We start from the raw sequence: 57671 nt of genomic DNA, 5'->3' as shown, positions 1-57671 counted from the left end.
ATTAGGAAGTAACGCATACTAGCGTTAACATTGGAAAAAGACAGTGTGGCAGGGAGAACACTTCCTGTCACTTTTTGTCAGATCTAACTCCAGTGACAGCCTAGTTTTGAACACAAAAAAGTGTGAGACTTGGTCTTTTTTTCAAGAAGCGTGGATACTATACTGAACATATAAGAAAAAATACTTTGGAGGTATTAAAATGGCTAATGTAAAAGATATTACACGTGAGTCTTGGATTCTTTCAACTTTTCCAGAGTGGGGAACCTGGCTCAATGAAGAAATTGAAGAAGAAGTGGTTCCAGAAGGCAACTTTGCCATGTGGTGGCTGGGTAACTGCGGTGTTTGGATCAAGACACCGGGTGGTGCCAATGTTGTCATGGATCTGTGGTCAAACCGCGGTAAACATACGAAACAGGTAAAGGATATGGTACGCGGTCACCAGATGGCTAATATGGCCGGTGTGCGCAAATTGCAGCCTAACCTGCGCGTGCAGCCCATGGTTATCGATCCTTTTGCTATCAACGAATTAGACTACTATCTCGTTTCTCACTTCCATAGTGATCACATTGATATCAATACAGCTGCAGCTATTGTCAATAATCCTAAGTTGGACCATGTTAAATTTGTCGGTCCTTACGAATGCGGTGAAATTTGGAAGAAATGGGGTGTTCCTGAAGACCGCATCATTGTTATTAAACCGGGTGAATCCTTTGAGTTTAAAGATATCAAAGTAACAGCTGTCGAATCTTTTGACCGGACCTGCTTGGTAACCTTACCAGTTGAAGGAGCAGACCAGCAAGATGGCGAATTAAAAGGTCTGGCTGTAACGGATGAAGAAATGGCCCGTAAGGCTGTCAACTACGTCTTTGAAACTCCCGGTGGAACAATCTACCACGGTGCTGATTCGCACTTCTCAAATTATTTTGCCAAACACGGTAAGGACTTCAATATTGATGTCGCTATCAATAATTACGGTGACAATCCAGTTGGGATCCAAGATAAGATGACGTCGATTGACCTTTTGCGGATGGCTGAAAATCTGCGTGCTAAAGTTATCATTCCAGTTCACTACGATATCTGGTCTAACTTTATGGCATCTACCGATGAAATCTTAGCCCTCTGGAAGATGCGTAAAGAGCGTCTGCAATACCAATTCCATCCATTTATCTGGGAAGTCGGTGGCAAGTACACTTATCCACAGGATAAAGATAGAATCGAATATCATCACCCACGTGGCTTTGACGATTGTTTCGAACATGATTCTAATATTCAATTCAAGGCTCTGCTCTAATATGACCCTTTGAAAATCCTAGATAATCAAGAAAAACTTGACTTTAGATGGGACTGAGACAAGAGTCTCAGCTCCTCTTTTATTAGTAAGAAAAAATCCAATATAAAGAGCTAAGCTCAAGTTATATGAGCTGGTTACTAAAAAGAAAGAAGTGATACTATGACAGAATTTGATAGCAAGGACTACCTCGCCAAAGTAGATGCTTGGTGGCGGGCGGCTAACTACATTTCCGTGGCTCAGATGTACCTAAAAGATAATCCCCTGCTTCGCCGTGAGGTAAGTAAAGAAGATGTCAAGGTTCATCCTATCGGCCATTGGGGGACCATTGCTGGACAGAACTTTATCTATGCCCATCTCAATCGTGTTATCAATAAATATGATTTGAACATGTTTTACATTGAGGGTCCTGGCCATGGCGGCCAAGTTATGGTGTCTAATTCTTATATTGACGGTTCCTACACCGAACGCTATCCCAATATTACTCAGGATGAAGATGGCCTTAAACAGCTTTGTAAAATTTTCTCATTTCCTGGCGGCATTGCCTCTCATGCAGCACCTGAAACTCCGGGCTCTATCCACGAAGGTGGTGAGTTAGGTTATGCCCTGTCGCATGCTACAGGGGCTGTTTTGGATAATCCCGATGTCATTGCAGCGACAGTCATCGGTGATGGAGAAGCAGAGACAGGTCCGCTCAATGCTGGCTGGTTCTCCAATACCTTTATTAACCCAGTCAATGATGGGGCTGTTTTACCGATTCTTTATCTTAATGGCGGTAAAATTCATAATCCAACTATTTTATCCCGTAAGACGGACGAAGCATTAACCCATCTTTTCAAAGGACTAGGCTGGGAACCCTATTTTGTCGAAGGAAATGCTCCTGAAATCATTCATAGTCAAATGGCTGAAACTTTGGATAAGGTTATTGAGAAAATCAAGGCCATCCAAACTCAGGCCCGCCAGAAATCAGCCGAGGAAGCTCAGCAAGCCCAATGGCCTGTTCTTATTGTACGAACACCTAAAGGCTGGACCGGTCCTAAAGAATGGAACGGTGAACCGATTGAAGGAGGCTTCCGAGCTCACCAAGTTCCCATTCCGGTAGAAGCTGGACACATGGAACATGTCGATGCCCTGACAGATTGGCTCAAATCCTATCGTCCAGAGGAACTTTTTGACGAAAAAGGTTATGTAAAAGAGGAGATCCGCAGCCTCGCTCCAAAGGGAGACAAGCGGATGTCTATGAATCCTATCACCAATGCAGGGGTTGTCAAAAAGCTGAATTTGGCAGATTGGCGTAAGCATGCTATTGATACGTCAAAACCTGGCAGTGTCATGAAGCAGGATATGATTGAATTTGGTAAGTATGCGGCTGATTTGGTTGAAGCTAATCCTGATAATTTCCGTATTTTCGGACCGGATGAAACCAAGTCCAACCGCCTAAATAATGTCTTTGCAGCGACTAATCGCCAATGGCTGGCCCCTCGTGACAAATCCTATGATGAATGGATTTCACCTGTGGGCCGGGTTATTGATTCCCAGCTCTCTGAGCATCAGGCAGAAGGTTTCTTAGAAGGTTATGTCTTGACCGGCCGCCATGGTTTCTTTGCTTCTTATGAATCCTTCCTGCGAGTGGTTGATTCTATGATTACGCAGCACTTCAAATGGCTTCGTAAATCCAAGACCCATACGGACTGGCGCAAAAATTATCCTTCCCTCAACTTGATTGCCACATCGACCGTCTTTCAACAAGACCACAATGGCTATACCCATCAAGATCCGGGACTGCTGACTCATTTGGCTGAGAAGACGCCTGAATATGTTCGTGAATACCTACCAGCCGATTCTAACTCTCTCTTTGCGGTCATGGAATACGCCTTAGCCGATGAAGATAAGGTCAATGTGATTGTCACTTCTAAGCATCCGCGTCCGCAGTTTTACTCTGTTGGGGAAGCGCAAGAGTTAGTCAAGGAAGGGTACAAGGTCATTGATTGGGCCTCTAATGACCACGACGGAGAACCTGACATTGTCTTTGCGGCTGCAGGAACTGAACCGAACTTAGAAGTGCTAGCTGGGATTTCACTTCTCCATAAGGCCTTTCCAGAAGTGAAAATTCGCTTTATCAATATTGTAGATATCTTAAAACTTCGTTCACCTAAGGTTGACCCGCGTGGGCTGTCTGATGAAGTCTTTAATAAGCTCTTCACCACAGATAAGCCGATCATCTTTGCTTATCACGGTTATGAAGGGCAAATTCGCGACCTCTTCTTTAACCGCGATAATCATCATGTTTATATCCATGGCTACCGTGAAAACGGGGATATTACAACACCATTTGATATGCGAGTCATGTCTGAGATGGATCGCTTCCATATCGCTAAAGAAGCAGCTCAAGCAGTCCTTGGGAATAAAGCTCAAAATTTTGCTCAAGAGATGGCAGACAAATTGGCCTATCATACCGCTTATATCCGTGAACATGGCGATGACATTCCAGAAGTTCAAAACTGGCAGTGGGAAAATATTAACTAATATTAGCAGAAGCAGGATTAAAATATGATCCTGCTTTTTTATAATCCATTTTACATCCAAGGTACAAATGATAAACGGCCACTATGTGAGTGTGCATGAACATCTAAATCTAGGAAATGTTCGGAAATCGTAATTAATTTTTGGATAGGATTCAGAAAGCTTTTTTGTCCTGTCAACAAATATATATTACTCAGGGGAGCTGTAGCTGTTTCTTCTGGTTTTAAAAAGTTTGGCATGTAAAAGGTGCATGTGGAACATAATTTAGCACTAATTAATTTCCCAATTTAATTTGACAATCGGTGAACACATTTTTAAAAACTCAAGTTTAAAAGTCTAGGTGCCTCGAGAAAAAGCAGCTGTTTTCGAATACGAACAGCTAGTCATTTTCATCGGTTCCAATTATCCAAAGCTCAGCTATTTGCCCAATATGTTTACACGTATGGCATTAAATTTAAGGGATTAGATGATAAGCACCTTTCTTGAAAATACATAGCTCCCTATGTTATTATAAATCGGCAGCCAGATGTTTTGGAGGAAGCAGTATGTCAGGTAGTATCGCGATTCAGTTAAAAAAAATCGTGCAGGATTTTGAAAATCTATCCAATAGGCGTTTACAAGCCTATCAACTAACCCATTCGCAGTTTAAAATTATCAAGTATCTCTATCGCCATCAGCACCCTCCTATCAATCAAGGCAATGTTGAGCGTTATTTTTCAATGTCTAATCCAACTGTAACTGGGATTGTGCAGAATCTGGAAAAAAAGGGCTGGCTGAGACGTCAGCCAGATCCGACTGACAGTAGAAGTAAACTGCTGATTTTGACAGAACAGTCACTGGCAAAAGAGCAAGAATTCAACCAACTCTTTATGGATATGGAAGAGGATTTGCTTGCTCCCTTAACGGTACACGAGCGTCATGCTCTAATGGCTTTATTGACAAAATTAAAACCACACTAGAAAGGAACAAGATGCCTATGATGCGAACTGAGAGGATTCCGAAACTTTTGAAAAGATTCGCTATTCCGGCGGTTATTGCTAACCTCATTAGTGCCCTTTATAATATTGTTGATCAGATTTTTATTGGACAGGGAGTTGGTTATCTTGGTAATGCAGCCACTAACATTGCCTTTCCGATTACAACGATTTCCTTAGCCATTGCTCTGATGCTGGGAATTGGAGCAGCTTCTAACTTCAATCTTGAAATGGGACGGGGAAACCCCGAAAAAGTAAAGAAGATGGTTGGAACGACTTACGGACTTTTGCTGATTATCGGTCTAATTTTTACACTTATTCTTTTGCTTTTCACCGAACCAATCATCATTACTTTTGGAGCAACAGGTGATATCCTTCACTATGCCAGCACCTTCGTGCGTATCACAGCCTTGAGTTTACCTTTTTTCTTTATCTCTATTGCTTGTAATGCTATTGTCCGGGCTGATGGCAGTGCCAACTACTCTATGATGGGAATGGTAACAGGAGCTATTCTGAATATGATTCTCAATCCTATTTTTATTTTTCATCTACACTGGGGGATTGCTGGATCAGCTTGGGCGACAGTTATCAGTCAGACCGTATCTGGCTTAATTTTCTTGGCTTATATTCCTAAATTTAAGAATATTAGCCTTACGGCTAGGGATCTCATTCCAAATGTAACATTATTAAAGCCTATCTGTGCCTTGGGATTGGGTCCTATGTTTAATCAATTTTCTGTAACGATTATTCAAATTACGACTAATAATTTATTGCGTATCTATGGTGCACAAGAGACGATTGGTTCCTCAATTCCTATTGCAGTTGTAGGTGTTGTTACTAAGCTTAATCAGATTTATATTGCTATTGTCATGGGAATCAGCCAGGGTGCTCAGCCAATTCAAGGGTTTAACTATGGTGCCAGAGCTTACGGCCGTGTTCGAGAAATTTATAGCTTGACAGTAAAATTGGTTACTCTGATTTCGATTAGTTTCTTCTTAATTTTTCAATGCTTTACAGAGCCAATTATCAGCCTTTTTGGAACTTCAAGTCAGGCTTATATGGATTATGCTACTCGCTATCTGCATATCTTTGCAGCTGTTCTTTTTGTCAATGGTTTCCAAATTGCAACAGGCCTCTTCTTTTCTGCCATCGGTAAGGCTAAGAAGAGTGCTGTATTGGTATTGACTAAGCAGATTGTGCTGATCTTACCCTTACTGGTCTTGATGACGGTGGTCTTTGGTGTCGCTAATATTATGATCGCCAATCCGATTGCTGATTTCTTATCCGCAGTTGTTGCTGTCTATTTTATCTATCGTGAATTCCAATCCATGCCCAAAGAGGACCGTCCATTTGAAACAGAGATAGTCTCTGGATAGTAGGAGAGACGTTATCGTTAATGTTAATCTTCTTTATCTCCTCAACGGCAATTCATATTTAGTCTGGATAAGTCCTGAGAGCTGTTTTTAAGAGAAACTATCAATCTTCTGTACGGACTTATGGCTATTATCAAAACTCGGTTTTAACTAGACCGAGTTTTTTTAGTAGTCAAAAAAGTTCAGTAGCTCCTGCTACAGTGCAAGCATCAGGGTGGACAAAGCTGCAAAAAAGAGAATGGGGCGGAACCGAGAGTGGGACTCAATCAGTAGAGAGTGGGACAAACAGCCATGATAGCTTAGCCCACACCCACAAAATATTGTAATCTCTGAAGATTACGTATAAAAAATCAGTAAATCGTGATAAAATCATGATTTTGATTTTCTTCGCTCGCCCATTTTAATGCTCAGGTCTCTGCCACTTTCTTATTTTTAGGTGGCAGGCTTTGGCGGTCTGTCAAAGTCCACTGGAGCATTTTGACACTTGCTTTGCAAGCTTTATTTCTCGATTAAAAAGCTCTCCCAGAGCTTTTTAGCCCACCTCCGCACAGTTGATTGGTACTAAAGTACCTAATAAACTGTGTAAAGATAAGATTTCTTGGCGTAGCCAACAAGTTTTGCTTCCAACCATTGCTCCGAGGGTTTATTCCAAAAGAAGGATACTAGACGAGTTTTGGTCCAGCCTCTTCTGTTAGGGCTTCAAACCAGTTTTTTCAAAGAGAAAAACAAGAAAACCACCAGCTCTAAGCTGGTGGCTAACAAGGCTTCAAGCTTCCACTTTAAACGCTATCCATTAAGTAGCGTTTACTGAGAAAGGACCAGAGTTAATAGAAGTTTTTCTTGATGATAGGGTACTGACCAGTGTGTTACTGGGACCTGTCCTATCCAATACAAGAACTTCTACTTGTCAAGATTTTCCCATTGCCAGTTTTGAACTTCCGGAATATCATCGCCATGTTCACGAATGTAATCCTTATGGTAAGCAACAGTTTCATCCATTTTAGCAGAAAACTCTTGTGCTTTCTCACCTAAAGTGGTGAGAGCTGCATCTTGCGCCAGATGGAAGCGATCAAGTTCAGACATAACTCGCATATCAAATGGTGTTGTAATATCTCCATTTTCACGATAACCATGGACATGGAGGTTATGGTTATGACGTTGGAAGAAAAGATCGCGAATCATTCCTTCATAGGCATGGAAGGCAAAAATGACAGGCTTATCTGTGGTAAACACCTTATCAAATTCTTCATCGGACAGACCACGTGAATCAACATCTGGGTGACGAAGCTTGAGAATATCCACTACATTCACAAAGCGAATCTTAAGGCTTGGGAATGTCTTGTGCAGGATAGAGATTGCTGCCAAAGCTTCTAAGTTTGGTTCAGTTCCTGCAGCTGCAAAGACAACATCAGGTTCTTCATTTGCTGAAACGGTCGATGCCCAATCAATAACTTTATAACCTTTATCTACTAGTTCACTGGCCTCTTCTACAGAATAGAATTGTGGACGCGGATGTTTTGACGTGACAATCAAATTAATTTTATCTTCGTCCTTGAAGGCTTTATCCATAACAGCCAATAGGCTATTGGTATCAGCAGGTAGATATTCGCGGATGTATTCAGGTGTCTTTTCAGACAAGTGTGTCAAAACACCTGGATCTTGGTGGGTATAACCATTATGGTCTTGTTGGAAGACAGTTGATGTGGCAATCAAGTTGAGGGATGGATAATTTTTCCGCCAAGTCGTGTGAGTTTTTGACTTACGGAGCCATTTGAAGTGTTGGGTAATCATGGTATCGACAACACGCAAGAAGGATTCATAAGAGGCAAAGAATCCATGGCGGCCTGTTAAGACGTAGCCTTCTAGGAAACCTTCTGCTTGGTGTTCAGAAAGTTGAGAATCAATAACCCGACCAGCAGGAGAGAGCCATTCATCATAGGATGGATCGCGACGTCCCATCCACTGACGGTTGGTTTTCGTAAATACTTCATTAAGACGGTTGGATTTGGATTCATCTGGACCAAAAATACGGAAATTATCAGAATTAGCTTCAACTAAGTCAGCCGCATACTTACCAAATTCAATCATGTCTTGTGCAACGATTTCTCCCGGCGTCTGTATATCAAATGCCCGTTTTTTCCAATCAGCTGTATCCAGTGGCTTGATGACACCGGCATTTGTAATGGGATTCATGGACATACGGCGATTGCCCTTTGGAGAAAGAGATGCAATCTCTGACCTTAGACGGCCTTGAGCATCAAAGAGTTCTTCTGGTTGGTAGGATTTCAGCCAGTCAAGCAGGGCATCGACATGTTCCATGTGATGAGAGTCTACTGGAATTGGAACTTGGTGAGCTCGCCAGCCGCCTTCAATTGGGGCACCGTTCCAAGATTTAGGACCAGTCCAGCCCTTAGGAATACGCGCTACAATGACTGGCCAAGCAGGCATTGTAGCTTCATCAGCTGAACCTTTACGAGCTTGAGCTTGGATATTTTTAATTTCTTCAATAGCTTCATCTAATTTTGCAGCAAATAATTTGTGAGCAGCTGCATGGTCGTTAGCAAATGCTGTAACATCAGCAAAAATTGGCTTCCAGCCAAGTCCGGTAAAGAAAGCCTTCAATTCATCATCAGATTTGCGTTCAAAAATGGTTGGATTATGAATTTTACCGCCATTCAAGAAATGGATAGGGAGTACCGCACCATCATTGACAGGATTGATAAAGGTGTTTGACAACCATCCTGCCATGAGCGGTCCCGTTTCACTTTCGCCATCACCAATAACAGTTGCTGCAATGACATTGGGATTATCCAAAACAGCACCCGTAGCGTGGGACAGAGCATAACCCAATTCACCACCCTCATGAATAGAGCCTGGTGTTTCAGGAGCTGCATGTGAAGCAATTCCGCCAGGGAAGGAAAAGATCTTGCACAGCTGCTTCAAGCCTTCCTCAGTCTGTGAAATCTGAGGATTTAATTCGGTGTAGCTCCCATCGAGATAGGAGTTGGATACCATAACCTGACCGCCGTGACCAGGACCTTCAATGTAGAACATATCCAAATCATACTTGTTGATTGAACGAAGTAAATGGGCATAGATAAAGTTCTGTCCAGGCACGGTTCCCCAGTGTCCAATTGGGTGTGATTTCAAGTCTTCTGCAGCAACCTCTCGCCTCAGAAGTGGATTATCTTTAAGGTACATTTGCGCTGCAGAAATATAGTTGGCAGCCCGCCACCAAGCATCTACCTTATTAAGATAGTCACTAGAATCAAAATTTGTATTCATAATAAACCTCCTAGAGTTAATTGTTTTATTTTTCACAGGTAGAATATATCACTAACAATAGGAGAAGTCAAAAGCGCTTTCATGAATCAATCACACGGATGCAGCAGCGGTAAAAACCAGTATTATCAATGGTTTGACCCAAAATCACAGTAGATAAATAGCACGACTTCCACATTAATATGGAAGGAAGTTGATTTTGATTATGAAAGCGCTTATATTATAATGTCGTTGTGAAAAGGAGGTGTGAAAATGAACATCAGGCAGGTCGAAACACTCAGATACTTGCTGTCTATTGAGGACTATATCACGGCTAGCGACTTGTCTGCTAGGTATGGGATCTCAACGAAAACGATTTACACGGATATTGCTGTAATCAATGATGAACTATCTCCTTTTGGAATTGAAATTGAAAAAAGACCCAGAAGAGGGATTCGATTAGTAGTCGAGCCTAAAAAGATGGAACTGCTTGCCCACTATATTGAATCCAGCCGTTTGACTCAGTCGGAAGAAGCTAGCCAATTCCAAAGAGAATGCGATTTTTTAAAGAAGGTGATTCTCTATTCTGAAAAGGTAGAAATTGCAGACTGGTCGATCAGCCATTTTGTTAGTGAAGCCTCGACTCGCAGGGATATAGAGAAACTGGAAAAAAAGATTGCAAAATATAACCTAGGTTTTGTGAAAAGAAACGGAGAGATTTCGTTAAAGTATGTAAATGAAGAAGATGTCAGGAAATTTCTAAGAAACTATTTGATTCAGCATTTCGACCTAGAAAATAGGGAGAGTAGACTTAGTTGTCTAGAACGGTTCTTTGATAGTGAGTTAGTGGAGAATATCGACCATTATATTAATGATTCAGAATCAAAATATCAATTTATGATTAATGACTCTTATCGGGTTTACCTGATACTGGATCTCCTAATCAGTAGTTGTCGCTATAAAAGTGGACATCACATGCTCCAAGAGGAGCCTAAATTCTTGATAAAAAACTTATGCCAATATGAAGTTTATATCATTGCTGGTGACCTGCTTAGCAAGGTAACAGACATACCGATACAGATGTTAGAGTCTTCTGAAATACGCAGTATCTGTTTAACCATACTGTCAGTGGGCTATGAAGCTAAACCGCAGTCCTATATGGAAGTCTCAGAAACTGTTAAGCAATTTATTGATAAGGTTAGCCAATTATCTGGCGTTGATTTTACCAAGGATGAGCATCTTTTAAGGACCTTAGAAAATCATATTCAGCCGATGATTTTTAGGTTGCGAAATGACATTAATATAAAAAATCAAATTACAGAGGAGATAAAGTCAAAATACAGCGCTCTTTATAATATTGTTTGGCTGGCTTCCAGAATCATCTCTAAGCAGTATGCCATTAAAATTATTGACGCTGAGATTGCCTTTTTAACCATCTATTTTGAGATTGCGGTTGAGAAAATTAGTAAACCCCTCAATATTTACATTATCTGTCCCCATGGCTTAGCCACTTCAGAATTAATCATCAATTCAGTTAAAAAGCTAGTGTCGGGATTTGACAGATTGATTAGTGTTGATTGGAGAAAATTAAAGCAATCAGCTATTGAAGATGCTGACTTGATTATCAGTTCAGTTGAATTGGGAGAAACGCCCAAGCCCTATATCCTCGTCAGTCCTATTGTAACCGATATTGAGCGAGAAGAAATTCAAAAAGCTTATAACAAACTGACTGAGACGAATCGATCATCTTTAGCGTCATACTTATCTGTACAAAACAGGGAAGATGTGTCTAAAAAAATTATTTTAGATTTGCTCAACAATAATGTGATTATCCAGCAGTCTTGCAAAACGGTAGAAGAAGCTATTAAGAAGATGATTCATTTAGCTTTTCCCCAAAAGCAAGCGGCTAGGTCTATTCTCAAATCAGTTTTGTCACGTGAAAAATTAGGGAGTACGAGCGTATATACTGGTGTCGCTCTTCCCCATGCCGATCCTAGTGTTGTAAAAAATTCACATCTGGTGACAATGACATTAGACAAGCCCATGAAATGGGGACAAAATTTAGTCAGTGTTATTATCCTTATAGCTATTTCAGAGGATGATGAACAGGTGTATAAAAATGCTTTGATTAGTTTGTATTCGAGAATTAGTAATGTTCAATATATTGACAAATTAAAGTCTAGTAAGAGTAAGGAAGAGTTTGCTAAACGACTCTTTGAATAAAAGCGTTAATCATTAAAGGAGGTTATCAATGTCTGAAAATATAAAATTATTAGATTATCTAGATGAGCGTTTGATTTTTACTGGTCAATCATTTAAGGCGAGTACGGATTTATTTGAAACTATTTCTAACGTAGCGCTGAAGCTGGGAAATGTTAGGGAAGACTTTCTTCCTCGTGTTATGGATAGAGAAGCAAATTTTCCTACAGGAATCCAATTGGAAAATATTGGTGTTGCTATTCCCCACACAGATGCTGAATGCATTCTCAACGAGTTTGTCGCAGTAGTGGTCAATCAAAGCCCAACTATTTTTAAGAGTATGGAAGATCCTTCTCAGTCCGTTCCAGCAAGTATTGTATTTGTTTTAGGGCTGAATCAGCCGCATAAGCAACTGGAAATGCTTCAATCATTAATGGGATTACTGCAAAATGAAAAGTTATTATTTCAAATAGTAGCAGCAACTTCTGCAGAAGAAATACTAAAAATTGTAAAAACTAATAATTTATAAAAGGAGTTAACAACTATGGCAAAGGTAAAAGTATTGGTGGCTTGTGGAGCTGGAATTGCAACTTCAACAGTAGTCATGAAAAAAATTGAAGATCTTTTTGCAAATCATCAGATTGATGCAGAATTTCGACAAATAAAAATCGCCGAAGCATCCTCACTTCAAAATGATTATGACATGTTAATCACTACGACCATGCTTCCGACAACGTACGATATTCCTGCTATCAAGGCAATGTCCTTCTTAACAGGAATTAATCAGGCAAAAGCAGAAGAAGAAATTTTGAGTACAGTTAAACAAATTCAAGCAGGGAGCTAAATGCGATTGTATCTTTAAAATCCTAAGAGGAGGAAAATTATGAGTACATTAACAAATATAGTTCAAGGTATTCTAAATATGGGATCCAGTGTAGTCCTTCCCATTATTATTTTCATATTGGCAATGGTCTTTAGAGTACCTGTGAAAAAGGCTATTACCTCAGGCTTAACCGTAGGTATTGGGATGTTAGGGATCAATCTTGTATTGGGATTGTTATCTGACAATGTTGGGCCAGCGGCTCAGGCAATGGTCGAACGGATGGGTCTTAATTTAACGGTTGTTGATGCCGGCTGGCCCGCAGTATCAGCTGCGACATGGGCTCAGCCAATTGCCGCAGTGATGATTCCGGTTATCTTAATTGTTAACTTGGTAATGTTAGCCTTCAAGTGGACAAAGACATTAAATATTGATATTTGGAACTATTGGCATATGAGTGCTGCGGCCGCAACGGGTTATGTCGTTACAGGTAATTTCTTCTGGGGAATCCTTTGTGGTGTTGCCTATACCATTATTGTTCAAATTGTCGCTGATAAAACCGCCCCTTATGTTCAAGAATATTATGGATTAGAAGGGGTAGCCTTTACCACCGGTTCTGCACAGGGATATGGCTTGATTGGTATTCCAGTTGCTTGGCTAGTCAGTAAGATTCCAGGTATCAAAAATTGGCATGTAGAACCTGAAGCTATTCAAAAGAGATTTGGTATCTTTGGAGAACCAATGATTATGGGGATAATTATTGGTATCGTCCTATCCTTGCTGGGGGGCTACGATATTACGAAGACCCTGCAAACAGGGATGGCCATGGGAGCTGTCATGTTTATCCTGCCACGGATGGTAAAAATCTTGATGGAAGGATTGATTCCTATTCAGGAAGCTGCGCAAGCCATGTTGCAAAAACGTTATGAAGGCCGTGAAATTTTCTTGGGAATGGATGCCGCTTTGGCAACGGGCTCACCAGCTGCCCTGTCTACAGGTCTCTTAATGGTGCCTATCACCTTGTTCATCGCAATCATTTTACCAGGGAATCGGGTACTCCCATTTGCCGATTTAGCAACCATTCCATTTTTTGCAGCCTTAGTTGTACCAACACGCAAGGGTAACATTCTTCATTCGGTTATTTCTTTGACAGTGGTTATTACTCTGGCTCTGTGGATGGCAACAGATTTTGCTCCGGCGCTAACCCACATGTCCGAAGGTATTGTTAAGTTCCCTAAAGGCGCTGCTCAAGTTTCTAACTTTGATACAGGTGGTAATGTTTTAAATTGGATTTTCTTGAAATTGTCACAATTACTAAAGTCACTAGTTGGCTGATAGCTTAATCTTTATTAGAAGCTGCTAGTTAAGTTGAGAAATATTGTTTAAATTATGGAGGAATCAAAATGAGTATTGCTAAAAAAATGAAAGCTGTATTAAAATCAGAACCAGGTTATGATCACATGTCACTTGAAGAAATAGATGTTCCGGAAGTTTACGGGGATCGTGTCTTAATGAAAGTGGCTTACACTGGTATTTGTGGTACAGATATTCATACTTTTAAAGGAGAATATAAAAATGCTGTGACACCATTAGTTCTAGGTCACGAATTTTCCGGTCAGGTCGTTGCTGTAGGGGAAGATGTGACAACAGTGAAGGTTGGAGACCGCGTAACAAGTGAAACAACTTTTGACACATGTGGTAAGTGTGTCTATTGCCGAAATAAAGAGTATAATCTCTGTGAAAATAGGTCGGGTATAGGGACGAAAGCTTTTGGCAGCATGGCTAATTACGTACTAACCAGGGAAGAAAGTGTTCATGTTTTGCCAGATAATGTTAGTTACCAATTGGCTGCCATGTCAGAACCATTAGCCTCCTGTGTCCATGCTATGTATCAAAAGACTCCACTAACCTTGCATGATAGTATCTTGATTATTGGCCCTGGACCAATGGGACTTCTTTCCTTACAGATTGCGAAGGAGATTGGCGCCTTTACAATCGTATCGGGTACGACGAAGGATGAAGACCGCTTAAAAATTGCGAAGGAGCTAGGAGCAGATATTGTTGTAAACACGCAAAAAGAAGATTTAGAGTCAATCGTTAAGAAAGCTACCAATGGCGTCGGGTTAGATATCGTATACGATTGTTCAGGTGCTATACAAGCTGTTAATGCCGCCTTGCCGCTGCTGAAAAAAGGAGGCACTCTCCAACAAGTCGGACTGTTTGCAAAAGATTTAAATGAGATGGACCAACGGACAATTATTCAGCATGAGGTTAATTATATTGGTTCACGTTCCCAAAATCCTTTTGATTGGGATATTGCAATCCACCTAGAAAGCAAGGGAGCTATTAATACTGAAAAAATGGTGACGGCTGTTTACGATTTAGAGCATTGGCGAGATGCTTTCGAAGCTATGATGGCAGGAAAAGAATTAAAAGTGTTGATTGCTTCTAACCCAGAAGAACTTTCCTAGCTTTGATAATACCGTATTATTAGGATTTAAGGTTATTAATGATAAGTTTGAGACAGGCAGCCATGATGGCCTCGCCCCACCTACAAAATAGTGTAATCTCTGAAGCTTACGTATAAAGGGATCTCAAACTCTTTTACTAGTGAGTTTAGTCAGTTTTGTTCCGCAGATACTAAACCAATAACAACCACCAGTTTATCCATACACTGGTGGTTTTAAGGTGTTTAAATAACCCTGATGATACCCTTCCGCATCAAAAAAAAGCTTCAAATGTCCCAGCGCAAAGGTCATCCAATTCCTGACTGATTTGTTCCATGATTGACTCGACTGTTCCTCTATCCTGGCCCTCAATCACCTAGTAAACCTCTGTTCGATACTGGCGTTATCATTATTGCCCTACAGATTAGATTAATAATCAGAGGAACAATTACACGAAAATAATACAGCAGGTGTTATTGCAGAGCTGATGATGTCCGAATGAAATTTACTATAGACTGTTTCAAAATAACTAGTCACTCCGACAAATTCCTCGTTACTTTAACTTATAAAACCTGCGCTTTTAAATGTCCTTACTTTGGGTAAAAAGTCTTCTGCACCCCAAAAACAGGCACCTAGACGATAGATTTTCTTCATATTTTCTTGCTTTCCTTCATTTAACTCAAGGCTGTTTGAACAGCACTCAACCAGTCATTGATGGCTGCCAGAAAAGCAAAAATTATTTGATCAAAATATGTATTAGTTGGTAACAAAAAGATAACAAATATCTGACAATAATGATAAGTTTCTCACAGATTTCTCAAAGGGCAGAAAAAAACGGGAAATTCTGTTACAATAATTGTAAGTGATTTTTAAGCCCGCTAGGACTGGTTTCTAACCAGTTGCTAGTTTAGTTGGGAGAAGACTATGTCAAAAATAAAATTAATTGCAACAGATATGGATGGAACCTTCCTCAAGGGAGACGGCAGCTATGATAGGGAGCGTTTTAGCCGGCTTCTACCCAAGCTGAAAGAGCAGGACATCCTGTTTACAGTAGCTAGCGGTCGAGCTATGATTGCTTTGGAAAAGGTTTTTGCTGGTTTCGAGCAGGATCTGGCCTTCGTTGCAGAAAACGGTTCTTTTGTCCTTTATAATGATCGGGTCCTTTTTGAAGCTAAGATGGAGTCGGATTTTTATTTAAAAATTACCGATTTACTAGATAGCCTGCCTGATTTAACGGGTTATATGCTGTCTGGCCGCCGGGGGGCCTATGCCTTGGAAACTGTTTCTGATGAGTATATTAATTTTGCTAAGGATTATTATGAAAATGTCCAGCGGGTTTCTAGTCTGGCTGATGTTTCTGATGATATTTTTAAGATTACGGTCAATTTCACTCAAGAGACCATTCATCAGCGGGAGGCTTGGCTAAATCAGCATCTAGATGGTGCAACAGCTATGACAACTGGTTTTGAGTCTCTGGACATTGTCCTATCCAATGTTGATAAATCAACAGGGCTAGCCGCTATGTGCCAAAAGCTTGGACTAGCTCCAGATCAAGTGCTGGCTTTCGGTGATAATATGAATGATTATCAGATGCTGGAATTTGCAGGTCAAGCAGTCGCAACAGCTAATGCCAGACAAGAAGTAAAGGCGATTTCTAATCAGGTTATCGGTCATTGTAACGAGGAATCTGTTATATCTTACATGGAAGGACTTGTAGAATAGATGTCGGGTATTAAACTATTAGCTCTAGATTTAGATGGCACTCTTTTTAATAGCAAGAAGGAAATAAGCTTGGAGAACCGTCGTGCCTTAAAGGAAGCCCACGATAAGGGAATCAAGGTTGTGATTACAACAGGCAGACCCCTTGCTGCTATTGGGAATCTCTTGGCAGATCTGGATTTAGTCAGTTCAGAAGACTACAGTATCACCTTTAATGGAGGTCTAGTTCAACGCAATACTGGCCAAATTTTAGCCAAGCACGCTTTGACCTTTGAAGATGTTGAGAAGATTCATGCTGTCTTGGAACCGCTCGGCCTGCCGGTCGATGTCCTCTCAGAAGGAATTGTTTACAGTGTTCCCAGTCGAGGTCAGAAGTCACTCTATCATCTGGCCAATCCTCTTCTGACTTTTGTCGAAATTCCTAGTCTAACTCAATTGCCTAGGGATATTGTTTATAATAAGATTGTCACCGTCTGTCCGGAAGACTATCTCGACCAAAGAATTGCTCAACTTCCAGATAGTTTGCGGCAGGACTATGAGGTCTTTAAATCACGGGAAATCATTCTGGAACTCATGCCCAAGGGCGTTCATAAGGCAGTTGGCCTGCAGCTGCTTTGCGACCGCTTAGGTGTAGAAGCCAACCAGGTTATGGCAGTCGGTGATGAAGAAAATGACCTAACAATGCTGAAATGGGCAGGATTAGGCGTTGCCATGGCTAATGGTGTCGCTTTAGTCAAGGAAACGGCTGATGTGGTAACGAGACGTACCAATGAAGAATCGGGTGTGGCAGAAGCTGTTGACCGCTATATTTTAGAAAAGTTATGACAAGCTTCTGATAAAAAACTTGTCATGATTAAATAAAAGTAGAGAGAATAAGGAGATCTTTATGGGATTATTTGACCGCCTATTTGGCAGAAAAAAAGAGAAGCAAGAAGAAGCAGAGCAAAATTTAGCAAGCTCTGAGGTTCTGGAAGACAGTGCCCAAGTTTCAGAAGATCTAACCGTTGAAGAACAGCCATCGGATGCGGTTCAGGAGCAGAGCGATACGACGAATCATTCAGTATCAGAGAACCTCGTGCAGCCTCAAGATAAGACAGAAGTTATGTCGGAAGCTCCAGACCCTTCTTGGGTCAAAGATGTTCTTGACTCTGAAAATTTTATGGCAGACTACAATGCCCTCAAATCCTCCTTAGCTGAGGATAATGATATTCTTTCAGAAGCGGTTAGGAGTTCAGAGGACACTGCCAGCCAAGAAATTTCTTCGGAGGTCGCTGAGACTGCAAAAAAGTTTGAACATGAGGAGCCTGCCGATGCGCTAAAGTCACCAGAGACGACCTCTTTAACGACTGACTACCAGCCTCAAGTAGTTTCTTCAAAGGCTTCGTTGACATCACAGTCGTCTCAAACCTATCAAGCCGCTGAAGATAAAGAAGCAGAACCAGTCCCTCAAGCGGGAGAAGCTGCCCAAGCAGCGGATGTTTCAGAGACAGCTCAGTCATCTGTATCTATAGCCAACCCAGTTCAGGAAGTGTCAGCTGTTCCAAGTCAGGAGCAGGAAAATCAATTGGATCAAGATTCAGCCAACTTATCGACTCAAGAAACGGAGCAGGAGAAGTATAACCGTAGTCTGAAAAAGACACGGACGGGACTTGGAGCTCGCCTCAATGCCTTCTTTGCTAATTTCCGTCGAGTTGATGAGGATTTCTTTGAAGACCTAGAAGAAATGTTGATCCTCTCTGATGTTGGTGTGCAGGTGGCAACTAATTTGACCGAGGATTTGCGTTATGAAGTTAAATTAGAAAACGCCAAGAAGACCGAGGATGTCCGCCGAGTAGTCATTGAAAAACTGGTGGATATCTACGAAAAGGATGGTCACTTTAACGAAAAAATTAATTTTCAAGATGATCTGACTGTTATGCTTTTTGTCGGTGTCAACGGTGTTGGGAAAACAACCTCGATTGGTAAGCTGGCTTACAAGTACAAGAATCAAGGTAAGAAGGTTATGCTGGTTGCAGCAGACACCTTCCGAGCTGGAGCTGTTGCCCAATTGGTCGAATGGGGCAATCGGGTCGGCGTGCCAGTGGTTACGGGTCCCGAAAAGGCTGATCCTGCTAGTGTTGTTTTTGATGGTATGGAAAAGGCAGTAGTTGAAGGTGTTGATGTCCTGATGATTGATACAGCTGGTCGCCTGCAAAATAAAGAGAACCTCATGGCTGAGCTGGGGAAAATCAGCCGGATTGTCAAGCGAGTTGTGCCTGACGCTCCTCACGAAACCCTTCTGGCTTTGGATGCTTCAACCGGTCAAAATGCTCTCAGTCAGGCCAAAGAATTTTCAAAGATTACCCCTTTGACCGGTCTCGTTCTAACCAAGATTGATGGAACGGCCAAGGGCGGTGTTGTCCTAGCAATTCGTCAAGAGTTGGACATTCCTGTTAAGTTCATTGGTTTTGGTGAAAAGATTGATGATATCGGTGAATTTCATTCCGAAGAATTTATGAAGGGTCTGTTAGAAGGCCTGATTTAAGTAAATTTGGAAAGGAGCTGGCCATAAGCTTTGCCTGGAATTTTCTACACGGATATTCGCCAATGTTTTCTGAGAGATCAGTATTGAATTAATTCATAAGGTTTGAATAAAGTGAAGAGGGTGGGACGACGAAGTCAATTTATATAAAAAATTGGCTCCTATCCCACCCTTTAGTTTTTATGGCTCTATAACTTCTGATGAGAATTTTCCTCACTGCAGTATAGAGCCAATGAAAAAGCCTGCCGCAGAAGGGCAGGCTTTTTTGGCTACCTAATCGCAAAGATAAGGTAGTTAAAGAAGTAGTAGTTAGGATGTAATATTTACGTATCAGATCACTCTTACAGGTCAAATTAGGAAAGAATGATTACATTGGAAAAAGAATAAAAGCAATCTAGAATATAATTTATAAATCTTACACCTAAGACTAGTATAGCTCAATACTAAAAGAAGGCGATAGGAAAATCCTAGAATGATATTTTTTTGTCTTGAAATGTCAAACAATAGTATTGCTATACTAGATTTTAAGACTTTCTTAATAGTCGTGGTTTAAAAGACGCGATAAACATAAGGGTTATCAGGCTGGCTGACGGCTTGGCACTTGGATATTTTCAGGACAGGCAGGCTCTGCTTTAGAGTCTGATTATACTCAATATGGACAGTGCCGGTAGCCTGAACCCAGGTGTTATTAGAATAATGCTGACTATTGCCAGTAGTTGACAAGCCATAAACACCGGAGTCAGCTATGCAGTGGATAATCCCAAAGCGAAAGAGGAATTGATGGTCCTTTTGTTTCGGATCATTGTAAACAAAACCTGTATAGGTAATGGTTTTACCAACAAAGCGGTCTGGATAGAGATAAATCAGCTCCATTACTTCCATATAGTTTTCAGTGGTAATCTCAATCCTATCCTTGTTTAAATAAGGTTTCATTTCCTTTTGCATTTCAGTCTTGTAAGCAGCCGAGGTGAAGTAGGCTGAGGTATCCGGCTTGAGGTATTGGACGGTTGTTCCATCAGCACTGGTCCCGCCAGATGATCCTTCTGCTAGAGGGAAACTGTAGCCTTTGGCCGAAACAGTTGTTGAATTAAGGGTGACTGTTGGTACTAAAAGTCCCACCAAGACTGGAAAAACTAGAATAAAAGGGCTGAATAATTTGGCCCAGCGTCCAGTCAGGTGACTGTGGGTCTTCATCTTTCTCATCCAGATAGTCAGCTGGACAACGGCCAAAAGAAAGGAGAGGATCATAGAAATATAGGCTAGGTAGGAGTAATGAATATTGATATACTGGTTGAGCTTACCTGATAACTGTAGATACATAGTCAACTCAAAATAACCCGCTAAAATCAGAAATCGAATCATTTTATAGCACCCCCACAAGTAGACAATAGATGATAATGACCGTGCTAGAGACCCCAACAAATTGTCCAATAAATCGGACCTTGAAGGACTTGAGCATCATCAGTAGGTTCTTAATGTCAACCATTGGTCCAATCAAGAGGAAAGCCGTTACTGGGCCAATGCCAAAAGTTGATAAGAGACTGGCTCCGATAAAGGCATCGGCTTCGCTACAGAGTGAGAGAATGAAGGCCATCAGCATCATGACTAGAATGGCTAATAGAGGCGTATGCCCAACTGTTCGTAATATCTGAGTTGGAATATAAATCTGCATGGCTGAGGCTACTAGACTACCAAAAATCAGATAACGACCGGTATCAAAGAATTCGTCAACAGCATGAGCCAGAGCGTGAAAGGCCTTCTTTCCCCAACTTATCTGGCTGTAATCTTCATGTCCGTGACTGACATAGTTATCCCTTAAGATATTATCGTTGACGAAGAACCCCAACAAAATCCCCAGACTAACAGCAACAATAATAGCGCCGATTAAGCGTAAGGTCAAAACATAGAAGGAATTTCCGAAGGCTGAGTAGGTCGCAAAAAGCACGATAGGATTAATAATCGGTGCTGTAGTCAAAAAGGGCACAGCCGTATAGCTGGGCACCTTCTTTTCCAAAAAACGAGTGATGATAGGCACAATACCACATTCACAAGATGGAAAAATAAAACCAATGAAAGTACCAAAGAGAATGCGCAAAAATTTCTGTTTCGGCAGGTATTTATTGACAATATCAGGAGTCAGATAGACTTCGATAAAACCTGATAAAATGGAGCCTAAAAGTACAAAAGGCAGCGCCTCAATGATGATGGACAAGAAGATGGCCAACCATTGGAGGACGCTGTCTGGTAAGTTTTGAAAAATTGCCATAGTATTTAGTTCTTTTCAGATTTTTTTTCATCCTTTTTAGACTTGGGATCATTCCCACCCTCAAAATCAGGGAAGCTGGCAAAACCTTCCAGCATTTTTTCAAGCTCGTCTGTTTTCTTATATTGAATAGCCATAATAATAATCTCCAATCATTAGTGTCTGACCTTATTATACTATAAAAAAGCAAGTGGAACAGCTTTGAAATGCTAAGTGGATGAAACTCATCCCTTTGAAATGCAAAATCATACATCATTGATTCCAGCTTGACATACTTTTGAAGTTCTGCTTTATTCTTGAAGCTTCAACAGATTCAGGGCATGTTTTGCGGCAATCATCTGTGCAGTAAGGAATCCTCTGGCAGTCTTGATGGGCTGCCGGAGGTTTGTGCCTAGAAAATGGCCAGCGAAAAATCCCACCAGCAATAGTTTATTGGTGCTAAAGCCTCCAATGAATTGTGCAAGGCGAAGCCTTCATGGCTGTTCTGTCCTACTCTCCATTCTTGCTCTCAGTCACTGCGTCTTGCCAGTAAAGCGACAAAAATACATGAGACTGAGAACTATTGTCCGTGTTACTTTAAATTATTATTATTTTTCTCTTACAAGTGATTACTAAAGAGGCTTCAAACCGGAATTTGATGCGGTAAAAGTCAGTAAAGGCCTAAAGAAAAAATTAAGATTTTCACGACGCTTTCTTTATCTATGATATAATAGAAAAAGATTAAAAGGATATAAGGATTATTGATAAAGATGAATCAACAAGAATGGATAGCTTTGTTTGAATCGGTAAATGGCCGAAAGCCAACGCCTGATGAATTAGTAGCTGCTGCCAAAGCTGGTGTCATCCCCACTTCTAAGCATGGTAAATCCAAGGCTAAAGAAGAAGTGAAACAGAAGACCTCAGTAGCTCAAACGGAACGCCCGGTCTTTTCACGCCCAGCTCCTGAAAGAGATGAATTCGGACGAAAGATTAGCTCGTCCAAACTTTCTCAAGCTGAGCGGCCAAAGCCAACCCAAACGCAATCAACTAAGGAAGCAGAACCCAAGCCCAAACAGGTTAGCTCAGCCAGCTCGACAGGTCAGACTGTCAGACGTGCCAGCTTTGGTGGGGTCCATCAGGCCCCACAGGCTTCGGTAACATCAGCCTCACAGCAAGTTGCTGAGCCGGCACGGCAAATGAATCAGGAACCAGAAGCTACCACTAGTGGCCGCCAGACACAGCGAGGTTTTAATCAAACCAATCAGCCTCCAGTCCAGCCAGTTCAAAAGCAAAAGGCTAAGTGGCCAAAAGTCTTAGCCACTCTGGTTGCTCTCTTCTTCTTGGCCCTAGCTGGTGCTGGTGGCTATGCTTGGTGGCGTAACGATTCAGGAAATATCGAAGGAACTTGGGAACTAACCAATTGGCACTACTATAATCAAAAGAGCGGCAAATGGATTGATGCCCTCAACCAGTATGAAAAAAATGACTACAGCTATACAGACTTTGTAACGGTCGATGGTCAAAAACATTTTCAGGAGGACTCCTTCTATTTCAGCAATGACTACAAGTCTTATCCTAATGTTTCTCTGGCCAGCTATCTCGATAATATCTATCAGGTAGACCAGTGGAACAAGGAGATTATCATTGCTCCTTCTGAAAGCAACTACAAAACTCAAGTAACCAAGATTTTAAAGCAGGACCTTAAGGGGTACTACAAAAATAATAAAGGCACCAATGTCAATAAGGACATTTCCAGTATTATTGCCGGCTACAGCTACTCTAGGATGTACTCGGTTCAAGATGATGAATTAACGATTACCACTAAGGATAAATCTGGTCGGACCATCTCCAAGGCTGTCTACAAACGCCTATCCGCAACGAAGGCCAAAGATATGAAGAAAAACTTTAAGCGCATGCAGGCTAAGTTTGAAAAGAATTATCATATCAAATAAAAGAAGGCTGAGACACCCCCCTGCTTTGTTCTAACTATTCAGAGATATGCTAGCTTGATTTAGTATAGTTTGGCAGTCTATCCCGGCCTGCCGCCTTAAGATAGAAGAGTTGCAAAGGTCTGAGTCTTAAATAGAGGAGCGAAGAAGATTGGGATCGCCATTTCAAGACGATTTACAAATTTTTATTCCATTCTCAGCCTTATTTTGTTAAAAAGAATAAAAACGAAACGGTAAGAGGGTTAAAAGATGGATTTACAAGAATGGAAAAGATTTTTTGAAGATGTTAATCACCGTCAACCCAGTCAAGATGAAGTAAAGGCGGCGATAGAGGCTGGTGTGGTATCCCCAATGGTCCATGCTTCCGAACCCTCTTTTGGCTCTGCCGGACTTCAGTCAGCCCCCTCTCAATCAGCGGCAAGAGAGCGATTGGGCCAAGGGGGGGCAGCACAATCAGCAGCCAGTAATGGTCAGCCTAGCTCTCCGACTTCTTGGCCGCCCAATCCTCAGAACAAGACCGAATTGGGTCAGAGCGTCAATCAGGTTCAGCCTCAGTTTACTGGCAATTCAGCTCCAACCATGCCAGCCTCTCCCCCTAAGAAAAAGGCCAAGTGGGCTTGGGGGATTTTGGGGACTCTTGTTGGTCTTCTTATTTTAGTCGGCTTGGTCTTTGGCGGCTATGCCTGGTGGCGAATGGAATCCGGCAATATTGAAGGAACTTGGCAGATGACCAGCCAAAAATATTATGATGATGGTGAGTGGATAGATGCACTCAAGGAATACAAAGATCATGATTATACTTTTTCTAGCTGTATGACAGTTGATAGCCAGAATAATCTCAATGAGTACACTTATTACTACGACAACGATTTAGAGAATTATCCAATCATTTCCGTTCAGGCTTATCTCAAAAATTACTACCATGTTGATAAATGGAATAAGAGGATTACCGTTAGCCTATCCAAGTCAGATTTACGCGGAAGGATCAAGAAGACCTTGAAGAAAAAATTCAGAGACTATTACCATTATACCAATGAGGACAGTCTTGATGATGATTTGGAAAATATTATCGAAACCTACGACAATACTATTAGTTACACAGTAGATGGTGATCGATTGGAAGTTATTACCAAAAATAAGAGTGGGAAAATTGTCCAAAAAACCAGCTATAAACGCTTATCATCCTCCAAGGCTAGTGAGCTAAGGAAAATCTTCAACAATGTTAAAGCTAAATTTGAAGATAACTACAACATTCATTAAAACGCGCAGACGAGGTCTCCTCGTCTTTTTTCATACCCAATTTTGTGATATAATAAACTGTCGTGAAGCCGGTGGTTTCAGTCAGTTGCCCGCTAGGAAAGTTTCTCGGCAGGCCAGTATAAAAAATAACAATAAAGATGGCTTGAGATTTTTCTCAAAATCCAGAAAGTCATCTGTCAACTAGTTTTTAGGTAAAGGAAGACGATAAACTATGTCTAATAAAACTTTTTATGTGACGACTCCAATCTATTATCCATCAGGCAAGTTGCACATTGGGTCTGCCTATACGACCATTGCCTGTGATGTTCTGGCTCGCTATAAACGCATGATGAATTATGATGTGCGTTATTTGACTGGGCTTGACGAACATGGTCAAAAAATTCAGCAAAAAGCCCAAGAAGCTGGCATCACTCCTCAAGAATATGTTGACGGTATGGCTAAGGAAGTTAAAGAGCTGTGGGAACTCTTGGACATTTCTTATGACCAATTTATCCGCACCACAGATGATTTCCACGAAGAAGTGGTTGCTAAGATTTTCGAAAAATTGCTAGCGCAGGGTGACATCTACCTTGGTGAGTACACAGGTTGGTACTCTGTCTCTGATGAAGAATTCTTCACGGAAAGCCAATTGGCTGAGGTCTACCGCGATGAAAATGGTAATATGATTGGCGGTGTAGCTCCATCTGGCCATGAGGTTGAAAAGGTCTCAGAAGAATCCTATTTCTTCCGCATGAGTAAGTACGCCGATCGCTTGATTGCCTATTATAAGGAGCACCCAGAGTTCATTCAGCCTGACGGTCGTATGAACGAAATGCTCAAAAACTTTATCGAACCAGGCTTAGAAGATTTAGCGGTTTCTCGTACGACCTACACTTGGGGGATTAAGGTGCCATCAAATTCAAAACATGTTATCTATGTTTGGATTGATGCCCTGATGAACTATATTACCGCACTTGGCTATGGACAGGAAAATCAGGCTAACTTTGATAAATTCTGGCACAATGATGCTAACCATGAAGTTCTTCACATGATTGGAAAAGACATCCTGCGTTTCCACTCCATCTACTGGCCTATTATGCTGATGGCTCTTGATTTACCATTGCCAACACGCTTAGTGGCGCACGGTTGGTTCGTCATGCAAGATGGCAAGATGTCCAAATCAAAAGGTAATGTTGTTTATCCAGAAATGTTGGTCGAACGTTTCGGACTGGATCCTCTTCGTTACTACCTCATGCGTAGCCTTCCCGTTGGTTCAGATGGGACCTTTACGCCAGAGGACTATGTCGGTCGGATTAATTATGAATTAGCCAACGACTTGGGCAACCTCCTCAATCGGACGGTTGCTATGATTAATAAATATTTTGATGGCAATGTTCCTGCCTTTGCCACAGCCACTGAATTTGATGCAGACTTGGCGGCAGTTGTAGCGGACAATATTGCAGCCTACCACCAACAGATGGAAGCTATTGATTTTCCTAAGGCCTTAGAAGCAGTTTGGACCATCATTTCGCGCACTAATAAGTATATTGATGAAACAGCACCTTGGCTGCTGGCCAAGAATGAAGATCAAAAGGCTCACTTAGCAGCTGTTTTGGCTCACTTAGCCGCTAGCCTGCGTGTTATTGCTCACCTTATCCAACCGTTCATGATGGAAACATCCAATGCCATTATGGAACAGCTGGGCTTGGGTAAAGACTTTGATTTAGAAAATCTTAGCTTGGCTGGTCTGCCAACGGACATCAAAGTGGTTAAAAAAGGAAGGCCTATTTTCCCGCGTCTGGATATGAACGAGGAAATTGCCTATATCAAAGAACAAATGACAGCCGACAAACCTCAGTCCGAAAAAGAATGGAATCCTGAGGAGGTTGAGCTTAAATCCAGCAAGAGCCAGATCAAATTTGATGATTTTGACAAGATTGACATTCGTGTTGCAGAAGTTAAGAATGTTGAGAGAGTTCAAGGTTCTGATAAATTGCTGCGCTTCCGTCTCGATGCTGGTGATGGTGAAGACCGCCAAATCCTTTCTGGTATTGCTAAGTTCTATCCGAATGAGCAAGAGCTAGTCGGTAAGAAGTTACAAATCGTCGCCAACCTTAAACCGCGTAAGATGATGAAACAATATGTCAGCCAAGGAATGATTCTCTCGGCTGAACATGAAGGCCAATTGACCCTGCTAACTGTTGATCCTAGCGTGCCAAATGGCTCTGTTATTGGTTAGAGGACCTATGCGTTAAAATAATAAAAAGGTCAGGATTTTTGCCTATCCTGATCTTTTTTATGTTACTCATTAATGATACTTTGAAAGTCAACATGAGATGTCAGTGGTACCAATTTGCCGAACTTTTGAGAGTGGGACAAACAGCCATAATGGTTTCGCCCTACCCACAAAATATTGTAATCTCTGAAGATTGCGTATAAAAGGTCTTGCATCCTATTGGCTATTTTAGATAGAGTAGTTTGCCACAGTGGATGGGAGTAAGACTTGTTAGTTACGCCAAGAAGCCTTACTCTCTGCACAGGTCATTAGGGGCTTTAGCACCAATGAACACCGCCGGTTGGAAGTCCTTTCCTTGTCTATTTTTGATTTCTTTTGAGTATGACTTTAACTAATCGCTCTAGTAAATTATCTTAGATTTTCTAGCAAGAATGTTATGACCTGCCTTCCTCTTTTTTACAGGCTATTTTGTTAACTGGTAATACTTATTTAAGAGTAAAAATTACTCCTGCTTTATCATTCCGAGTTAGTTTTCATAATCTCCTAATAATCTATTAACCTCTAATGATATTAATCTGTTTTATTATCAGTTACCCATCCAATTATCCATTGATTTTTGATGGCAACAAAGCATAAGGTGGTAAGCGCTGTTGTTTTACCTAGCTATTTACAGGCCGGTTAGATAGCTAAAAATAGGGATAACGAAATCAACAACTAAGCCGATAATGACAACAGCAATAGCCGCCATGGCGCCTTCCAATTCTCCTAACTCTAGAGCAAATGCGGCTCCAACTGTATGACCGGAAGTCCCCAGCCCTAGACCGACGCCGATTTCACTTTTATCAAGTCGGAAGAATTTAACGAGTTTTTTACCTAGGGCATAGATAATCACAGCATTGAGAATGCAAGCCATAGCGGTAACGGCTGAATTACCTCCAATGGCGCTAGCGATGGGTAGAGCGATGGCAGTTGTTGCAGCCTGTGGCAGCATAGAAGCAGTGCTGACATGGCTGAGTCCAATCATTTTGGAAATGCTGACGATAAGGATTAAGGAAATGACCATGCCTAGCGTTAGGCTGGTAAGAATTTCCAACCAGTATTTTTTAATGGTGGCATTCTTCTTATAAAGGGGGACAGCAAAAGCGATAGTGGCTGGATTGAGGAACCAGAAAATCAAATCACCACCAGGCTTATAAGCTTGCGTGTAGAGGGTTTTAACATCGGTTCCTAATCCCTTAGCCAGTAAAATCAAGAGGATAATACCGGCAACCATGGCAAAGAAAAGAGGTTGCAAGAGAAAGAACCCCTTGCTCTTTTTGAAGAGATATTGACCGATTGTATAGAGAATCAATGAGAAGCAAATACCGAAAATAGGTGTTTTCAATAGTTCCATTTTATTTACCCTCTACTTCCTTGGCAAATTTTTTCGATGGACGAAAATGAAATTTTTCTGCTAAGTCCGTTAAACTGACTTTCCTTAGAGATAGAATGGCACGGGTAACATAGGTAACGATAATCAGCATACCAACTGTTGATAGTCCGATGACCAGCACTAACTGTAGCCCTTCTGCCTGAAGGATATTGAGATTGGCAGCGATGGAAATGCCTGATGGAACGAACATAAAGCCAATCATGCTAATAAGGAGGGAGCCTAAAGAGTCTACCCATTCTACCTTGATAAGATGACTGCTGAGCAAGCCATACATTAAAAGGAGTCCGATAACAGTAGCAGGAATTGGCAAGGCTTTTGGCAGCAGCTCAGAGATGATTTGGGAAACCAAAAGAATGGCTGTATAGATAGACATTTGGATAAACATAGGTGCTGATTTTCTTTGGCGGGTTTCAGTCGTTTTTTTCATGATGCAGATATCTCCTTCCTTTGTTGAACGACTTTATTATAAAAGATTTTTTAGTAAACGTTTTCAATTTGGAGCCCGATTGCGAAAAAAAGAAGCTGAAATGCAATTTTCAACTTCTCAACGGCAAGATAAATTTTTGAGCTTATGGTGAATCATTTTACAAGGTAAGGTGGTTGTTTAATGCTTTTAAATAGGAGCGTCCAACAGGGAATTTTTCCCCATTAGTCATGACTAGTAAAAGAGTGTGGTTAAACCAAGGCTGGATTTCTTTAATCATTTCAAGATTGACAATGGTATTGCGGTGAATCTGTAAAAAGTTGGGAGATACCGCCCGCTTTTTAAACCAATTGAGGGGCTTTTTGACAGTATAACTGCTATCTTTAGTGCTGACGGTTAGCTCTCCATCTTCAACACTGGCTGCAACGATATCGGGTAGCTTTAAGACAACGCTGCGATCGGCTAGTGTCAAGGTCAATAATTCGACACTTTTTTGAGGCTTAACAGCAGCTGTTTCAGTTATGTTTAACTGTTGTATCTTTTGCGCTTTAGCGAGTGCTTTATCAATGCGTTCTTGCTCAAAGGGTTTTAGAACATAATCTACAGCATTACTGTCAAAAGCCTGAACAGCGTAGTCGTCGTAGGCAGTAGCAAAAACAACCAGAGGGGGCTGGGCCAGTTGCTCTAATTGATTAGCCAGAGTAAAGCCGTTTTCCTCACTGAGGGAGATATCCAGAAAAATCAAATCAATAGCCTGACGAAAGAGAATTTTTTCCGCTGAGCTAATATCTTCTGCCTCGAAAATCTCCGGTTGAGCAATCTGGGAGCTGTTTTGGATGAGGAAGCTTAATTCCTGCCGAGCTAGCTGTTCATCATCAAGAATCAGAATTTTCATGTTTATCATCTCCGATAGTGGTGTGCTTAGGGATAGTGTACCAGACAATGGTTCCCTCAGGGCCACTGTCAAAATGCAGACGGCTAATACTGCCGTAAAGGAGGGTAAGGCGATTGTTGAGATTAACTAAGGCTGTTCCTGATCCTGTACTTTCTGCGACGATTTCCTGTCCCAATTTATCAATGATAGCAGAAGAAATCCCTGTTCCATTATCCTTGACAGCTATTTTGTAGCTATTTTGTTCATCTGTGATGGTGATAAGAATACGATTGTCAGTCTTACGATCTTTAAAAGCGTGGCGAACAGCGTTTTCAACTAAAACCTGAAGTCCAAAGGGCGGTAAAGTTATAGATTCAGGAACTGTAATGTCATAGTCCAGCTGATATTTGTCGGGGAAGCGGAGTTTTTCAATATTCATATAAGCGTCCACATGGGATTTTTCTTGCTCTAAAGTGACCTCGCGGTCTTGACCGCCCTGCAGGCTAGTTCTAAAAAAGGTACTCAGCTGCATGAGAGCGTAGCGCGCCTTGCTGGCATCGATGCGGATTAGGGCACTAATGGTATTGATAGCATTGAAGAAAAAGTGGGGGTTGATTTGGGCTTGAAGGGCCTTAATTTCAGCAATACTAGCGAGTTTATTCTGCTCCTCGGCAATGCCTATGGCCAGTTGACCTGAGAAGATTTGTGCTAAGCCTAGAGCTAAATTTTCTTCTACCTCTGTTATTTGCTTATCACCAGCGAAATACATTTTTAAGGCACCTACAGTTTTGGCGTTAATCTTGAGGGGAACGACAATAGCAGAATTGAGAAGACAGTTTTTATCGGGACAAGAGATAGATGACTTATCCAAGGCGATTTGAGATTCTCCGCTTAAGATAACACTCTTGGAGAGATCAGTTTTGACAGGCTGCCCAGAAATATGATGATCTTGTCCTATCCCGATATGGGCCAGAACATTAGTACGATCAGTCAGCCCTACGGCATCAAAGTTGGTATGAGCTTTGATAATAGTACAGACTTTGGCTGCCGATTGCTGACTCAGCCCCTGTCGAAGGTAAGGCAGGGTTTGGCGTGTTAAATCTAAGACATCACGTGTCTGGACGGCGCGCAGTTGTTGCTCATTGGAAAGATAGGTCTTAAGAATAGCCAGAAACAGGGTTGATCCTAGACAGTTGAGCAGCATCATAGGAATAACAATCAGTTTGACCAAATCCCAGCCTGTAAAGATGCCAACGAAAAGCATCTGAATAGACTCTGCCAACAAACTGATAAAAATCACTTGGGCCGTAGATGGATAGAGCCTTTTCCCCCTTAGATAATCGCCGATACGGCCACTGAGGTAGCCGACCAGAGAAGAACTGATAATGTAAAAGGCGCCGGAAAAATTTCCTTGGAGGAAGCGATGAATCCCGCCGATAAAGCCTACCACCGTACCAACCAGTGGGCCGCCTACTAGACTGGCGGTTGTAATAACGAGTGTCCTAGTATTGGCCAGTGAATCTGAGTGAGAAATAGAGGTGAGAATTGGTCTTTCAACCAAGCTTCGGTCTCCTCTGATTTCGATTCCTGTCATATTAGAGATAATGACAAAAATGCCAAAGATGATCATTAAAGCAATTTTTTCACGTTTGGACCGCTCAACAATCAGCTGTCGAAAGTAACTGTTATTGACAAGTAAGAAGGCTAGGATCATAATAATTCCCAGCCTTTGGAAAAGCAGAATCATTAACATAGTGAGAGCCTCCCTTAGCTGCCTGTTGTACGGCTGTGTCTAGTCTCCATTTTACTATTAGAGAAATCTAGTCAGTGTAGATATCTTAATCCATGATAATCATACTAATGGCACTGACATCTTGAATAATTGAATTGACGAAAGAATTTGCTAGAACTAGCTTCGTTAAACGGATACTAAATACATTCGAGGAAGAAGATGCGATAGCTAGATAATAATCATGGCTGTGATTGGCTGCTGTCCACTTTTGATGGGACACACGCGCCCTATCATTGCAGCCTACCCTTCATGTCTGCAATCTAAACGGAGACTGACTTGAGCAGATAAAACTCTTTGGCGCTACCTTTGACCACTTTACTGTAAAGGTAGTCTCTCTGCATCGCTAGTGGTAGCTTTCCTTCTGTATCAATTTTCGTTTCGCCATATCTGTGCTTGGGCCGGCAGAAAAGTGTATTCTGAGTCCACAATACCGACATTCCTATCAAAAAAGTGGATTTTTAATCGGCTTCCTCCCCGATCTTGTGCCTCTATTGTAAACGTTCTCTTTTACATTTTCAACTGGTAAATGGTTCCCATACTTTTTAAATAGGCGTAAATAAAAAGGCTAAAAAGCAATAAGCCCTTGTCTCATTAAGTATTTGCGCTAGTTGGTAGGGGCGTTTAGTCAGAAGTGAAATAAAAAATCCAGAGTGTTATAATGAAGTTAACTGTAAAGATCAAGATAAACAATGAGGATACGAAACAACTATGAGTCCATTCCATGCCTCTGTTGTTGTGGAAAACCTTGCAATAGTCAAGCGACTAAACATGCATAACACTTGAGAATGGGACAGAAGTCAATTTTTTATATAAATCAACTTCGCCGTTCCCCCTCTGTACAGTTGATTAGGATGGCCGCTAACAATTGCGGAGTAGTTAAACAGTCCAGTGGACTGTTTAAGGGGGTGCCTTAAATGGGGACTGCACCCCAAGATAAGGACCTTCCCAACCACTGCGTTAAACTATTATTACTGCAAAAAAATAGAGAGCTGGAATACTTTTTCCCAGCCTCCATAAACTTATTTTACGAGGAGGATAAGTATGAATTTTTTGAATCCTTGGGATCATATTAAAATATACTCGTTACAAAGAAAGGATAATTTTAATTTTTTTGATTCTAGAATCCATATATTATTTGTTTTAGATGGAGAAGTCGAAGTAAAGATAGATAATAAAACGATCATCCTTAAGAAGGATAATTTTTATATTATTCCTAAAGCAGTAGCTGTAGAAGCCACCCTGAAAACAGGGAAAGGTTTTCTATATGTTCTAGACTACTTTTCAAAAAATGATAAGGAGAACTATTCTTATGCCTTTAGGGGGAATAATATTGACCAAAGTAAGCCTACGGACTCTAATTTAATTTATTACCTTAAACAAATTTTGCTTTCAAAAATTGCTCCTAGTTCTAACACACAGACTGCTATTCTTCAAAAGTATTTTTCTCTTTTGGTTCTCCTAGAAGAGTACTATCGTGTTGAACTGAGACAACGAACTGATAAAAATATTAAAAGTCAGATAGAAGATATAAAGTTCTATATTGATAATAATTTTGAGAAAGAAATTCGATTGTCGGACCTAGCAGAGCAACTGTATGTAACAGAACAATATTTGTCTCGAATTTTCAAGGAACAAAATGGAATTGGAATTTCAGAGTACCTCATAAAATGCCGTTTGGCAAAAGTTAGGCAGCTATTGCTAGAAACTGATGATAGTATTACTGATATTGCTTATTCGTCTGGATTTTCGAATATCAATTCTTTTAATCGTCTTTTTAAAAAGTACCAAGGTGTAACACCCAGTGAATACCGTTTTGAGATAAAGAAAAATTTAAAAATAGAAAAAACTTCAGAAGAAGAAAAAATAGTGGACTTTGAGGAGGCTAAAGAATATTTAGTAGATAGCTCATATACTACTGAAAAAGAAAGAATTAGCATTAATACAGAAGTAGATCCAAGTTGGTCAGTTGAAAAGCAGCAAATGATGATTAATTTGGGATACGCTGGCGATTTAATATACGGTTCGTTGGTCAAAGAGTTAGCTTCCCTGAATAATTTTACGTCATTTGACTACGGTCGGACTTGGGGAATCTTAAGTGATTCAATTTTACACCAGAGAGATGATAGATTTGATTTTACCAAAGTAGATGAGATCTTACAAAATATATTAGATTTGAAACTAATTCCGTTCTTAGATTTAGGATTTAAGGGTAAACAAATTCACGAATCGATTTCTAAAGTTGTGAATCAAGAAAACTTTGAACTTCCTAATAATCAATTTTCAGATATACTAGAGCGTTATCGAGTATTCATGGAACATATTGTAGAACAATTCGGTTATGAAAATGTCCGACGATGGAAAATTGAAATTTGGAAGCCCAATCATTACGTCTTAGAAACTTTAGAAACTGAAGGATTAAAAAAGTTGGTGCTTGAAGATACTATTCTTGATATATCAAAGAATAGTGGCTATTTTTATTTTTTCAGTCAAGTGAAGACTCTAATACAAAGTATTATTCCCGAAATAGCAGTTGGGGGCAGTGGTCTTAGTTTAGATTTAGAAAGGCAGGATTATCAATCTTTTATTGAGGAGTGGTCGAATGAAGAAATAAAACCTGACTTTTTAACGGTTAGCATGTTTTCGTTTGATGGACTAAAACACAGGCCACATAGTAAGCGGTCATCAGCAGTTATTTCAGCAAACACCCATCTTTTTAAAGAACTTCTACAAAATATAAAGGAATGTCTAGATGAATCTAAATTATGCTCAACGATAATCGTGTCAGAATTCAATGTTACCATTAGTTCCAGAGATCTGATTAACGATACAGCATTTAAAGGTCCATATATCCTTAAGAACTTAATTGATATTTGGGGAATTTGTGAAATTGTTGGCTATTGGTTGGCTTCTGATCAATCCTTTTCAACTATAGATGTTAATAAGCAAGAAATTTTTGGGGGTAGTGGTTTAATTTCTAAAAATGGGATTCCGAAACCAAGTTTTTTTGCTTTTGACTTTTTAAATAATTTAGAAGGGAAATTACTTTATCAATCTGAGGGTGTTGTAGTTATAAAAAATCAAAACAAAATTTCATTATTACTCTATCATTATTGTCATCTGAATAATTTGTACTATTTTGAAGAAAATAGAAATTTAACCAAATTGACAATAGGAACTATTTTTGATGATGATGGAAAAACAGTTTACCAATTTGAAATCGGACAACTAAAACCTAATAGCGTATATAAGATTAAGTCAAGATACATGGGAGTTAATCACGGTGCTTTCTTGACGCAATTAAATGGCTTGAGCTTGGATGATCACTTTAGTCAAGAAGAGGTAAATTATCTCAAACTTAGATGTATACCTGAATTATCAAGGGAAAAAAGTAAAACGAATTTAAATGGAGAGCTAAAATATCAGGTTGAGTTAGAGCCACATGATATGGTTCTAGTGGAAATCGAAAAATAATATGTAAAAACAATGGTCTTTTTTTAAACAAAAGAGATCGTTGTTTTTTTTTAGACAAAAATGTATTGCTTAAATATTTAAAAGCGATAAGTGAAGCGATTACATTTTTGGCAAAATAAAGATGCCGAGTATTGTACAATGCAAAAATTATATTTGGAGGTTCTTTAAAATGGAGGAACAAAAAAAGCTCAGTAATCTTACTATGATTATGTATGGTATGGGTGATTTGGCTAGTCAATTTGTTTGGACATTTGTTGGGACATACCTAACCGTCTATTATACGGATATTGTTGGGTTAGCTCCTGCAGCAGTTTCAGCAATTATGTTCATTGCTCGTATTTTTGACGCCTTTAATGATCCTGTGATGGGGGTTATTGCTGAAAGAACAGAATCAAAATGGGGTAGATTTAGACCCTACATTATATTTGGTTCACCATTTTTAGTTGTATTTAGTGTCTTAACATTTACAGGTCCCTTTGGAAACGGAACATCAGGAGTTGCTTGGGCAGCATTCACATATATCATTGCTGGCTTACTTTATACTTTAGTTACAATACCTTATGGAGCTATGGCTGCCGTCATGACCACGGACGATCAAGAACGCAATACGCTGAATGCTTATCGATCAATTGGGATGAATGCAGGTATGATTATTGTAAATTCATTATCTGTTCCAATTATGCTATTCTTTTCAAAAGGCTCAAAAACTGCAACTAGTTCAGGATATTTGATGACCGCTCTGATCTATGCGATTGTATCATTACCAATTTTCTACGGAGTCTTTAAAACAGCGAGAGAAGTTGTAAAACCCATTCGTTCAGAAAAAGTTCCATTAAGTGTTACTTTAAAAAATATTGTGGGTAATAAATACTTAATGATTGTATTTGGGATCATGATTCTTCAAATGACTGCCTATATGGGGAGGATTGCCATAACATCATACTACGTTATTTACTGTTTAGGTAGTTTTGCATTAATTTCACTATTAATGACTATTCCTTCTATTGGAGGTGTAATCTGTTCTTTATTTATCGTTCCTTTGATTAAAAAGTTTGGGAAACGAACAGTTCTGGCAGGATCTATGATGATTCAAGGTATTGGCTTAATAATTGTTTACTTTTCTGATTTTTCGAATATTATATTGATTATCATTGGGCACATCATTTTTGGTATCTTTAATATGGGTTACCCAATCACCTTAACGATGGTTGCTGATTCGGTTGATTACCAAGAGCTACAAACTGGTGTTCGTACAGACGGTACTGCTTATGCAACTTATGGATTAGCAACAAAAGTCGGTAATGCTGTGGGTGGTGCAGTAGGTGTCTTGGCCTTGTCCTACATGGGGTACAGACCAAATGTTCAACAAACACCTAGTACTCAAGCAGGAATTAACTTAATTGTAAATTTGGTTCCTGCAATTCTATTCATTATTGGTGCAGCTATAGCTTACTTTATGTGGGACCTTTCAGCAGAACGAATGGATGAAATTCATCTCCAATTAATGGATAAACGTGAAATTCGTGCCAATGTTGATGAAGTATCAGAAGAAATTGTGGTAAGTGACGAGAGAATATATGCCCCCGTTTCAGGTAAATTCATTTCTCTGGAAAATGTAGACGATAATGTATTTGCAAGTGGTGCACTTGGACAAGGATTTGCAATTAAGCCGGACTCCAGCATTCTTGTGTCACCAGCAAATGGTATCGTTACAAGTGTTTATTCAACAGGACATGTTTATACATTGAGAACTACAAATGGTGCCGAACTCTTGATTCACTTGGGCTTGGGAACCGTTGCACTAGATGGCAAGGGATTTGCTAAGACTGTTAAAGTGGGCGATAAAGTTCAGGTTGGGCAACAATTAGGCGCATTTGATAGAGATGTTATTGAAGGCGCAGGCTTAGATGATATTGTATTAGTCCTTGTCACAAATACTTTAGATTACAGCTCTATCACAAGTCTGGTTCAAGATGGTCAGGTATCAGTTGAGGATGCCTTACTACAAGTTAAGAAATAACTTTAATAATGAGGATGGGAAACAAAGTCTTATCCTCATTTTTGTTACCAATTCTTACACCCAAAAGTTCTTAGAGATAGAACATCCGATATTCTTTAAGAGAAAAGGGAATTGATAATGGGCGTTCCCTTATAGTTTTATACAAGCTGATATTGAATTACTGAGGTTAGTTCTTCTACCATCAGCATTTATATAGATAAGTCGTTTATGTTTAAATAATATCATTAAAAATGATACTTTTTTGCATTTATATAAGAATAGAGAATAAATACCACAAAATCAGGAGAACAAGGAAGTTTAAAAATGAGAAGTTTTATGGTGAATTTGGTCTTATAATAATAGGCGTAAATGATAATAGAATATGGAGGAAGTTATCATGAATAAATTAAGATTCGGTATCATCGGTTGTGGTGGTATTGCTAATAGCAAGCATTTTCCTGCACTTGCTAAATTGTCTGATAAACTCGAAATTGTAGCTTTCTGTGACATTATTGAGGAACGTGCTCAAAAAGCTGCTAAAGAATATGGTGTGGAAGGTGCTCTTGTCACAACTGACTATCATGACATTGCTAACCATCCTGATATTGATGTTATCCATGTCTTGACACCAAATGTATCTCACTCAGAAATTACTGTTGCTTCACTTGAAGGCGGTAAGCATGTTATGTGCGAAAAACCAATGGCTATCAACTATGAAGAAGCAAAAGCCATGCTTGATGCTGCTAAACGTACTGGTAAGAAGTTGACTATCGGTTACCAAAATCGTTTCCGTGCCGATTCGCTAGCTACTAAGGATGCTTGTGAAAATGGTGAACTGGGCGATATTTACTTTGCAAAAGCTCATGCTGTTCGTCGTAAAGGTGTTCCAACTTGGGGTGTCTTTCCAGACAAATCTAAACAAGGCGGCGGACCGCTTATTGATATCGGCACTCACGCCCTTGACTTGACTTTGTGGTACATGGACAACTACGAACCAGCTATGGTACTTGGCTCAACCTACCAAAAATTGAAAGATAATCCAATGGGAAATATGTTTGGCCCTTGGGATCCAGAAACGTTTGAAACAGAAGATTCAGCCTTTGGTCTTATTAAGATGAAAAACGGAGCAACTATCTTCCTTGAAGCTGCTTGGGCACTCAATATGATTAACCCTAAAGAAGCCCAAGTAACCCTTTGTGGAGATAAAGGTGGTGCTGAAATGTTTGGCGCAGCTTTCATGGATAAAGGTTATGTTGTTTTCAATAAAGCCGCACATGGTCAATTGGAAGAAACAAAACCTTCTGAAGCGGGTGGTGTTTTTGGATTTGCAGGTGCAAGTCTCGAACAACGTGATGCGGAGGCTCAACAATGGCTTGATGCCATCATTAACGATAAAGAACCAATGGTTAAACCTGAACAAGCAATAGTTGTAACACGTATTCTTGAAGCTATTTACAAATCAGCTGAAACTGGTCAAGTCGTTGTTTTTGATGACTAAGTGAGATGAATTGGCATGAGGTTAAGAACATGACAGAAAAGAAATTACATTTTGGTATTATCGGTTTTGGCTTTATGGGGCAAACTCATGCCAAAATGATTACGGAAGATTTAGAGTATGCAGAATTAGTTGCCGTTTGTGACATCAATAAAATGCAATTAGAAAATGCTAAGGACGGTTATGAAACCTATTTAACTGCGGATGAATTGCTGCAAAATGATGTTATTGATACAGTGATTATTGCAATTCCTAATCACCTTCATTTAGATATGGTAAAAAAGGTGGCAGCAGCAGGAAAAGATATTATTTGTGAAAAGCCTGCTGCTCTGAATGCAAAAGAATTTGAAGAAATGCAAGCTGCTGTTGAGAATGCAGGGGTACGGTTCACAATTCATCATCAACGCCGCTGGGATCAAGATTATTGTATTGCTAAAGAAATGTATCAAAGTGGTACTCTCGGAAAAACCTATACCATTCAGAATAGTTTGTATGGCTTCAATGGGAATATGCATGACTGGCATATTTATCCTGAATTTGGTGGTGGTATGCTATATGACTGGGGCGTTCATCTCTTGGATCAAATGCTCTACATGGTTGATAGTGAAGTTGAAGCCGTCTATGCAACCGTTAAGAATGTGATTAACAAGGATGTTGATGATTATTTTAATATTCAACTCCAATTCAAAAATGGTGTAACAGGGCAAGTCGAACTTGGTACTTATTTCTTAGATAATTCAGATGGCTGGTTTGAGCGGCACTGGTTCCTTGGTGGTAACAAAGGAAGTGCCAAAATCGATGGCTTTCACCCAGAAGGACACATAACTCGAACAACAGATTTGCTTCATAATGTTCCTGGACAAATTACCATGACAGCAGCCGGTCCCACTCGTTCGTTTGGTCCAGCTCCTGAAGGCCGTATTGTGACGGAATCCCTTCCAGAAGTTAACGTTAGCCATAAGATGTATTTTGATCGCTATTATGACTATGTGGTAGGTAAGGGAGAATTGGTTGTGAAGCCAGAAGAGATCTTACGACTAATGAAATTAGTGGATGCCATTCGTGTATCTGCAAAAGAGCATCGCAGTATTTCCTTCGAATAAGTGATAAGTTTGGAGTTCGCCTATTGAGCGGACTCTCTGTTAATAGAAAGTGTGAAAAAATGAAACTTGGATTAGTCTCAGCAATTTTAGATCATAGTTCATTTGAAGAATTAATTGATATTTGTGCTGAAAATGGCTTGGAATGTGTCGAAGTAGCTTGTTGGCCACAAGAAAAAGCAAGTCGTCGCTATGCAGGAGTATCACATATTGATGTCGCTAATTTAGATGCTGACAAGGCTGAAGAATTAAATAGTTACGCGGCAAACAAGGGGGTTGAAATATCGTCATTAGCCTATTATCCCAACCCATTAGATGAAAATTTGGAAAAACGGCAAGAAGTCATTGCTCACTTGTACAAGGTTATTGATGCCTCGGCGTTGATGGGGGTTAATATGGTGACAACATTCATCGGACGCATGCCTAGTAAGGCTGTTCCTGAAAACTTAGAGGAAGTTAAAAAAGTGTGGCCTCCAATTATCGAATATGCTGCCAAAAAAGGAGTAAAAATTGCTATTGAAAATTGTCCGATGCTTTTTACAGAGGATGAGTGGCCAGGGGGCCAAAACTTGATGACCACACCTGCTATTTGGCGTCAAATTTTTAAAATTCTTCCTTATGATAATTTTGGGATCAATTATGATCCATCGCATTTTGTATGGCAACAAATTGATTATATTGCTCCACTATATGAATTTAAGGATAAAATCTTCCATGTCCATTATAAAGATATCAAACTTTTATTGGATAAATTGAAAGACGTTGGTGTAATGGCGACGCCTCTTCAATATATGAGTCCTAAATTACCGGGATTGGGTGATGTTGATTGGGGAAAATATGTATCAGCTTTGACTGATATCGGCTTTGATGGCTATACCTGCATAGAAGTAGAGGATAAATCTTTTGAAAAGGACGATCAAGCTGTTCTAAACTCAATTGCGCTAAGCACACGTTATCTTCGTCAATTTGTCATTTAGAAAGAGGGATATCATGAGTATCAAAACCGCTGTAAGTTTATATAGCTTACAAGATGAATTTATGAATGGTCGGATGTCTTTGGAAGATATCATGGCCTATCTTGATGAAAATCAAGTGCAAGGATTTGAAATTTTACCAGATCAAATGTTACATGGAACACCTCATCCCACCGAGGGGACTTTAACGGAATGGGATCGTATTCTTGCTAAAACGAAGTCCAAACCAGTTTGTGCCGATGTCTTTTTGAACACTAATCTTTACAATAACCGGACACTGACCGAAAAAGAATGTGTTGATTTGCTGATTGATGAAATCAAGCTGGCTCACCGCCTTGGCTTCAAATTGATTCGATTGGTATCAATGGTTCCAAGCTTTGTAATAGAACCACTGCTCCCATACGCAGAAAAATATGATGTAGCTTTTGCTCTAGAAATTCATGCTGGTATGAGCTTTAATGAACCTGCTACAGCGAAATTCATTGAAGAAATGAAACGTGTCAATTCTCCTTACTGCGGTATTGTCGTTGATACAGGTATTTTCTGCCATGCTATTCCACGCGTCTTCAATAACTTTAATGAAAAAGTCTTAGGTGTTGATCGCGGAGTGATTGATTTGTTCAATGCACAATTTGATAAAGGACTAGACGGGACTCATCTAATCGATCGCAATCGTAAGATGGTGCCAGAACTTGAAAAGTTTGCTACTCCTAAAAACATGCCTTACATTATGCTGGCAGATGGCTATGAAAACACACCATTGTCTGCACTTGATGAATTGATGCCTTATATTAAGCACTTTCATTTTAAACTGTGGGAAATGACAGAAGAAGGTATCGAATATTCTATCGATTATAAGAAGATTTTGCAGTATCTCCACGATCAACATTACGATGGTTATGTCGCAACCGAATATGAAGGTAATCGCTGGATTTTGCCGGGCAATCCAATGGTAGAAAAAGAACAGGTAGCTGCTCATCAAAAACTCTTGCGTGACCTGATTGCTGAGATTGAAGGATAGGAGGAGACAAATGTTTGATAATAATGTCTTTAAAAAGGATTCTTGTAAAAATACAGTAGTAGACGGCAAAACTGTCGGTTTTGAGTTGGAAACGTTCATTACTTACTATCGTGCTATTCCTTTGTCAATGGTTAATGATATTCGAGTTAAAGTTGATGGTACTGAGGTACCGCGTGATGCTATCCGCTGCAGCGCAGAAGGAGAAGATTGGTTCACACTTGATGAGATGACAACGGTTACCACTTATAAGTGGGAATACGATGTCCCTTTGAAAATTCGAGTGACTCAGGAAGAAGGGTTATCTTCGGGTGAACATGATGTTGAGTTAACTGTTGTTACTCGTACAGCGTATATTCCAATCCCAATTAAAGGTGTCAATACTAGAAAAGTTGTGATTGCATAAATTCTAAAATCCTGCGCTGTGGTTGTGCAGGATTTTCTTTTGGAAGGAATTGCGGATGAGTAAAATAAAAATCGTAGCAACGGACTTAGATGGTACCCTTTTAAACAATCAATTACTACTTTCAGATAGGAATTGTATTGCACTACATCAGTTAAAGAAAAAAGGTATCCATGTAGTCCTGTGTTCAGGTCGCCCTTTTAATGGAGTGAAACATTTATTAACTAAAATTGGCCTTGATGGGGCGGATTATACAATTTCTTATAACGGATCTTTGATCCAAACAGCTGATGGACGCGAAGTCCTTCATTATGCGAAACTATCTCCTTATGATTTTCAAAAATTGAATGAGCTTTTTACAAAATTTGGATTAGGTTTACATGCGATGACGATGGATAGGATGTATAGCTATAATCAGGAAGTTCATCCATTGACTATTCGAGAGTCATACTTAGGTAAGCTTCCCCTTACAGTTTTACGGACTAACATAATTGTTCAAAAACCAATTATAAAGCTGATGGCCGTGGGAGACGGTCAGCGAATTGATCAGGCTATGGCACAATTACCAAAGGAATTTGCTGATCGCTTCTCTTTCAATAAAAGTGAAGATTTCTACTTGGAAATCATGCAAAAAGGAGATAATAAAGCTAAAGCCTTACAAATTCTCATGGAAAGACTTGGGTTATCACCGGAACAGCTTATGGCATTTGGGAATAATCAGAATGATTTAGAAATGATTCGTCTGGCCGAAGTAGGTGTTGCTGTAGAAAATGCAGTCCCTGAACTAAAGAAGGTTAGTAATTTTTTAACGGAAAGTAATGATCATGATGGTGTAGCTCTATTTTTAGAGCGTTATGATATATAAATCAGAATATAAGGAAGTGTAAACATGAAAAAAATTATTGGTATTGATTTAGGCGGTACAAGTGTAAAAATAGCTATTATCTCTCCAAGTGGGGACATTTTAGAAAAATGGAGCATTCCGACAAATGGATTAGATAATGGAAATAACATTGTCTTTGATATTATTCACTCAATTCAGGAACATTTTGAGTTGCTACAATTGTCTGAAAAAGATTTTCTAGGTATTGGAATGGGATCACCAGGGAAGGTAAATCCAGTTGAAAAAACAGTTGTTGGGGCTTATAATCTTGGATGGTCACGTTTACAGCAGATTGGAAAGGTATTCGAAAACATATTTCCTCTTCCATTTTTTATTGGAAATGATGCCAATGTCGCTGCGCTGGGAGAGCAATGGAGAGGTGCAGGGAAAGGGGAACGTGATGTGGTTATGTTTACTTTGGGAACAGGAGTTGGAGGAGGAATTGTTGCAAATGGCCAACTAGTCACGGGTTTCGGAGGGGCTGCAGGAGAGATTGGGCACTTAAAAGTGGATACCGAACAGAGGTTTACTTGTACATGCGGGGGAAAAGGATGCTTAGAAACAGTCGCCTCTGCAACAGGAATTGTAAACTTAGCTCGCTATTTTTCAAAAGAATACGAGGATGTTTCAAGTATAAAGAAGGCAGTTGACGATGGAAATGATATTACCTCTAAAGAGATTTTTAATTCAGCCCAAAAAGGTGATGTACTTGCTAATACGATCGTAGATCAATTTGCTGGCTATCTCGGGCTGGCGTTATCTCATGTGGCCAATACTTTAAGTCCAAGTCATATTGTAATTGGCGGAGGAGTCTCCGCAGCAGGTGAATTCTTGCGCCAAAAGATTGCTGAAAAAACTTACGAAAATATCTTTCCACAAATCCGAGATAGATGCCAAATTTCTCTCGCTGAACTGGGTAATGATGCAGGTGTTATTGGTGCATCAAAATTAGTATTACTGGGAGTCAAGAATAATTAATGAAAAGCATAGATTCAAAAATAATTTGGATTACGAGTAAAAATAATTTGTAACATAATCAATTTTTAATGATACAATTTTCTGAACTAGTCTAGTGTTGTAAAAAGGACTATAACTTAGAATAACTATATTTAGTTTTGTCGCTGCTGAGAAGACCCCAAATGGTCTTCTTTTTGATTTTTAGCAGTGTAGTCACTTATTATAGGAAACTGTTATACAGCTTTAGATGAAAAAATAGATAAAACAGAGTTTACTTAAAAAATGCAACGCTATATCGTCAAAATAAGAGATAAATGGCTTAATCAGGATTGTAGTTCTTAGAGAGATATAACGAGGGAGATTGCGCCAATGTGAGATTTTTATGAAGATGTTTAACAGTTTGGCCTTTATCCATAAGGAAAATTTATCGTGGATGATAATAAATATAGATTGGGCAGATGTTTGAAGAGATGATAAAATTAAAGCAAATTTGATAGGTATTGAGCCTGTCTATGATGTTGTGGATTCAAACTTACTTTTCTAGGCCTTTTGGTGCTTTTGTAGCAAGTAGCCTAACATTCATAGCATTGTTCAGAGGCTTTGTGACACGACGTTTGGTTAGTAAAATCAATTAACCAAACGGAGTTAGTGAGAAGGATAGTCAAGTCACCCTAGTGATTGGTATTTGCTATCAAGTACGAAGCACTTAGATAACCAGCCTCTGCCGTATCTTGTTAATGGAACCCAGGACTGATCCTTGGGAGCAATGATAGTTGATACCTTCATTACCGGCTGGTTTGATGCAGTGGGTGATTGGCTGTACTTATGTCTACGCGATAGCGTCCATCCTAATCATCATCCTTGCGGAGGCAAAACGGTGAGAGCGATTGTTCCACAATACCGATTTCTGTCTTACTCGCGATTTCTTTGTCAGTAATTTTCGCTAAAGCGAATCGTCCCTTAGTATCTTAGTAAAGGAGATAAGTTTATGGTTAATCGTAAAAAAGAGTGGGTCTTAAAGGCCTTTCATGGAGAACCTGTAGATAGAGTACCAGTTGGTTTTTGGTACCATTTTTTGCCAGAAGAAGAATTAGGACGAGGACTTAATAGTCGTGCTCTTTTTAATAAGAATCTTGAAGGGCACCGTCAATTTATCAAGGACGTTAATCCTGATTTTATCAAAATTATGAGTGATGGTTTTTTCACTTACCCTAACCCCCTGATTACTACGGACGTCTCTTCTGTCCAAGAATTAGCTGATATCCATTCTATAGGCGAGGATCATCCTTGGTTTGAACAGCAGGTGGAGTTAGTTAAAGCGATTAAGAATAGTTTCACAGAGGATATTGTTGCGATTTATAATATTTTTGCTCCTGTGACTTACCTTAAATGGCAGTTGTCTGGTCAGATAGCAAGCGGAGATACCATTATTGCGAATTTGCTGCAAGAAGATGCATCAACCTTGAAAAAAGTACTGGATACCATTGCCGAAGATATTGCTATTCTCGTCAGAAAAATCATTACCGAAGCTAATATTGAAGGGATTTATCTCAGTGTACAGTCTATTCAGGATGACAGGGTCTCTGCTGAGGACTATCGGAACTATATAGCTCCTAGCGATTTGAGGATTCTTGAGGCAGCCCGTCAGGCTGATGGCTTAAGTGTTCTTCATATCTGTGGCTATGAAGGGGCCAGTAACGATATTCGGTCCTTTAAGGATTACCCGGCGCAGGTTTACAACTGGGCAGTAGGTCCAGAAGGAGTTAGTCTGTCTCAGGGACGTGAACTCTTTGGTGGGAAAACGGTTTTAGGCGGCTTTGTCAATACTAAAGAAGGCCTGCTCTATCGTGGCAGTAAAGAGGAAGTGCAAGCACACGTGAGAGACCTGCTGCAAGAAGCAGGTACAAGGGCTACTGTCATTGGTGCGGACTGCACAATCCCCAGTGATATTGCTGCTGAGCGTATCGCTTGGGTAAGAGAAGCCGCTGCGCAGTAAAGATAAAGTGGAGGTAAATGGATGGTACAGAAAAAATGGTTTGTGATTGGGGGAATCCTTGTTTTACTGATTGGAGGTACCCTTATTGGCCGTCAGCTTGCAGGGGACGGAGCTGCTAGTGACAAGGTAACGACATTAAAGGTTGCCCACACCCAGAATTATGCGCCCTATGATTATGTTGATGACAAGGGCAAGCATACAGGCTATGAAGTTGACGTTTTAAAAGCCATTGATAAGAAACTGCCCCAGTATAAGTTTAAATACACTGGGACGAGCGATGAAGATTTGTTAATTGGCTTAGAATCTGGAAAGTACGATATCGGAACTAAGGGAGCTTGGTATACAAAAGAGCGGGCTGAAAAGTTTATTATCCCTAAGGATGCGATTGGTGCCAGTGTCATTGGTTTTACGATTCGCAAGGAAGATAAAGAAAAATTTAAAGATATTGATTCTTTTGCCCAATCCAGTGGTAAATTAGTTCCTATTTCCCCTCAAAATGCTCAGTGGAATGTCATTGAGGACTATAACAAGAGCCATGAGGACCATCCCATAGATCTTAAAGCCGCTGAAAGTTTCACCATGGCAGATGCCTATGCTTGGGTACTGGAAGGACGCTACGATGCTTATTTTGATATAAAATTATCCTTTGAGCAAGCCGTTAAGGATAAAGACGGTGCCTACCATAAATATGCTGATCAATTGACTTGGGTTCCGTACAAAGGGATTGAAACCTACCCCTTAGTTCATCGCAATAAGTCCAACAAAAAATTTGTTAAAGAGTATGCCAAAGCTATCAAAGAACTGAAAAAGGACGGCACTTTGGCTAAATTGTCGAAGAAATATTTTGGAGAAAATGTCTTTAATTACGTGACAAAATAGGGGGAAAGCTATGGTTTCTTATACGCCGTCTTATATTTTTAAGTTTCTGCCAACGATTTTGTCTGCTTTACCTCTGACTGTGTGGGTCATTGTCCTGACCGTATTATTGGGGACGCTTCTGGGAGCCGGTTTGACTTGGGCCCAGGTCGTACCTGACATGGGACTGGCACGTTTTGCTAGAGGATATGTATTCACACTGCGCTGTACGCCACCCATTGTCTTACTCTTTCTAGTTTTTTATGGTCTGCCTGAATTTTTGGCATGGTGGCTTCATTTGGATGTTGATGGCTGGTCACGAACCATTTTTGTCGTGGTGACTATGGTTTTACTCTTTGCTGCTTCAATATCGGAAGTTTTTAAGGCAGCCTATTTAGCAGTCCCTAAGGGACAGCTGGAAGCTGGGTTAAGTATCGGTTTAACAGGTTATCAGACTTTCCGTCGCATCTTGTTACCGCAGATTTTTAGAATTGCGCTTCCTAATATGACAACAGCTGTTCTGAATTTGATGAAGGATGCGGCTCTGGCCTATACGATCGGTTTAGTGGATATTATGGGAGCAGGAAACTTACTGATTAGTCGTAATTTGGGAAACTATTCGCTAGAAACTTATACAGCCGTGGCCCTTATTTATTGGGCAATTGCCTTGGTATTATCAGTGGTCTCTAATATGATGGAACATCGTCTTGACAAGGGAAATGCTTAGAGGAGGGATTATGGATTTTAATTATATTGTTCATACATTTTTACTCGCTTTAAGGGGTGTTCCGGTTACCTTGGCGATTATGGCTGTTTCCATTTTATTGAGTTTTTTTCCAGCTCTCTTTTTGGCCTTGGGGAGGATTTATAGGATCAAAGGGGTAACCGCTTTTTCTGTTGTTTACCTAGCCTTTATTCGAGCAACACCGCCGATATTGTTAATCTTATTTTTCTACAGTCTCTTGCCTAGTGTCTTAAATACGATTTTAAAATCAAGTGGGCTTGATATTTTTAAACTTAACCCTATTTACTATGCCTTTATTATCTTTAGTCTGATGACGACGGGGACCTTATCAGAGATCTTACGTTCTGCCATTTTAACGGTTGATAAGGGACAGCTAGAGGCTGCCCAGTCTATCGGCTTGACAACAAGTCAGAGTTATATCAGAATTGTTTTTCCTCAGGCCCTACGAAATGCTCTCCCCAATCTCTGTAATTTAGTGATCAATATTGTTAAGGGAACATCTTTGGTCTTTGTTATGACGGTTAAGGATATCACAGCGATTGCTAAGGTGGAAGCAGCCCATGGCTACCAGTATTTCGAGTCTTATCTGGTTATTTTTTTCATTTATCTTATCATCTGTGGGGTGATTCAGTGGGGCTTTTCAGCCTTAGAAAAGCGGTTTGCTTAAGGAGATACTATGTTAGATATTAAAAATTTATCAAAGCAATTTGGAGATAAGACTGTCCTTGACAATGTCAGCTTGAAGGTCAATAAGGGAGATGTTGTTGTTATCTTGGGCCCCAGCGGTTCAGGAAAGACAACTTTCTTGCGTTGCCTCAACCATCTGGAAAAGGCTGACCAAGGGGTTCTCACCCTAGATAAGCAGTCCTATAATTTAGAAAATGTAAATCGTAAGGATATCCTGACTATCCGGCAAAAAACCGCTTTTGTTTTCCAGCATTACAATCTCTTCGCCAATAAGACAGCTTTAGAAAATATTTTAGAAGGTCTCGTCGTTGCAAGAAGGATCCCCAAGGAACAGGCGGAAACCATAGCTCTGGGAGCTTTGGAGAAGGTAGGTTTACTGAGCCATAAGGATTATTATCCCAGTCAGCTGTCCGGCGGTCAGCAGCAGCGTATTGGCATTGCGCGTGCTATTGCTGTCAAGCCTGATGTTATCTTTTTTGATGAACCGACGTCTGCTCTGGATCCGGAGCTGATTGGTGATGTTTTAGATGTTATGAAGCAGTTGGCTGAGGAAGGAATTACCATGATTGTAGTGACACACGAAATGAGTTTTGCTAGGGATGTCGCTAATCATGTTGTCTTTATGGATGGCGGCCATATCATTGAATCAGCAGCTCCCAGAGAGTTTTTCTCTTCGCCTAAAGAAGAGCGAACGCGTCGTTTTCTGGCTCGTATTTTATCAGACGCTAGGTATGCTGTTGAGTGACAATTGTTTCCTGTTAAGACTTGCTGTAATGTAATACCTAAATGTAAAAGTCGATAAGTCTAAGGCTATTTGAATCTTTTACTGCGATCACAGCAGCCAGCCATTATAAAAAACAGGCTTCAGCCGGCATACGAGGTAGAGGGACTTATGTTTAAGAAAGCTACTCTTATTTTCCTGACTGTATATTTTTAGACGTTCCAGTTGAGTTGCAGGAGCGTCTATTTTTTGTTCTTTTGTGCCTTTGGATATGAATGACTGTGCAATTACTGCAGTATTTAAGCGGCTTGGTGTCTTTTGTGTATTTTTTTGGAGGAACTGATTATACCAACTCAATTTCTAACTTAAGAGCTATTGGACTTTTTAGCCTTACACTAAGTCAGAAAGAAATGAGAGAAGTGGGTTAGTAGTACAATACTGATAGCTGTTAGAATGGCGGAGGGCTAAAATTTCTGAAGAGTAGTTAGTCTCTTGAGCTGAAAAATTCTCCATTTCGAAATCGAACGTTAGATTTTAGTTTTTCCTTCCTTGAATTTTTGTGTACCTGCTATCGTCTTAGCAAGATACGGAAGTTATCTCAAAGAAAAAGCTTTAAAAATCCTTAAATTATGTTATAATAGTGCTGTTAGAAAAATAGTGTCTACTTGAAAGGAGTTTATGATGAAAAAAAGAACTGCACTATTAGTAAGCCTCTTAACCACTGCCCTTTTAATCTTGGCTGGTTGTGGCATCAGTAGATCAGATTTACAAGGAGAGTGGCAAGTTCAAGACTCTGCTGGTAATAATATGACGATGACAGTCACAAGCAAGTCTTTGAAAGTGGATGGCGATAGCATTACCTATAAATATGCTGGTAAGGGAACAGTTAACGGTAATCGTTATCTGAGTATTACGGTCAAAGGTGAAGACTATACAATCTTTTTCCCTGAAAAGGATAAGAAGACGGCTCTCATGATTCAGCCTACTGATAATGATGATAAGCTGAAAGGGGAATTAGTCATGGTGATGAATAAAACCAAAAAGCCTGATTATGAAGACTATGCCAAAAAATATATGAAAGGCATTGATAAGTAAAGAAATTTTTAGATGTTGTTCGCAAGAGACTGGGCAAGACATCCATGATGGCTCCGCCCTCACCCACAAAGCATTGTAATCTCTGAAGATTACGTATAAGAAGTCAATTTTTATATAAATCAATTGACTTCGTCGTCCCACCTCCGCACAGTTGATTAGGATGGCCGCTAACAATTGCGGAGTAGTTAAACAGTCCAGTGGACTGTTTAAGGGGGTGCTTGAAAATGGGACGGCACCCCAAGATAAAGACTCCCAACCACTGCGTCAAACTGCTATTACTGCAAAAAAATAGAAGGCTGGGATACTTTTCCCAGCCTTAATGAACCAATGCTGGCTGGTTTTCCTTTTGCCACAAGGCCAAAGCGGAAAACTTAAGCAAATGTGATGATAAACATCGTCCATATTATTTCAAACCTCACAAGGTCTGGGAGAGACCTTTTTATAAAAGTCACCACTTTAAAACCAGAACGTGGTGGGAACTAAAATTTTTAATTTTTGGGTTGATTCCATTCCCTTTTGTTATAATGAAGGTGATGAATCGGAGGTGTTAATTATGGTGCAGAGGCCTGAATTTACCCCTGACTTGAGTGCCGAGGATTTTCTTTCCTATTACTGGTATAAGACAGAGCTAGAAGCCATTTGCCGGGATTACCAATTACCCAGCTACGGGACCAAAGCCGAATTGGCCGCTTATATCGAGCAGTTCTTAGAGGGTAAACCAGCTAGTCAGATTAAGCGGGTAAGACGAGCCAAATCTAGCTCCAGTCTGAAGGCTGATCAGATTAGCCCAGAAACCAAACTCTTGGACAGTGGTTTTAAGCTGGATAAGGCAGCCCGTCAATTTTTTACCGACTACTATGGCCTAGAAAAATTCACCTTTAAAAAAGTCATGGCCATTAAGTTAAGAGAGGTAGAGCGGCTGGGAGATAAGGAAGCAACCGTTGCAGATTTGATAGCTGTCTTAGAAAATCCCCAGATGGTTTCACAGGAGACACCAGAGGAAAAGTCCTACCAGTGGAACCGTTTTGTCAAGGATTTTCATCAGGACCCCATGTCGCAAGACTATCAGGAGCCAATGAAGGTTGCATCCCTTCTTTGGCAAAAGGTTAAAAATTCTCAAGATGAAAAAGTTTATACAAGTCAGCTTTTGGTCGATTATAGGTCTGAGCTGGTCAAGTATTTGAAATAAGGAGGCAGCTTATGCATTTAGCACTTTTAGGGACTGGAATGATTGTCAAAGAAGTCCTACCTGTTTTACAAACTATTGATGGCATTGAACTGTCAGCCATTATGTCTACTCCACGCTCCTTGGACAAGGCGCAAGCTCTGGCTAAAGACTACGGCATAAGCCAAGCAAGCAGTGATTTTTCAGAAATCCTAGCCAATGAGGTTGTTGACACGATCTATATTGGGACCCCCAACCATACTCACTATGATTATGCTAAAAAAGCGCTTAAGGCGGGCAAGCATGTCATCTGTGAGAAACCTTTTACTATGGAAGCAGGTCAGCTGGAAGACTTGTGCCAAGAAGCAGATAAGCGGGGACTTATTCTCCTTGAAGCCATCACCAATCAGTATCTGGCAAATTTCCAAGTCTTAAAGGACAATTTAGCTAAAATCGGGGACCTTAAAATTGCCAACGTTAATTATTCCCAGTATTCCTCCCGTTATGATGCTTTTAAGAGAGGAGACATTGCCCCTGCTTTTAATCCTGCTATGGGAGGAGGTGCTCTGCGAGATCTCAATATCTATAACATCCACCTCTTGGTTGGTCTCTTGGGTCAGCCTGAGAAGGTTGACTATTTAGCCAATATAGAAAGAGGTGTAGATACCTCAGGTATCTTAGCTATGGACTATGGTGCTTTTAAGGCCGTTAGTATTGGAGCCAAGGACTGCTCTGCAGAGATTCGTTCAACATTTCAAGGGGATAAGGGCTCGCTGACGATTCTGGGCCCAACTAACAGCCTGCCCCAGATTGTTTTAACTCTCAATGGGCAAGAACCAATAGATATCAGTCAGACTAATCCTCATCACCGGATGTATGATGAATTCGTTGCCTTTGAAAAAATTATTGCGGAACAAGATTTGGTCAGCAGTCAGAAGGCCTTAGAGCATAGCCAAGCTGTCATGGAAGTTCTGGAAGAGGCAGTCAAATCTATGTCCTGAAGAATAGTTATAGGAAAGGAGTTCTACCAAGATGGTTGAACTCTTTTTGCAGTGAGTTAATGATGATAGGTGTTAACAAGGCTGATAGGAGAGGAAGTGAGTCCAAATAGAATACTAGGACTGATTTTCCCCTTGGAACTAATCTGGGAAAATTAGTCAAAATATGGTATCCTAATAGAGGAAAATACTGAAATTAATAAAGTGGTTGGCTAAGTTTTTACCAACCATGAAAGGAAAAAACTATGGCAAATTATGCGATTATTCTAGCGGCAGGGAAAGGGACCCGAATGAAGTCTGACTTGCCCAAGGTCCTCCATAAGGTTTCTGGTATTTCTATGCTGGAACATGTTTTCCGCAGTGTTTCTGCCATTCAACCAACTAAAAATGTAACCGTTATCGGCCATAAGGCAGAGTTGGTCAAAGAAGTCCTAGCTGATCGATCTCAATTTGTTCTGCAAACAGAGCAACTGGGGACCGGCCATGCTGTTATGATGGCAGAAGAAGAACTGGCTGGCCTAGAAGGCCAGACCTTAGTTATTGCTGGCGATACGCCTTTGATCACCGGCCAAAGTTTGCAAGATTTGATTGATTTTCATATTAACCACAAAAATGTGGCGACTATTTTAACAGCAACAGCTGAAAATCCTTTTGGTTACGGTCGCATTATCCGCAATCAAAATGGCGAAGTCACGAAGATTGTTGAGCAAAAAGATGCTACCAAGTTTGAGCAAGAGGTCAAGGAAATCAATACAGGAACCTATGTATTTGATAACAAGCGGCTCTTCCAAGCTCTCAAAAGTATCAATACAGATAATGCCCAAGGCGAATACTATTTGACCGATGTTATCTCAATTTTTCGGGAAGCTGGTGAAAAGGTCGGTGCCTTTACCTTGCGTGATTTCGATGAAAGTCTGGGTGTCAATGATCGCTTGGCTCTGGCTAAGGCGGAGTCTGTTATGCGTCGTCGTATCAATAATCAGCACATGGTCAATGGCGTAACCTTCCAAAATCCAGATAGCACTTATATTGACGTGGATGTTGCTATTGAGCCTGACGTGACTATTGAAGCAAATGTTACCCTCAAGGGTCAGACAAAGATCGCAAGCGGTGGATATTTAACTAATGGTACTTATATTGTTGATTCAACAATCGGCAAAAATGCAGTCATTACTGACTCCATGATTGAGCAGTCAGTTGTGGAAGCTGGCGTGACAGTAGGTCCTTATGCCCATTTGCGTCCAGATTCTACCCTTAAGGAAGGCGTGCATGTTGGGAACTTTGTCGAGGTGAAATCATCCACCCTTGATAAAAAAACCAAGGCGGGCCACCTGACCTATATAGGTAATGCTCAGGTCGGTCAAGATGTCAACTTCGGTGCAGGCACCATTATTGCCAATTATGATGGCAAGCACAAGTACACCAGTAAAATTGGCAATCATGTCTTTATCGGCAGCAACTCAACCCTGATTTCACCAGTTGAAATTGGCGATAATGCTCTGTCTGCAGCAGGTTCTGTCATTTCTAAGGATGTGCCAGCAGATAGTATTGCCATCGCTAGGGAACGTCAGGTCAATAAAGAAGGTTATGCCACTCGGATGCCCCATCATCCTTCGCAACAATAAGCACAAACTATAGAAAGAAGGTTTCTATGGAATTTGAAGAAAAAACCTTGGAACGCCAGACCATCTTTGAAGGTCAGATTATGACTGTTGCCAAGGATAGGGTCCAACTTCCAGATGGGCAGATTTCCTATCGGGAACTAGTTTTCCACAATGGTGCAGTCGCTGTTTTAGCGATTACACCAGCTAATAAAATTATTCTGGTTAAGCAATATCGCAAGGCCATTGAAGCAGTTTCTTACGAAATTCCGGCTGGCAAACTAGAGCTGGGAGAAGCTGGTCATGAGAAGGAAGCGGCAGCCAGAGAATTAGAAGAAGAAACGGGCTATATAGCTGATTTGGACTTGCTTTACGAATTTTATTCGGCTATCGGCTTTAGTAATGAGCATATCAAACTTTATCTAGCCAAGGATTTGCAAAGGGTTCCCAATCCCCGTCCTCAGGATGAAGACGAATTTCTGGAACTCCTCGAATTAAGTTATGAGGAATGTATGGAATTGGTTAAATCGGGCAAAATCCAAGATGCTAAAACTATTATTGCACTTCAATATTTTGCTTTAAAAATGAATAGCTATTAAATAGGAAGGAATGCTTATGGGAAAACCTTTGTTAACAGATGATATGATTGCCCGAGCCAATCGCGGTGAGAAGTTGAGCGGGGACTACTTAGACGGTCAGGAAACACAAATTTTTACCGACATCGGCGATAATTACGATAGCTATGAGGATTATGATGATGACGGAGACTGGGAGGATGACTCCCAATATACCTATAAAAGCCGTCGGATCGAGAATGCTAAAAGGGGAGCCTTTCAAGCAAAATTAAATAAAATTTTACTTATCGTTCTGATTCTCTTGGCAATTCTGATTTACGCCATTTTCAAATTATAGTTAAGGAAAAATCATGAAAATTGGAATTATTGCTGCCATGGAGCAGGAATTGCGATTGCTGGTTGACCAGCTTGCGAGTAAAAAAGAAGAAACAGTTCTTTCGACTACCTACTATTCTGGACGTTTGGGAAAACATGACTTGGTTCTAGTTCAGTCGGGTGTGGGAAAGGTAATGTCAGCCATGTCGGTTGCCATCCTTGTTGACCACTTTGGAGTTGAAGCGCTTATCAATACCGGTTCAGCTGGTGCAGTAGCATCAGGCCTCAATATCGGTGATGTTGTTGTTGCCGACCGTTTGGCCTATCACGATGTGGACCTGACCGCCTTTGGTTACGACTATGGCCAGATGTCCATGCAGCCTCTCTATTTTGAGAGTGACCCTCAGTTTGTTCGAGTCTTTCAATCTGTTTTAGTCAAGCACGACCGGCCCAGTAAGATTGGACTGATTACAACCAGCGATAGCTTTATCGCTGGTCAAGATAAGATTGATCAAATTAAGGTTCATTTTCCAGATACTTTAGCGGTTGAAATGGAAGGGGCAGCTGTAGCTCAAGCGGCTCAGGCGGCAGGTCGTCCTTTTATTGTTGTTAGGGCCATGAGTGATACAGCAGCCCATGATGCTAATATCACTTTTGATGAGTTTATCATTCAGGCAGGCCAGCAGTCAGCACAAGTCTTAATTGACTTTTTGGAAACATTATAGTTAAAAAGCGATGACAAGTTTGAAAACAGGAATTTGGTGATTCTTGAAAACAGACTTCTCATTGCTTTTTTGCCTTAGTTTTAGCCTACTAAAAGGATTAAGAATATATGACAAAAAATTGAAAATAAGCCCCTTTTCCGTTTTTTTATGGTATAATACCTTCTGTATAACTCTGCCCAAAGGGTGGGTCATTAGATAAGAATAGATCGTAAAGTAAGAGAGGTCGAGTGAATGGCTAGAAATGGCTTTTTTACAGGTTTGGATATAGGAACAAGCTCGATTAAAGTATTGGTTGCCGAATGGGTTGATGGACAGATGAACGTCATCGGTGTGAGCAATGTACCTAGTTCGGGTGTAAAAGATGGAATTATTGTTGATATTGAGGCGGCTGCCAATGCCATCAAAGAAGGTATTGATCAGGCTGAAGAAAAAGCAGGAATCAGTATTGACAAGGTCAATGTTGGCCTGCCAGCGAATCTCTTGCAAATTGAACCGACTCAAGGCATGATTCCGGTCATCACAGAATCAAAAGAAATCAAAGATGAAGACATTGAGCGCGTTGTCCAATCGGCCCTGACTAAGAGTATTACCCCAGAGCGGGAAGTGATTTCTTTAGTGCCTGAAGAGTTCATCGTTGATGGCTTCCAAGGTATTCGTGACCCACGCGGGATGATGGGGGTTCGTTTGGAAATGCGTGGTCTGATTTACACAGGCCCAAGCACGATTTTGCACAACCTTCGGACAACTGTTGAACGAGCTGGTATTCAAGTTGAAACCATTATTATCACCCCACTTTCCCTAGCCAAGTCAGTTCTAAATGAAGGGGAACGTGAATTTGGTGCCACTGTTATTGATATGGGCGGTGGTCAAACAACCGTTGCTTCAATGCGGGCTCAAGAATTGCAATACACTAACATTTATCCGGAAGGTGGGGACTTCGTCACCAAGGATATTTCCAAGGTTCTGCAAACCTCGATCCAAACTGCTGAAGCCCTCAAGTTTAATTTCGGGACTGCCAATCTAGCTGAAGCTAGTGATAGAGAGACAGCCCAAGTTGAATGTGTTGGCAGTGATGAACCTGTTGATGTTTCTGAACGTTATTTAGCAGAAATTATTACAGCACGGGTTCGTCATATTTTTGACCGTGTTAAACAAGATTTAGAACGCGGTCGTCTGCTCGATCTACCAGGTGGCATTGTTCTGGTTGGTGGAGCAGCCATGCTTCCAGGTGTTGTGGAACTGGCCCAAGAAATTTTTGGCACTCAAGTCAAACTTCATATTCCAAACCAAGTTGGTATCCGCAATCCGATGTTTGCTAATGTTATCAGTCTAGTTGAGTACGTTGGTATTATGAGTGAGGTTGATATTATTGCTCAAGGAGCTGTTCTCGGTGAAGAAATGCTTCGTCGGAAACCGATTGTGCCAGTGGCACCATCGGTTGCTCCTCAACCAGCTCAGCCTGCTGCACCAGCTATGCAGGCTCAACAACCGCAGGCTCCTGCTGGTGACTTCTCAGTTCCAGAACCAGTTCAAGGTGGAACAAATCAGGGAGAAAGTAAACCAAAGACCAAAATGACTGACCGTGTTCGCGGTATTTTTGGAAGTATGTTTGATTAATTTAAAGTGAGGAAATAAAATGGCATTTTCATTCGATGCTGCATCTGTCCAGGGTGCAGTCATTAAAGTTATCGGTGTCGGTGGTGGCGGAGGCAATGCCATCAACCGCATGATTGAAGAAGGCGTTGCAGGAGTTGAATTTATTGCTGCAAACACGGATATCCAAGCCCTAAGTTCATCAAAAGCTGAGACTGTTATTCAGCTTGGCCCTAAATTGACTCGTGGTCTTGGTGCCGGAGGTCAGCCGGAGGTTGGTCGTAAAGCTGCTGAAGAAAGTGAAGAAGATTTGAACGAAGCTCTTCAAGGAGCTGATATGGTCTTCATTACTGCTGGTATGGGCGGTGGATCTGGTACAGGTGCTGCTCCAGTTATTGCTCGTGTGGCTAAGGGACTTGGTGCTCTTACTGTAGCGGTTGTAACCCGTCCATTTGGCTTTGAAGGAAACAAACGCGGCAACTTTGCTATCGAAGGGATTAATGAACTTCGGGAACAAGTTGACACCCTCTTGATTATTTCGAATAACAATCTTTTGGAAATTGTTGATAAGAAGACTCCTCTCTTGGAAGCTCTCAGTGAAGCGGATAATGTCCTCCGTCAAGGGGTTCAAGGGATTACCGATTTGATTACCAGCCCAGGTCTGATTAACCTCGACTTTGCCGATGTTAAGACTGTTATGGCTAACAAAGGTAACGCTCTGATGGGTATTGGTATCGGCTCAGGTGAAGAACGAATCATCGAAGCTGCCCGTAAAGCAATCTACTCACCTCTTTTGGAGACAACTATTGATGGTGCCGAAGATGTTATTGTCAACGTTACCGGAGGTCTTGATATGACCTTGACTGAAGCTGAAGAAGCTTCTGAAATTGTTGGCCAAGCGGCTGGTCAAGGCGTTAATATCTGGCTTGGTACAGCAATTGACGATAGCATGAAGGATGAAATTCGTGTTACTGTTGTAGCAACTGG

Annotated in this window: 47 protein-coding genes (2 of these 47 running past the window's edge); 39 read left to right on the top strand and 8 right to left on the bottom strand. The window is 40.6% G+C overall.

What is annotated here, in order from left to right; all coding sequences use genetic code 11:
* From ACFSN5_RS08150 to ACFSN5_RS08130, 5 genes are all read left to right on the top strand, one after another.
* A protein-coding gene (locus ACFSN5_RS08150) for a BglG family transcription antiterminator (RefSeq protein WP_165211512.1) crosses the window boundary here: on the top strand, positions 1-5 show its 3' portion. The gene continues 1675 nt to the left of window position 1, outside the view; 5 of the gene's 1680 nt are visible here — the last part of the coding sequence; its start codon lies off the left edge, out of view; the stop codon is at positions 3-5.
* 194 nt (positions 6-199) lie between these two features.
* Positions 200-1291 (top strand): L-ascorbate 6-phosphate lactonase, encoded by a 1092-nt coding sequence (gene ulaG / locus ACFSN5_RS08145; RefSeq protein WP_004228215.1) that lies wholly within the window; start codon positions 200-202, stop codon positions 1289-1291.
* Positions 1292-1450: 159 nt separating this feature from the next.
* Positions 1451-3814, top strand: coding sequence for a phosphoketolase family protein (locus ACFSN5_RS08140; protein WP_165329369.1), 2364 nt, complete (start codon positions 1451-1453; stop codon positions 3812-3814).
* A 542-nt stretch (positions 3815-4356) separates the two neighbouring features.
* Positions 4357-4770 carry a MarR family winged helix-turn-helix transcriptional regulator gene (locus ACFSN5_RS08135; RefSeq protein WP_165211503.1) on the top strand — a complete coding sequence of 138 codons (414 nt, stop codon included), beginning with the start codon at positions 4357-4359 and terminating at the stop codon, positions 4768-4770.
* Between the two features lie 17 nt (positions 4771-4787).
* The gene (locus tag ACFSN5_RS08130) at positions 4788-6161 is read left to right on the top strand and encodes an MATE family efflux transporter (protein WP_241154207.1); all 1374 of its coding nucleotides are present in this window, start codon (positions 4788-4790) and stop codon (positions 6159-6161) included.
* A gap of 897 nt (positions 6162-7058) precedes the next feature.
* On the opposite strand, the gene ACFSN5_RS08125 is transcribed toward ACFSN5_RS08130, so the two are convergent.
* On the bottom strand, positions 7059-9443 hold the full coding sequence (locus tag ACFSN5_RS08125) for a phosphoketolase family protein (protein WP_165329370.1): 2385 nt from the start codon (positions 9441-9443) through the stop codon (positions 7059-7061).
* A gap of 249 nt (positions 9444-9692) precedes the next feature.
* On the opposite strand from ACFSN5_RS08125, the gene ACFSN5_RS08120 reads away from it, so the two are divergent.
* The 8 genes from ACFSN5_RS08120 (at position 9693) to ftsY (ending at position 19128) form a co-directional block, all read left to right on the top strand.
* Positions 9693-11642, top strand: a complete 1950-nt coding sequence (locus ACFSN5_RS08120; RefSeq protein ID WP_165211494.1) for a BglG family transcription antiterminator — start codon at positions 9693-9695, stop codon at positions 11640-11642.
* 28 nt (positions 11643-11670) lie between these two features.
* Positions 11671-12147 carry a PTS sugar transporter subunit IIA gene (locus ACFSN5_RS08115; RefSeq protein WP_165211491.1) on the top strand — a complete coding sequence of 159 codons (477 nt, stop codon included), beginning with the start codon at positions 11671-11673 and terminating at the stop codon, positions 12145-12147.
* Between the two features lie 15 nt (positions 12148-12162).
* On the top strand, positions 12163-12462 hold the full coding sequence (locus ACFSN5_RS08110) for a PTS sugar transporter subunit IIB (protein ID WP_165211488.1): 300 nt from the start codon (positions 12163-12165) through the stop codon (positions 12460-12462).
* A gap of 39 nt (positions 12463-12501) precedes the next feature.
* A complete protein-coding gene (locus ACFSN5_RS08105) occupies positions 12502-13773 on the top strand; it encodes a PTS galactitol transporter subunit IIC (protein ID WP_165211485.1) in 1272 nt (423 codons plus the stop codon).
* Between the two features lie 68 nt (positions 13774-13841).
* Positions 13842-14909: a zinc-binding dehydrogenase gene (locus ACFSN5_RS08100; RefSeq protein ID WP_004229351.1), complete on the top strand. Its 1068-nt coding sequence runs from the start codon at positions 13842-13844 to the stop codon at positions 14907-14909.
* 900 nt (positions 14910-15809) lie between these two features.
* Positions 15810-16607: a Cof-type HAD-IIB family hydrolase gene (locus ACFSN5_RS08095; protein ID WP_165329371.1), complete on the top strand. Its 798-nt coding sequence runs from the start codon at positions 15810-15812 to the stop codon at positions 16605-16607.
* Complete coding sequence (locus ACFSN5_RS08090) at positions 16608-17429, top strand: Cof-type HAD-IIB family hydrolase (RefSeq protein WP_165211476.1); 822 nt, start codon at positions 16608-16610, stop codon at positions 17427-17429.
* A gap of 61 nt (positions 17430-17490) precedes the next feature.
* A complete protein-coding gene (gene ftsY / locus ACFSN5_RS08085; RefSeq protein WP_165329372.1) occupies positions 17491-19128 on the top strand; it encodes a signal recognition particle-docking protein FtsY in 1638 nt (545 codons plus the stop codon).
* A gap of 546 nt (positions 19129-19674) precedes the next feature.
* On the opposite strand, the gene ACFSN5_RS08080 is transcribed toward ftsY, so the two are convergent.
* From ACFSN5_RS08080 to ACFSN5_RS08070, 3 genes are read right to left on the bottom strand one after another with little or no spacing between them, the layout of a single operon-like run.
* A complete protein-coding gene (locus ACFSN5_RS08080; RefSeq protein ID WP_004226217.1) occupies positions 19675-20487 on the bottom strand; it encodes a TIGR03943 family putative permease subunit in 813 nt (270 codons plus the stop codon).
* Position 20488: 1 nt separating this feature from the next.
* Complete coding sequence (locus ACFSN5_RS08075; RefSeq protein WP_165329373.1) at positions 20489-21391, bottom strand: permease; 903 nt, start codon at positions 21389-21391, stop codon at positions 20489-20491.
* Positions 21392-21396: 5 nt separating this feature from the next.
* Positions 21397-21525: an SPJ_0845 family protein gene (locus ACFSN5_RS08070; RefSeq protein ID WP_004226523.1), complete on the bottom strand. Its 129-nt coding sequence runs from the start codon at positions 21523-21525 to the stop codon at positions 21397-21399.
* A 612-nt stretch (positions 21526-22137) separates the two neighbouring features.
* Between ACFSN5_RS08070 and ACFSN5_RS08065 the strand changes: the two genes are divergently transcribed.
* The 3 genes from ACFSN5_RS08065 (at position 22138) to metG (ending at position 26794) form a co-directional block, all read left to right on the top strand.
* Positions 22138-23319, top strand: a complete 1182-nt coding sequence (locus tag ACFSN5_RS08065; protein WP_165211467.1) for a hypothetical protein — start codon at positions 22138-22140, stop codon at positions 23317-23319.
* Positions 23320-23565: 246 nt separating this feature from the next.
* Complete coding sequence (locus ACFSN5_RS08060; protein WP_165329374.1) at positions 23566-24576, top strand: hypothetical protein; 1011 nt, start codon at positions 23566-23568, stop codon at positions 24574-24576.
* Between the two features lie 211 nt (positions 24577-24787).
* The gene (gene metG / locus ACFSN5_RS08055; protein ID WP_165329375.1) at positions 24788-26794 is read left to right on the top strand and encodes a methionine--tRNA ligase; all 2007 of its coding nucleotides are present in this window, start codon (positions 24788-24790) and stop codon (positions 26792-26794) included.
* Positions 26795-27458: 664 nt separating this feature from the next.
* Here the strand turns inward: metG and lrgB are convergent.
* The 4 genes from lrgB to ACFSN5_RS08035 all read right to left on the bottom strand — a co-directional run bounded on the left by lrgB (position 27459) and on the right by ACFSN5_RS08035 (position 31274).
* The gene (gene lrgB / locus ACFSN5_RS08050) at positions 27459-28184 is read right to left on the bottom strand and encodes an antiholin-like protein LrgB (protein WP_004227909.1); all 726 of its coding nucleotides are present in this window, start codon (positions 28182-28184) and stop codon (positions 27459-27461) included.
* A 1-nt stretch (position 28185) separates the two neighbouring features.
* Positions 28186-28650 carry a CidA/LrgA family protein gene (locus tag ACFSN5_RS08045; protein WP_004229776.1) on the bottom strand — a complete coding sequence of 155 codons (465 nt, stop codon included), beginning with the start codon at positions 28648-28650 and terminating at the stop codon, positions 28186-28188.
* 157 nt (positions 28651-28807) lie between these two features.
* The gene (locus tag ACFSN5_RS08040; RefSeq protein ID WP_004225806.1) at positions 28808-29542 is read right to left on the bottom strand and encodes a LytR/AlgR family response regulator transcription factor; all 735 of its coding nucleotides are present in this window, start codon (positions 29540-29542) and stop codon (positions 28808-28810) included.
* Positions 29523-31274 carry a LytS/YhcK type 5TM receptor domain-containing protein gene (locus ACFSN5_RS08035; protein WP_165211458.1) on the bottom strand — a complete coding sequence of 584 codons (1752 nt, stop codon included), beginning with the start codon at positions 31272-31274 and terminating at the stop codon, positions 29523-29525. The genes ACFSN5_RS08040 and ACFSN5_RS08035 overlap by 20 nt, the downstream gene beginning before the upstream one ends.
* Before the next feature lie 1080 nt (positions 31275-32354).
* Between ACFSN5_RS08035 and ACFSN5_RS08030 the strand changes: the two genes are divergently transcribed.
* From ACFSN5_RS08030 to ftsZ, 23 genes are all read left to right on the top strand, one after another.
* Positions 32355-34784 (top strand): GH39 family glycosyl hydrolase, encoded by a 2430-nt coding sequence (locus tag ACFSN5_RS08030; RefSeq protein ID WP_165211455.1) that lies wholly within the window; start codon positions 32355-32357, stop codon positions 34782-34784.
* A 169-nt stretch (positions 34785-34953) separates the two neighbouring features.
* Positions 34954-36804 (top strand): glycoside-pentoside-hexuronide (GPH):cation symporter, encoded by a 1851-nt coding sequence (locus ACFSN5_RS08025; protein WP_165211452.1) that lies wholly within the window; start codon positions 34954-34956, stop codon positions 36802-36804.
* 376 nt (positions 36805-37180) lie between these two features.
* A complete protein-coding gene (locus tag ACFSN5_RS08020) occupies positions 37181-38281 on the top strand; it encodes a Gfo/Idh/MocA family protein (RefSeq protein WP_165211449.1) in 1101 nt (366 codons plus the stop codon).
* A 29-nt stretch (positions 38282-38310) separates the two neighbouring features.
* Positions 38311-39381 (top strand): Gfo/Idh/MocA family protein, encoded by a 1071-nt coding sequence (locus tag ACFSN5_RS08015; RefSeq protein WP_165211446.1) that lies wholly within the window; start codon positions 38311-38313, stop codon positions 39379-39381.
* A gap of 59 nt (positions 39382-39440) precedes the next feature.
* Positions 39441-40355: a sugar phosphate isomerase/epimerase family protein gene (locus tag ACFSN5_RS08010; protein WP_165211443.1), complete on the top strand. Its 915-nt coding sequence runs from the start codon at positions 39441-39443 to the stop codon at positions 40353-40355.
* A gap of 13 nt (positions 40356-40368) precedes the next feature.
* Positions 40369-41373, top strand: coding sequence for a sugar phosphate isomerase/epimerase family protein (locus ACFSN5_RS08005; RefSeq protein ID WP_206221354.1), 1005 nt, complete (start codon positions 40369-40371; stop codon positions 41371-41373).
* 10 nt (positions 41374-41383) lie between these two features.
* Positions 41384-41776 (top strand): C-glycoside deglycosidase beta subunit domain-containing protein, encoded by a 393-nt coding sequence (locus tag ACFSN5_RS08000; RefSeq protein ID WP_165211440.1) that lies wholly within the window; start codon positions 41384-41386, stop codon positions 41774-41776.
* Between the two features lie 55 nt (positions 41777-41831).
* Positions 41832-42638, top strand: a complete 807-nt coding sequence (locus ACFSN5_RS07995) for a Cof-type HAD-IIB family hydrolase (RefSeq protein ID WP_165211437.1) — start codon at positions 41832-41834, stop codon at positions 42636-42638.
* Between the two features lie 24 nt (positions 42639-42662).
* The gene (locus ACFSN5_RS07990; protein WP_165211435.1) at positions 42663-43634 is read left to right on the top strand and encodes an ROK family glucokinase; all 972 of its coding nucleotides are present in this window, start codon (positions 42663-42665) and stop codon (positions 43632-43634) included.
* A 967-nt stretch (positions 43635-44601) separates the two neighbouring features.
* Positions 44602-45609 carry a uroporphyrinogen decarboxylase family protein gene (locus ACFSN5_RS07985; RefSeq protein WP_165211432.1) on the top strand — a complete coding sequence of 336 codons (1008 nt, stop codon included), beginning with the start codon at positions 44602-44604 and terminating at the stop codon, positions 45607-45609.
* A 21-nt stretch (positions 45610-45630) separates the two neighbouring features.
* Positions 45631-46488, top strand: coding sequence for a transporter substrate-binding domain-containing protein (locus ACFSN5_RS07980; RefSeq protein WP_165211429.1), 858 nt, complete (start codon positions 45631-45633; stop codon positions 46486-46488).
* A gap of 10 nt (positions 46489-46498) precedes the next feature.
* The gene (locus ACFSN5_RS07975) at positions 46499-47191 is read left to right on the top strand and encodes an amino acid ABC transporter permease (protein ID WP_165329376.1); all 693 of its coding nucleotides are present in this window, start codon (positions 46499-46501) and stop codon (positions 47189-47191) included.
* Positions 47192-47201: 10 nt separating this feature from the next.
* Positions 47202-47876, top strand: coding sequence for an amino acid ABC transporter permease (locus ACFSN5_RS07970; RefSeq protein WP_165211423.1), 675 nt, complete (start codon positions 47202-47204; stop codon positions 47874-47876).
* A 9-nt stretch (positions 47877-47885) separates the two neighbouring features.
* On the top strand, positions 47886-48641 hold the full coding sequence (locus ACFSN5_RS07965; protein WP_165211420.1) for an amino acid ABC transporter ATP-binding protein: 756 nt from the start codon (positions 47886-47888) through the stop codon (positions 48639-48641).
* 657 nt (positions 48642-49298) lie between these two features.
* A complete protein-coding gene (locus ACFSN5_RS07960; RefSeq protein WP_165329377.1) occupies positions 49299-49712 on the top strand; it encodes a hypothetical protein in 414 nt (137 codons plus the stop codon).
* Between the two features lie 553 nt (positions 49713-50265).
* On the top strand, positions 50266-50901 hold the full coding sequence (locus ACFSN5_RS07955) for an SAP domain-containing protein (protein WP_165211408.1): 636 nt from the start codon (positions 50266-50268) through the stop codon (positions 50899-50901).
* 11 nt (positions 50902-50912) lie between these two features.
* Positions 50913-51878: a Gfo/Idh/MocA family protein gene (locus tag ACFSN5_RS07950; protein WP_165211405.1), complete on the top strand. Its 966-nt coding sequence runs from the start codon at positions 50913-50915 to the stop codon at positions 51876-51878.
* 242 nt (positions 51879-52120) lie between these two features.
* Positions 52121-53500 (top strand): bifunctional UDP-N-acetylglucosamine diphosphorylase/glucosamine-1-phosphate N-acetyltransferase GlmU, encoded by a 1380-nt coding sequence (gene glmU, locus ACFSN5_RS07945; RefSeq protein WP_165211402.1) that lies wholly within the window; start codon positions 52121-52123, stop codon positions 53498-53500.
* A gap of 26 nt (positions 53501-53526) precedes the next feature.
* Positions 53527-54075 (top strand): NUDIX domain-containing protein, encoded by a 549-nt coding sequence (locus ACFSN5_RS07940; protein ID WP_165211399.1) that lies wholly within the window; start codon positions 53527-53529, stop codon positions 54073-54075.
* Between the two features lie 16 nt (positions 54076-54091).
* Positions 54092-54388, top strand: a complete 297-nt coding sequence (gene macP / locus ACFSN5_RS07935; RefSeq protein ID WP_165211396.1) for a cell wall synthase accessory phosphoprotein MacP — start codon at positions 54092-54094, stop codon at positions 54386-54388.
* A gap of 13 nt (positions 54389-54401) precedes the next feature.
* Positions 54402-55091: a 5'-methylthioadenosine/adenosylhomocysteine nucleosidase gene (locus tag ACFSN5_RS07930; protein ID WP_165211393.1), complete on the top strand. Its 690-nt coding sequence runs from the start codon at positions 54402-54404 to the stop codon at positions 55089-55091.
* 231 nt (positions 55092-55322) lie between these two features.
* Positions 55323-56708, top strand: coding sequence for a cell division protein FtsA (gene ftsA, locus ACFSN5_RS07925; protein ID WP_165211390.1), 1386 nt, complete (start codon positions 55323-55325; stop codon positions 56706-56708).
* A 19-nt stretch (positions 56709-56727) separates the two neighbouring features.
* Positions 56728-57671 carry the 5' portion of a cell division protein FtsZ gene (gene ftsZ, locus ACFSN5_RS07920; RefSeq protein WP_165211387.1) on the top strand. 358 nt of this gene lie beyond the right edge of the window, so 944 of the gene's 1302 nt are visible here — the first part of the coding sequence; the start codon lies at positions 56728-56730; its stop codon lies off the right edge, out of view.

Origin of the sequence: Streptococcus tangpeifui (assembly GCF_044503215.1) — a bacterium.
GTDB lineage: Bacteria > Bacillota > Bacilli > Lactobacillales > Streptococcaceae > Streptococcus > Streptococcus tangpeifui.
This window is presented reverse-complemented; position numbering and strand designations above follow the sequence as displayed.

Bases quoted from the DNA above. Each gene is read 5' to 3' on its own strand.
- ulaG (WP_004228215.1), top strand. From the start codon at position 200: ATGGCTAATGTAAAAGATATTACACGTGAGTCTTGGATTCTTTCAACT.
- ACFSN5_RS08140 (WP_165329369.1), top strand. From the start codon at position 1,451: ATGACAGAATTTGATAGCAAGGACTACCTCGCCAAAGTAGATGCTTGG.
- ACFSN5_RS08135 (WP_165211503.1), top strand. From the start codon at position 4,357: ATGTCAGGTAGTATCGCGATTCAGTTAAAAAAAATCGTGCAGGATTTT.
- ACFSN5_RS08130 (WP_241154207.1), top strand. From the start codon at position 4,788: ATGATGCGAACTGAGAGGATTCCGAAACTTTTGAAAAGATTCGCTATT.
- ACFSN5_RS08125 (WP_165329370.1), bottom strand. From the start codon at position 9,443: ATGAATACAAATTTTGATTCTAGTGACTATCTTAATAAGGTAGATGCT.
- ACFSN5_RS08120 (WP_165211494.1), top strand. From the start codon at position 9,693: ATGAACATCAGGCAGGTCGAAACACTCAGATACTTGCTGTCTATTGAG.
- ACFSN5_RS08115 (WP_165211491.1), top strand. From the start codon at position 11,671: ATGTCTGAAAATATAAAATTATTAGATTATCTAGATGAGCGTTTGATT.
- ACFSN5_RS08110 (WP_165211488.1), top strand. From the start codon at position 12,163: ATGGCAAAGGTAAAAGTATTGGTGGCTTGTGGAGCTGGAATTGCAACT.
- ACFSN5_RS08105 (WP_165211485.1), top strand. From the start codon at position 12,502: ATGAGTACATTAACAAATATAGTTCAAGGTATTCTAAATATGGGATCC.
- ACFSN5_RS08100 (WP_004229351.1), top strand. From the start codon at position 13,842: ATGAGTATTGCTAAAAAAATGAAAGCTGTATTAAAATCAGAACCAGGT.
- ACFSN5_RS08095 (WP_165329371.1), top strand. From the start codon at position 15,810: ATGTCAAAAATAAAATTAATTGCAACAGATATGGATGGAACCTTCCTC.
- ACFSN5_RS08090 (WP_165211476.1), top strand. From the start codon at position 16,608: ATGTCGGGTATTAAACTATTAGCTCTAGATTTAGATGGCACTCTTTTT.
- ftsY (WP_165329372.1), top strand. From the start codon at position 17,491: ATGGGATTATTTGACCGCCTATTTGGCAGAAAAAAAGAGAAGCAAGAA.
- ACFSN5_RS08080 (WP_004226217.1), bottom strand. From the start codon at position 20,487: ATGATTCGATTTCTGATTTTAGCGGGTTATTTTGAGTTGACTATGTAT.
- ACFSN5_RS08075 (WP_165329373.1), bottom strand. From the start codon at position 21,391: ATGGCAATTTTTCAAAACTTACCAGACAGCGTCCTCCAATGGTTGGCC.
- ACFSN5_RS08070 (WP_004226523.1), bottom strand. From the start codon at position 21,525: ATGGCTATTCAATATAAGAAAACAGACGAGCTTGAAAAAATGCTGGAA.
- ACFSN5_RS08065 (WP_165211467.1), top strand. From the start codon at position 22,138: ATGAATCAACAAGAATGGATAGCTTTGTTTGAATCGGTAAATGGCCGA.
- ACFSN5_RS08060 (WP_165329374.1), top strand. From the start codon at position 23,566: ATGGATTTACAAGAATGGAAAAGATTTTTTGAAGATGTTAATCACCGT.
- metG (WP_165329375.1), top strand. From the start codon at position 24,788: ATGTCTAATAAAACTTTTTATGTGACGACTCCAATCTATTATCCATCA.
- lrgB (WP_004227909.1), bottom strand. From the start codon at position 28,184: ATGGAACTATTGAAAACACCTATTTTCGGTATTTGCTTCTCATTGATT.
- ACFSN5_RS08045 (WP_004229776.1), bottom strand. From the start codon at position 28,650: ATGAAAAAAACGACTGAAACCCGCCAAAGAAAATCAGCACCTATGTTT.
- ACFSN5_RS08040 (WP_004225806.1), bottom strand. From the start codon at position 29,542: ATGAAAATTCTGATTCTTGATGATGAACAGCTAGCTCGGCAGGAATTA.
- ACFSN5_RS08035 (WP_165211458.1), bottom strand. From the start codon at position 31,274: ATGTTAATGATTCTGCTTTTCCAAAGGCTGGGAATTATTATGATCCTA.
- ACFSN5_RS08030 (WP_165211455.1), top strand. From the start codon at position 32,355: ATGAATTTTTTGAATCCTTGGGATCATATTAAAATATACTCGTTACAA.
- ACFSN5_RS08025 (WP_165211452.1), top strand. From the start codon at position 34,954: ATGGAGGAACAAAAAAAGCTCAGTAATCTTACTATGATTATGTATGGT.
- ACFSN5_RS08020 (WP_165211449.1), top strand. From the start codon at position 37,181: ATGAATAAATTAAGATTCGGTATCATCGGTTGTGGTGGTATTGCTAAT.
- ACFSN5_RS08015 (WP_165211446.1), top strand. From the start codon at position 38,311: ATGACAGAAAAGAAATTACATTTTGGTATTATCGGTTTTGGCTTTATG.
- ACFSN5_RS08010 (WP_165211443.1), top strand. From the start codon at position 39,441: ATGAAACTTGGATTAGTCTCAGCAATTTTAGATCATAGTTCATTTGAA.
- ACFSN5_RS08005 (WP_206221354.1), top strand. From the start codon at position 40,369: ATGAGTATCAAAACCGCTGTAAGTTTATATAGCTTACAAGATGAATTT.
- ACFSN5_RS08000 (WP_165211440.1), top strand. From the start codon at position 41,384: ATGTTTGATAATAATGTCTTTAAAAAGGATTCTTGTAAAAATACAGTA.
- ACFSN5_RS07995 (WP_165211437.1), top strand. From the start codon at position 41,832: ATGAGTAAAATAAAAATCGTAGCAACGGACTTAGATGGTACCCTTTTA.
- ACFSN5_RS07990 (WP_165211435.1), top strand. From the start codon at position 42,663: ATGAAAAAAATTATTGGTATTGATTTAGGCGGTACAAGTGTAAAAATA.
- ACFSN5_RS07985 (WP_165211432.1), top strand. From the start codon at position 44,602: ATGGTTAATCGTAAAAAAGAGTGGGTCTTAAAGGCCTTTCATGGAGAA.
- ACFSN5_RS07980 (WP_165211429.1), top strand. From the start codon at position 45,631: ATGGTACAGAAAAAATGGTTTGTGATTGGGGGAATCCTTGTTTTACTG.
- ACFSN5_RS07975 (WP_165329376.1), top strand. From the start codon at position 46,499: ATGGTTTCTTATACGCCGTCTTATATTTTTAAGTTTCTGCCAACGATT.
- ACFSN5_RS07970 (WP_165211423.1), top strand. From the start codon at position 47,202: ATGGATTTTAATTATATTGTTCATACATTTTTACTCGCTTTAAGGGGT.
- ACFSN5_RS07965 (WP_165211420.1), top strand. From the start codon at position 47,886: ATGTTAGATATTAAAAATTTATCAAAGCAATTTGGAGATAAGACTGTC.
- ACFSN5_RS07960 (WP_165329377.1), top strand. From the start codon at position 49,299: ATGAAAAAAAGAACTGCACTATTAGTAAGCCTCTTAACCACTGCCCTT.
- ACFSN5_RS07955 (WP_165211408.1), top strand. From the start codon at position 50,266: ATGGTGCAGAGGCCTGAATTTACCCCTGACTTGAGTGCCGAGGATTTT.
- ACFSN5_RS07950 (WP_165211405.1), top strand. From the start codon at position 50,913: ATGCATTTAGCACTTTTAGGGACTGGAATGATTGTCAAAGAAGTCCTA.
- glmU (WP_165211402.1), top strand. From the start codon at position 52,121: ATGGCAAATTATGCGATTATTCTAGCGGCAGGGAAAGGGACCCGAATG.
- ACFSN5_RS07940 (WP_165211399.1), top strand. From the start codon at position 53,527: ATGGAATTTGAAGAAAAAACCTTGGAACGCCAGACCATCTTTGAAGGT.
- macP (WP_165211396.1), top strand. From the start codon at position 54,092: ATGGGAAAACCTTTGTTAACAGATGATATGATTGCCCGAGCCAATCGC.
- ACFSN5_RS07930 (WP_165211393.1), top strand. From the start codon at position 54,402: ATGAAAATTGGAATTATTGCTGCCATGGAGCAGGAATTGCGATTGCTG.
- ftsA (WP_165211390.1), top strand. From the start codon at position 55,323: ATGGCTAGAAATGGCTTTTTTACAGGTTTGGATATAGGAACAAGCTCG.